The 57671-nt window shown below is 41.4% G+C and carries 49 protein-coding genes (2 of these 49 cut by a window edge); 25 read left to right on the forward strand and 24 right to left on the reverse strand.

Features of this window, described 5'->3' with window-relative positions:
• From P2W73_RS09825 to P2W73_RS09860, 8 genes are all read left to right on the forward strand, one after another.
• On the forward strand, positions 1-7 hold the 3' portion of the coding sequence (locus tag P2W73_RS09825; protein ID WP_276501853.1) for a pectinesterase family protein. 1010 nt of this gene lie to the left of the window's left edge; only the last 7 of its 1017 coding nucleotides appear in the window; its start codon lies beyond the left edge, outside the window; the stop codon is at positions 5-7.
• 3 nt (positions 8-10) lie between these two features.
• Entirely contained in the window at positions 11-1546 is a 1536-nt protein-coding gene (locus P2W73_RS09830; protein WP_276501854.1) for a tagaturonate reductase, read from the forward strand.
• The gene (locus tag P2W73_RS09835; protein WP_276501855.1) at positions 1546-3192 is read left to right on the forward strand and encodes a UxaA family hydrolase; all 1647 of its coding nucleotides are present in this window, start codon (positions 1546-1548) and stop codon (positions 3190-3192) included. Before P2W73_RS09830 ends, P2W73_RS09835 begins: the two co-directional genes overlap by 1 nt.
• 22 nt (positions 3193-3214) lie before the next feature.
• Positions 3215-4657: a glucuronate isomerase gene (uxaC, locus tag P2W73_RS09840; protein ID WP_276501856.1), complete on the forward strand. Its 1443-nt coding sequence runs from the start codon at positions 3215-3217 to the stop codon at positions 4655-4657.
• 14 nt (positions 4658-4671) lie between these two features.
• Positions 4672-5436 carry a 2-dehydro-3-deoxy-D-gluconate 5-dehydrogenase KduD gene (gene kduD / locus P2W73_RS09845; RefSeq protein WP_276501857.1) on the forward strand — a complete coding sequence of 255 codons (765 nt, stop codon included), beginning with the start codon at positions 4672-4674 and terminating at the stop codon, positions 5434-5436.
• A 155-nt stretch (positions 5437-5591) separates the two neighbouring features.
• A complete protein-coding gene (gene kduI / locus P2W73_RS09850; protein ID WP_276501858.1) occupies positions 5592-6476 on the forward strand; it encodes a 5-dehydro-4-deoxy-D-glucuronate isomerase in 885 nt (294 codons plus the stop codon).
• A gap of 77 nt (positions 6477-6553) precedes the next feature.
• Entirely contained in the window at positions 6554-7549 is a 996-nt protein-coding gene (locus tag P2W73_RS09855; RefSeq protein ID WP_276501983.1) for a sugar kinase, read from the forward strand.
• Positions 7550-7640: 91 nt separating this feature from the next.
• A complete protein-coding gene (locus tag P2W73_RS09860) occupies positions 7641-9074 on the forward strand; it encodes an MFS transporter (RefSeq protein WP_276501859.1) in 1434 nt (477 codons plus the stop codon).
• Positions 9075-9151: 77 nt separating this feature from the next.
• On the opposite strand, the gene P2W73_RS09865 is transcribed toward P2W73_RS09860, so the two are convergent.
• Positions 9152-10078, reverse strand: a complete 927-nt coding sequence (locus P2W73_RS09865; protein WP_276501860.1) for a hypothetical protein — start codon at positions 10076-10078, stop codon at positions 9152-9154.
• A 65-nt stretch (positions 10079-10143) separates the two neighbouring features.
• On the opposite strand from P2W73_RS09865, the gene P2W73_RS09870 reads away from it, so the two are divergent.
• From P2W73_RS09870 to P2W73_RS09880, 3 genes are all read left to right on the forward strand, one after another.
• Entirely contained in the window at positions 10144-10458 is a 315-nt protein-coding gene (locus P2W73_RS09870; protein WP_276501861.1) for a hypothetical protein, read from the forward strand.
• 82 nt (positions 10459-10540) lie between these two features.
• Positions 10541-11017: an FKBP-type peptidyl-prolyl cis-trans isomerase gene (locus tag P2W73_RS09875; RefSeq protein ID WP_276501862.1), complete on the forward strand. Its 477-nt coding sequence runs from the start codon at positions 10541-10543 to the stop codon at positions 11015-11017.
• Between the two features lie 82 nt (positions 11018-11099).
• Positions 11100-12527 (forward strand): L-serine ammonia-lyase, encoded by a 1428-nt coding sequence (locus P2W73_RS09880; RefSeq protein WP_276501863.1) that lies wholly within the window; start codon positions 11100-11102, stop codon positions 12525-12527.
• Positions 12528-12561: 34 nt separating this feature from the next.
• Here the strand turns inward: P2W73_RS09880 and P2W73_RS09885 are convergent, their stop codons facing one another.
• Positions 12562-12990 carry a CBS domain-containing protein gene (locus P2W73_RS09885; protein WP_276501864.1) on the reverse strand — a complete coding sequence of 143 codons (429 nt, stop codon included), beginning with the start codon at positions 12988-12990 and terminating at the stop codon, positions 12562-12564.
• Positions 12991-13084: 94 nt separating this feature from the next.
• On the reverse strand, positions 13085-14260 hold the full coding sequence (gene mqnE / locus P2W73_RS09890; RefSeq protein ID WP_276501865.1) for an aminofutalosine synthase MqnE: 1176 nt from the start codon (positions 14258-14260) through the stop codon (positions 13085-13087).
• A gap of 126 nt (positions 14261-14386) precedes the next feature.
• Between mqnE and P2W73_RS09895 the strand changes: the two genes are divergently transcribed.
• Entirely contained in the window at positions 14387-15628 is a 1242-nt protein-coding gene (locus P2W73_RS09895) for a nucleoside permease (RefSeq protein ID WP_276501866.1), read from the forward strand.
• Positions 15629-15742: 114 nt separating this feature from the next.
• Positions 15743-16702: a glycoside hydrolase family 5 protein gene (locus P2W73_RS09900; protein WP_276501867.1), complete on the forward strand. Its 960-nt coding sequence runs from the start codon at positions 15743-15745 to the stop codon at positions 16700-16702.
• A 30-nt stretch (positions 16703-16732) separates the two neighbouring features.
• Here P2W73_RS09900 and P2W73_RS09905 read toward each other — a convergent pair whose 3' ends face one another.
• The 4 genes from P2W73_RS09905 to queA all read right to left on the reverse strand — a co-directional run bounded on the left by P2W73_RS09905 (position 16733) and on the right by queA (position 22663).
• A complete protein-coding gene (locus P2W73_RS09905; RefSeq protein WP_276501868.1) occupies positions 16733-17290 on the reverse strand; it encodes a UbiX family flavin prenyltransferase in 558 nt (185 codons plus the stop codon).
• 365 nt (positions 17291-17655) lie between these two features.
• A complete protein-coding gene (locus P2W73_RS09910) occupies positions 17656-19827 on the reverse strand; it encodes a S9 family peptidase (protein ID WP_276501869.1) in 2172 nt (723 codons plus the stop codon).
• Positions 19828-19926: 99 nt separating this feature from the next.
• Positions 19927-21228: an aminotransferase class I/II-fold pyridoxal phosphate-dependent enzyme gene (locus P2W73_RS09915; RefSeq protein ID WP_276501870.1), complete on the reverse strand. Its 1302-nt coding sequence runs from the start codon at positions 21226-21228 to the stop codon at positions 19927-19929.
• Between the two features lie 385 nt (positions 21229-21613).
• A complete protein-coding gene (gene queA, locus P2W73_RS09920; protein WP_276501871.1) occupies positions 21614-22663 on the reverse strand; it encodes a tRNA preQ1(34) S-adenosylmethionine ribosyltransferase-isomerase QueA in 1050 nt (349 codons plus the stop codon).
• A 469-nt stretch (positions 22664-23132) separates the two neighbouring features.
• Between queA and P2W73_RS09925 the strand changes: the two genes are divergently transcribed.
• Complete coding sequence (locus P2W73_RS09925; protein WP_276501872.1) at positions 23133-26948, forward strand: TraB/GumN family protein; 3816 nt, start codon at positions 23133-23135, stop codon at positions 26946-26948.
• A 131-nt stretch (positions 26949-27079) separates the two neighbouring features.
• Here P2W73_RS09925 and P2W73_RS09930 read toward each other — a convergent pair whose 3' ends face one another.
• From P2W73_RS09930 to P2W73_RS09940, 3 genes are read right to left on the reverse strand one after another with little or no spacing between them, the layout of a single operon-like run.
• Positions 27080-28810: an ABC transporter ATP-binding protein gene (locus P2W73_RS09930; protein ID WP_276501873.1), complete on the reverse strand. Its 1731-nt coding sequence runs from the start codon at positions 28808-28810 to the stop codon at positions 27080-27082.
• Positions 28810-29190: a hypothetical protein gene (locus P2W73_RS09935; RefSeq protein WP_276501874.1), complete on the reverse strand. Its 381-nt coding sequence runs from the start codon at positions 29188-29190 to the stop codon at positions 28810-28812. Before P2W73_RS09935 ends, P2W73_RS09930 begins: the two co-directional genes overlap by 1 nt.
• 11 nt (positions 29191-29201) lie before the next feature.
• Complete coding sequence (locus P2W73_RS09940) at positions 29202-29972, reverse strand: AMP nucleosidase (RefSeq protein WP_276501875.1); 771 nt, start codon at positions 29970-29972, stop codon at positions 29202-29204.
• A gap of 48 nt (positions 29973-30020) precedes the next feature.
• Between P2W73_RS09940 and P2W73_RS09945 the strand changes: the two genes are divergently transcribed.
• Complete coding sequence (locus P2W73_RS09945) at positions 30021-30476, forward strand: type I restriction enzyme HsdR N-terminal domain-containing protein (protein ID WP_276501876.1); 456 nt, start codon at positions 30021-30023, stop codon at positions 30474-30476.
• Between the two features lie 6 nt (positions 30477-30482).
• On the opposite strand, the gene P2W73_RS09950 is transcribed toward P2W73_RS09945, so the two are convergent.
• The 3 genes from P2W73_RS09950 to P2W73_RS09960 all read right to left on the reverse strand — a co-directional run bounded on the left by P2W73_RS09950 (position 30483) and on the right by P2W73_RS09960 (position 37035).
• Entirely contained in the window at positions 30483-35057 is a 4575-nt protein-coding gene (locus P2W73_RS09950; RefSeq protein ID WP_276501877.1) for an FG-GAP-like repeat-containing protein, read from the reverse strand.
• A gap of 290 nt (positions 35058-35347) precedes the next feature.
• Positions 35348-36220 (reverse strand): cysteine synthase CysM, encoded by an 873-nt coding sequence (gene cysM / locus P2W73_RS09955; RefSeq protein ID WP_276501878.1) that lies wholly within the window; start codon positions 36218-36220, stop codon positions 35348-35350.
• 2 nt (positions 36221-36222) lie between these two features.
• A complete protein-coding gene (locus tag P2W73_RS09960) occupies positions 36223-37035 on the reverse strand; it encodes a serine O-acetyltransferase (protein ID WP_276501879.1) in 813 nt (270 codons plus the stop codon).
• Between the two features lie 236 nt (positions 37036-37271).
• On the opposite strand from P2W73_RS09960, the gene P2W73_RS09965 reads away from it, so the two are divergent.
• Positions 37272-38732, forward strand: a complete 1461-nt coding sequence (locus tag P2W73_RS09965) for a M48 family metallopeptidase (protein ID WP_276501880.1) — start codon at positions 37272-37274, stop codon at positions 38730-38732.
• Between the two features lie 28 nt (positions 38733-38760).
• Complete coding sequence (locus tag P2W73_RS09970) at positions 38761-40350, forward strand: DUF6770 family protein (protein ID WP_276501881.1); 1590 nt, start codon at positions 38761-38763, stop codon at positions 40348-40350.
• 68 nt (positions 40351-40418) lie between these two features.
• On the opposite strand, the gene P2W73_RS09975 is transcribed toward P2W73_RS09970, so the two are convergent.
• From P2W73_RS09975 to P2W73_RS10010, 8 genes are all read right to left on the reverse strand, one after another.
• Positions 40419-41138, reverse strand: coding sequence for a pyridoxine 5'-phosphate synthase (locus P2W73_RS09975; RefSeq protein WP_276501882.1), 720 nt, complete (start codon positions 41136-41138; stop codon positions 40419-40421).
• A 63-nt stretch (positions 41139-41201) separates the two neighbouring features.
• Positions 41202-41657, reverse strand: coding sequence for an SMI1/KNR4 family protein (locus P2W73_RS09980; RefSeq protein ID WP_276501883.1), 456 nt, complete (start codon positions 41655-41657; stop codon positions 41202-41204).
• Positions 41658-41675: 18 nt separating this feature from the next.
• Positions 41676-42095: an SET domain-containing protein gene (locus tag P2W73_RS09985; RefSeq protein WP_276501884.1), complete on the reverse strand. Its 420-nt coding sequence runs from the start codon at positions 42093-42095 to the stop codon at positions 41676-41678.
• 73 nt (positions 42096-42168) lie between these two features.
• Complete coding sequence (locus P2W73_RS09990; protein WP_276501885.1) at positions 42169-42984, reverse strand: DUF2452 domain-containing protein; 816 nt, start codon at positions 42982-42984, stop codon at positions 42169-42171.
• 144 nt (positions 42985-43128) lie between these two features.
• Entirely contained in the window at positions 43129-43929 is an 801-nt protein-coding gene (locus tag P2W73_RS09995; protein ID WP_276501886.1) for a 5'-nucleotidase, lipoprotein e(P4) family, read from the reverse strand.
• A gap of 58 nt (positions 43930-43987) precedes the next feature.
• On the reverse strand, positions 43988-44263 hold the full coding sequence (locus tag P2W73_RS10000; RefSeq protein WP_276501887.1) for a hypothetical protein: 276 nt from the start codon (positions 44261-44263) through the stop codon (positions 43988-43990).
• Between the two features lie 117 nt (positions 44264-44380).
• Positions 44381-45244, reverse strand: coding sequence for a UbiA prenyltransferase family protein (locus P2W73_RS10005; RefSeq protein WP_276501888.1), 864 nt, complete (start codon positions 45242-45244; stop codon positions 44381-44383).
• Positions 45245-45250: 6 nt separating this feature from the next.
• Positions 45251-45691, reverse strand: a complete 441-nt coding sequence (locus P2W73_RS10010; RefSeq protein WP_276501889.1) for a hypothetical protein — start codon at positions 45689-45691, stop codon at positions 45251-45253.
• A gap of 87 nt (positions 45692-45778) precedes the next feature.
• Here P2W73_RS10010 and P2W73_RS10015 point away from each other — a divergent pair, with 87 nt between their 5' ends.
• Positions 45779-46786: a LuxE/PaaK family acyltransferase gene (locus P2W73_RS10015; RefSeq protein WP_276501890.1), complete on the forward strand. Its 1008-nt coding sequence runs from the start codon at positions 45779-45781 to the stop codon at positions 46784-46786.
• 66 nt (positions 46787-46852) lie between these two features.
• Here P2W73_RS10015 and P2W73_RS10020 read toward each other — a convergent pair whose 3' ends face one another.
• The 3 genes from P2W73_RS10020 to P2W73_RS10030 all read right to left on the reverse strand — a co-directional run bounded on the left by P2W73_RS10020 (position 46853) and on the right by P2W73_RS10030 (position 49194).
• On the reverse strand, positions 46853-47611 hold the full coding sequence (locus tag P2W73_RS10020; protein WP_276501891.1) for a LytR/AlgR family response regulator transcription factor: 759 nt from the start codon (positions 47609-47611) through the stop codon (positions 46853-46855).
• A gap of 16 nt (positions 47612-47627) precedes the next feature.
• Complete coding sequence (locus P2W73_RS10025; protein WP_276501892.1) at positions 47628-48635, reverse strand: sensor histidine kinase; 1008 nt, start codon at positions 48633-48635, stop codon at positions 47628-47630.
• 430 nt (positions 48636-49065) lie between these two features.
• Entirely contained in the window at positions 49066-49194 is a 129-nt protein-coding gene (locus tag P2W73_RS10030) for a hypothetical protein (protein ID WP_276501893.1), read from the reverse strand.
• Positions 49195-49460: 266 nt separating this feature from the next.
• Between P2W73_RS10030 and P2W73_RS10035 the strand changes: the two genes are divergently transcribed.
• The 7 genes from P2W73_RS10035 to P2W73_RS10065 form a co-directional block, all read left to right on the forward strand.
• Positions 49461-52628: a SusC/RagA family TonB-linked outer membrane protein gene (locus tag P2W73_RS10035; RefSeq protein ID WP_276501894.1), complete on the forward strand. Its 3168-nt coding sequence runs from the start codon at positions 49461-49463 to the stop codon at positions 52626-52628.
• Positions 52629-52748: 120 nt separating this feature from the next.
• Positions 52749-54248: a SusD/RagB family nutrient-binding outer membrane lipoprotein gene (locus tag P2W73_RS10040; protein WP_276501895.1), complete on the forward strand. Its 1500-nt coding sequence runs from the start codon at positions 52749-52751 to the stop codon at positions 54246-54248.
• A gap of 93 nt (positions 54249-54341) precedes the next feature.
• Positions 54342-54974: an immunoglobulin-like domain-containing protein gene (locus P2W73_RS10045; protein ID WP_276501896.1), complete on the forward strand. Its 633-nt coding sequence runs from the start codon at positions 54342-54344 to the stop codon at positions 54972-54974.
• A gap of 177 nt (positions 54975-55151) precedes the next feature.
• The gene (locus tag P2W73_RS10050) at positions 55152-55880 is read left to right on the forward strand and encodes a hypothetical protein (protein ID WP_276501897.1); all 729 of its coding nucleotides are present in this window, start codon (positions 55152-55154) and stop codon (positions 55878-55880) included.
• Positions 55881-56317: 437 nt separating this feature from the next.
• Positions 56318-57061 carry an ankyrin repeat domain-containing protein gene (locus P2W73_RS10055; protein ID WP_276501898.1) on the forward strand — a complete coding sequence of 248 codons (744 nt, stop codon included), beginning with the start codon at positions 56318-56320 and terminating at the stop codon, positions 57059-57061.
• A gap of 115 nt (positions 57062-57176) precedes the next feature.
• Complete coding sequence (locus tag P2W73_RS10060) at positions 57177-57497, forward strand: ArsR/SmtB family transcription factor (protein ID WP_276501899.1); 321 nt, start codon at positions 57177-57179, stop codon at positions 57495-57497.
• Positions 57494-57671: the 5' end (the start) of an SRPBCC family protein gene (locus P2W73_RS10065; protein ID WP_276501900.1), read on the forward strand. Its footprint extends 317 nt past the window's final position; only the first 178 of its 495 coding nucleotides appear in the window; it begins with the start codon at positions 57494-57496; its stop codon lies off the right edge, out of view. The genes P2W73_RS10060 and P2W73_RS10065 overlap by 4 nt, the downstream gene beginning before the upstream one ends.

Consider the following 57671-nt stretch of genomic DNA (forward strand, 5'->3'; position numbering starts at 1 on the left):
GAATTGATATATGCAACTGTCTAAAAAGAATTTGAAAGCGATTGACCCGAAAAATGCTGTGGTCATTCCGGATGAAAGTTTATTTGCATTGCCGGAAAAGGTATTGCAGTTTGGCACGGGGGTGTTGCTTCGCGGCTTGCCTGATTATTTTATTGATAAGGCTAACCGCCAAAATATTTTCAATGGAAGAGTTGTGGTCATAAAGTCAACAGCCAGTGGGGGCGCCGATGCCTTTGACCAGCAGGATGGGTTATATACGCTTTGTGTAAGAGGAATAGAAGATGGTAATACCATTGAAGAAAACATTATTCATTCCGCCATCAGCAGGGTGCTGTCGGCTGCTACGCAATGGGAAGAAATTTTAAAGTGTGCCGCTAATCCAGATATGCAGGTGATCATTTCCAATACAACCGAAGTGGGTATTGTGCTGGATGCTGACGACGACCTGCAGGCATCACCACCACGATCATTTCCTGCCAAACTATTAGCATTTTTATATAAACGCTACAGGGTTTTCAACGGAGATCCTTCTAAGGGAATGGTGATTATCCCTACTGAACTGATCATCGATAACGGGGCGAAACTGGAAGCGATTATTGAAGAACTGGCTCACCAAAATAATTTGGAATATGCGTTTATGGATTGGTTGGAAAATGCCAATTATTTCTGCAATTCGTTGGTAGATCGTATTGTGCCGGGTAAGTTGCCGGCCGCTATGCAATCAAAGATGGATACAGAAACAGGCTATACAGATGATCTCATGATCATGAGTGAAGTATATCGTCTGTGGGCTATTGAATCAGATAAAAAAGAGGTGAAGGATATATTGTCATTCAGCAAAGCAGACAAAGGTGTAATCATTACCGGTGACATTGAGTTTTTCCGTGAATTAAAACTTCGCTTATTGAACGGGTCGCATACATTTAGTTGCGGTTTAGCACACCTGGCCGGGTTTCAAACAGTGAAGCAGGCAATGGACGATGAAAATTTTTCTGCCTATATCAGTCATCTCATGATGCAGGAAATAGCGCCTTCTATCACCAGTGCTAACCTCAGTATTGAAGCTGCAAAAGACTTTGCGGCAAAAGTGTTGGATCGTTTTCGCAATCCCCATATTGATCACCAATGGTTGAGTATTACCATGCAGTATTCATCAAAGATGAAATTGCGGAATATCCCGGTGATTAAAAAATACCTGGATCGGTTTGGCGCAGTACCAGAGTATATGGCGACTGGCATGGCTGGTCACCTGTTTTTTATGAAGGCAGAACTGGCTGATGATGGAAAGTATTATGGAGAACTGAACGGCAAACGGTATCATATCAACGATGATAATGCAGCATGGTTTGCTAAAAAATGGCAAACTGCAACCAGTGCTCACCAATTAGTAGTAGATATTTTATCAGATGAGGCATTTTGGGAAACTAACCTGGGCAGCCATGCTGATTTTACTGCAGCGGTTTCCGGTAAATTGCAGGAGTTAATTGACAACGGCGCGGTTGCTGTATTACAACAAATTTCACAACCGGCAAAAGCGATAAATTGATGAAACAGAACGTATTGAAAATTCATCCGAAGGATAATGTGCTGGTGGCTCTCAAAAACTTATCAAAAGGCGAGTCGGTACAGTACGAAAGCGAAAACTTTGTTTTGGCAGATGAGATAGCGGCGAAACATAAGTTTTTTGTGAACGATATGAAAGCCGGCGATGAAGTGATCATGTACGGCGTACTGGTAGGTAAGGCGCAGCAGGCTATTCCTGCTGGTGGGCTCATGACAACACAAAATGTTAAGCATGCTGCCGAACCATTTACCTACAGACCCTATCACTATAAATGGCAGGCCCCGGATGTTAGCAAATTCAGGAACCGCACTTTTAATGGTTATCATCGCAGCGACGGGAGAGTGGGCACGGCTAATTATTGGCTATTTATTCCAACTGTTTTTTGTGAGAACAGGAACCTCGACGTCATCCGTGAAGCATTGCACAACGAACTGGGTTATGCAGTTACCGATAAATACAAACAGAAAACACATCAGCTTATAGAGGTTTATAAAAAAGGAGAAGATATTTCAAACGTTGATCTTTCTCCCCGCTCCTTTGGAGAGGGGCCGGGGGTGAGGTTGTTTAAAAATGTGGATGGAATTAAATTTTTAAATCACCAGGGCGGGTGTGGAGGTACCCGGCAGGATGCCGCTGTTTTAAGTAAGCTATTAGCAGCCTACGCTGATCATCCCAATGTAGCAGGTGTTACTGTGTTAAGCCTCGGTTGTCAAAATCTCCAGGTAAAGGATTTTCAAAGCGATTTAAAGGAGCGTAATCCAAATTTTGACAAACCGCTATACATTTTTGAACAACAGCAATCGCAAAGCGAAGAGCAACTCATAACGGAGGCGATACGCAAAACGTTTTTAGGTTTGATTGAAGCAAACAAGCTCGAAAGAAAACCAGCTTCCCTGGATAAAATGGTGGTAGGCGTTAAATGTGGTGGTAGCGATGGTTTCAGCGGCATATCTGCTAATCCCGCCGTTGGGTATTTTTCTGATATGATGGTAGCCCTGGGCGGTAAAATATTGCTGGCAGAGTTTCCGGAACTATGCGGTGCCGAACAAAACTTAATCGATCGTACAAAGGATGAAGCAGCGGCAAAAAAGTTTATTCAGTTGATGACCGCTTATAGTGATGCTGCTACGAAAGTCGGATCGGGATTTCACATGAACCCGTCGCCCGGCAATATAAAAGATGGATTGATAACTGATGCTATCAAAAGTGCAGGTGCTGCCCGCAAGGGAGGTACTTCGCCGGTTGAAGATGTATTGGATTACACAGAGCCGGCTGTAAAGCCCGGCTTAAATCTTGTTTGCACACCCGGCAACGATGTAGAAGCTACAACTGGTAAAGCTGCCAGTGGTGCTACGCTTATTTTGTTTACTACGGGACTCGGAACACCTACAGGCAATCCCGTTTGCCCAACAATCAAAGTTGCTACCAATTCTTCTCTTGCCAAAAGAATGAGTGATATCATTGACATTGACTGCGGTCCGATTGTGGAAGGGGATAAGACCATTAAACAAATGGGAGAGGAAATAATGGAATATTGCATTAAAGCTGCCAGTGGTGAAGTGATACCCAAAGCCGTATCGCTGAACCAGGACGATTTTATTCCCTGGAAACGCGGTGTTTCTTTATAATTACAGATTTTAAAAAGATGGTATGAAAAAATTTTTAGACGAAAATTTTTTATTGCAAAATAAAACGGCCCAACAGCTGTATCATGCTTTTGCGAAGCAAATGCCGGTGATCGATTATCATAATCATTTGCCACCGGAGCAGATCGCTAATGATATCAATTTTGAAAACCTGACACAGGCCTGGTTGTATGGCGATCATTATAAGTGGAGAGCGATGCGCATCAATGGTGTCAATGAGGACTATTGCACCGGCAAAGCAAGTGACTGGGAAAAATTTCAACAATGGTCAGCAACAGTTCCTAACACTTTAAGAAACCCTTTGTATCACTGGACACACCTGGAACTACAGCGCTATTTTGATGTTCATGATATTTTGAACCCCGGCAGCGCCAGTAAAATATATGAAACATGCACTGCTAAATTGCAGTCGGCGGAGTATAGTGTAAAAGGATTGTTGCAAAAAATGAACGTGGAGATTCTGTGTACTACCGATGACCCTATTGACTCCCTTGAATATCATCAAAAGATCAGGGACGATGAGTTTTCCATAAAAGTGTTGCCCGCCTTCCGGCCAGATAAGGCAATGAATGTGGACGATGCTGTGTCCTTTAATCAATATCTCGGTAAGCTGGAGTCTGCTTCGAATGTTTCGATCAACAGCTTTGATGATTACCTGGATGCTTTAAAAAAGCGTCATGATTTTTTTGCTGCTATGGGCACCTCAGTATCCGATCATGGTCTTGAAAATATCTATGCCGAAGATTATACCGAGGCGGCTATTAAATCAATTTTTGACAAGATCCGCTCCGGCAAAAATCTTTCAACAGAGGAAAACCTCCGGTTTAAAAGTGCCATGCTGGTAATTTTTGCTGAATGGGATTGGGAAAAAGGTTGGGTGCAGCAATATCATCTGGGTGCATTAAGAAATAATAACAGTCGCAGGTTATCACAACTTGGACCCGATACCGGTTGGGATAGCATCGGCGATTTCTCGCAGGCGAGATCCCTGGCCAAATTTTTAAACCGCTTAGATGCTGACAACAAGCTGGCTAAAACCATTATCTATAATCTTAACCCCGCAGATAACGAAGTGATGGCTACCATGATCGGTAATTTTAATGATGGATCGGTTGCAGGTAAAGTGCAATGGGGCTCAGCGTGGTGGTTTTTGGATCAGAAAGATGGAATGATCAAACAAATCAACGCATTGTCTAATATGGGATTGCTTAGCCGGTTTATCGGCATGCTTACCGATAGCCGTAGTTTTCTTTCATTCCCAAGACACGAGTATTTTAGAAGAATTCTTTGCAATTTGTTTGGCGAAGAAATTGAAAATGGAGAATTGCCCAACGATATTCAATGGACAGGAAAGATAATACAGGATATTTGTTACAATAATGTCCGCGACTATTTTAAATTTGAGTCTTTAACTCTGCCAAAGGCAGAAAAACAAACAACATTTTAAAATAGTCATACTTAATGCAAACATTGGAATTATTTAGTCTCGCAGGCAAAACTGCGGTTGTAACAGGATGTGATACCGGCATCGGACAAGGAATGGCGATAGCGCTGGCAGAAGCAGGAGCTGATATTATCGGCACTTCACGGGTTGGTGATTATACAGCTACACAAAAGGCTGTGGAAGGAGCCGGCAGAAAATTTACGTATTATAAACTTGACATCGCAGAAAGAGATCACTTATATGCGTTCGTTAACAAGGTGAAGGATGAACACAGCAGAATTGACATATTGGTCAGTAATGCGGGCACTATTATGCGGAAGCCGGCTGCAGAGCATCCTGATGAGTATTGGGACAAAGTGATTGCCATCAACCTGGATGCCCAGTTTATTTTAGGCCGTGAATTTGGAAAACATATGATAGAAAAGGGAGGAGGTAAAATTATTTATACCTGCTCTTTATTGAGTTTCCAGGGTGGCATTAATGTGCCGGGTTATACAGCATCCAAATCAGCAGTAGCAGGTTTGGTAAGAGCATTTGGAAACGAATGGGGTAGCAAAGGTGTTTGTGTGAATGGAATTGCACCGGGCTATGTCGAAACAAATAATACCCAGGCTTTGCGTGAAGATCCTGATAGAAATCAATCAATTTTAGCCCGTATACCTGTTGGACGTTGGGGAGTTCCGGATGATTTTAAAGGGCCTGTAGTTTTCCTTGCATCAGATGCTTCCAGTTATGTCAACGGCACCGTGTTGTTTGTAGATGGTGGATGGATGGCCCGCTAGCCTTGTCCATTCAATGATTTTATTGTCAAATGCAGGCAGGTTTTCTGGCATTGTAAAATAATGTTTAGCGTTTTTATTTAGCATAGGTTAGCGATTATAATACAGGTAATCATTATTTTCGATGATTAATGTATAAAGTAAATTATTGAACAAAAATGAAGCTTCATTATCTAGATAACATTCAATTTTCACCGGTTGAAAATGGGGGCATGGGTATTCGTTTTGCTATTAGTCAAAACGAGACGAAAGATTTTGACACGGACCAGCTCCGGGAAAATTTTTTGGTATCGCCGCTCATGCAGGATGATACAATTCAATTGACCTATACGCATTATGACAGGGTGATTATCGGTGGTGCAAAACCGGTAAACAAATCAATACAGCTTCCTAATCACCCGGAGTTAAGAGCTGATTATTTTTTAGAAAGAAGAGAATTAGGGATCATCAATGTTGGGGGAAAGGGTAAGGTTGTGCTCGATGGACAATCTTTCGACTTGAATAAACTGGACTGTGTATATGCTGGAAAGGGCACTAAAGAAGTGAGTTTTTCCAGCGATCAATCTGCTGAACCGGCTATATTTTATCTGTTATCGGCGCCGGCTCATGCCACTTATCCCAATACAAAATTTACAAAGGAGCAGGCTGCACCCGTTAACTTAGGCGCGGCTGAAACATCTAATAAAAGAACGGTTTATAAATACATTCACCTCGATGGCATCCGAAGCTGTCAACTGGTGATGGGACTGACAGTTTTGGAAGCTGGTAGTGTTTGGAATTCTGTTCCTCCGCATACGCATACCCGTAGAATGGAAGTTTATTTTTATTTTGATTTGGGAGAACAACATCGCATATTCCATTTTATGGGTGAACCACAGCAAACAAGGCATATCGCTATGGCCAACCATGAAGCGGTTATTTCGCCACCCTGGAGCACCCATTTTGGTTGTGGTACCAGCAACTATGGTTTTATCTGGGGAATGGCCGGTGAAAATTTGGTATATACCGATATGGATCCTGCACCCGTGCATGAATTAAAATAATTTTTTAGGGAAGAAACATAATGGCAGAAGCAATTTTTAATAATGAATCTTCGAAAGCCTCCCCTTTGGGGGGAGGTTTGGAGGGGGCCGTTTTTTGTTTTGGTGAAATATTATTGCGGATGAGTCCTGTGCTAAACAGGAAATGGATCAGTGAAGCATCAATGCCGGTGTATGTTGGCGGGGCTGAGTTGAATGTAGCTACGGCTTTGGCCAAATGGGAGCTGCCCGTTATATATGGTACCGCCATGCCGGATAATTATTTCAGTAAAGAGATAACAACTGAGCTGGAGGCCAGGAATATTGATATATCTGCTATTCATTTTTCGGGCGACAGGATTGGATTATATTATCTGCCGCAGGGCGCTGATCTGAAAAATGCAGGAGTGATTTATGACAGGGCTCATTCATCTTTCGCATCATTACAGCCCGGTATGATCAATTGGGACGAAGTGTTGAAGGATTGTAATTGGTTTCATTTTAGTGCCATTAGCCCTGCATTGAATGAAAACGCCGCACTGGTTTGTAGGGAAGCATTGAAAGCCGCATCGTCCAGGGGAATAAAAATTTCTGTTGATTTGAATTACCGCGCCAAGCTTTGGCAATACGGTAAGCAGCCGGAAGATGTGATGCCGGAATTGGTACAATACTGTGACGTGATCATGGGAAACCTCTGGGCCGTTGAAAGCCTGTTAGGGATTTCATCACCCATAAAAAGTAGTGAGGGAAAAAGAAGCGAAGAACTTATAGAAGCAACCGGCAACAGCATGCTTCAATTACATAAGCATTATCAAAAGGCATCAAGCTTTGCTTACACATTCCGCTTACAAAATGATTATTTTGCTGTGTTGCAACAGGGAACTGAGAAGGCCGTATCAAAAACGTTTGTGATCGATAAAGCAGTTGACAGAGTTGGTAGTGGAGATTGTTTTATGGCAGGTTTGATTTACGGGCTTTATCATCAGCATCAGCCGAACGCAATCATCAACTTTGCAGCGGCGGCGGCTGTCGGTAAGTTGTACGAGACTGGTGACGCCACCCGGCAAACAGTACAGCAGGTAAAAGCGAGAATATAAAATGAAACGAACAGTGCTTAGCTTAGTTATATAAAAATTATTCTTTCATCGCTTTTAAAGTATTCGCACTAGCGGATTGGAGAAAAACACCATGGAGAATGCCATAGGAAAATACACAAAAACTGAACTGTCCGGGGATGGGGGAGAGATAAAGAGTGCGCAGAATTCCGTCGGAAAATACAGGTGGACGATTTGTGCTCTTTTATTTTTTGCAACAACTGTCAATTATCTTGACCGGCAGGTGTTGAGTTTGCTGCAGCCGTATTTGTCCAGCCCTGAAATGTTTAATTGGACCAATACAGATTATGCAAATATTACTGCCGTTTTCCAGTTTGGCTATGCTCTTTCCATGTTGTTTGCAGGTAGAATCATTGATAAGTTGGGAACCAAAAATGGTTATGCGTGGGCTATTGTTATTTGGTCCTTGGCTGCCATCATTCATGCCGCCGCTATTCCCATTGGTGAGGCCATGTCGGTGGTTTTGGGATGGTTTGGAATTGTAGGATTTTCGATATCTGTGATGGGCTTCATGTTTTCAAGAGCCATACTCGCATTTGGTGAGGCAGGAAATTTTCCCGCCGCTATCAAAGCAACTGCAGAATACTTTCCCAAAAGAGAAAGGTCGTTAGCTACCGGCATCTTTAACTCCGGTGCGAATGTTGGCGCAATACTGGCGCCGCTTACAGTGCCTTGGATACGTTTGAACTGGGGTTGGGACTGGGCTTTTATCATCATGGGGATTATCGGATTTGTGTGGCTGCTGTTTTGGTGGATATATTATGAAAAACCCCAGCGGCAAAAAAGAATGTCGGCAGCCGAGCTGACGTATATCAGTTCCGGCGAAGAGGAGAAGGCGCCTGAGATAGCAGAAGAAGAGAAAAAAGTATCCTGGGTAAAATTGTTGCAATACAAACAAACCTGGGCTTTTGCTTTTGGAAAGTTTATGACTGACGGAGTTTGGTGGTTCTTTCTATTTTGGTTACCTGCTTATTTGAAAGCACAGTATAATATTGTTGACAAAGCAATAATGCTGCCTTTGGCGATTCTTTATACAATAGCTATGGTGGGGAGTATTATGGGGGGATGGTTCCCGATGTATTTTATCCGGAAAGGCTATAGGGTATATGATGGAAGAATGAAGGCGATGCTGATGATCGCATTTATTCCCCTGGTAGTTTTATTAGCCCAGCCGTTAGGGTATATCAGCTATTGGATACCGGTTTTATTGATAGGTATCGGTGCTTCAGCACACCAGGCATGGAGTGCAAACATTTTTACAACGGTATCAGATATGTTTCCCAAAAAGGCTGTTGGATCGGTAGTAGGAATTGGTGGTATGGCAGGTGGTATCGGCGGTGTGGTAATGTCAAAACTGGGTGGTGCATTGTTTGATCATTACAAAGCATTAGGACATATTGAGACAGGCTATACTATTATGTTCACTATTTGCGCTGTTGCTTATCTGGTAGCCTGGTTGGTTATGAAGTCGCTTGTGCCAAAATACAAACCTATTACTGACCTGTAAAGTCTAAATTCATCAATAGAAAAAAAGAGAAGCCATGAGCTTCTCTTTTTTATTTTCTTGTACGCCTTTTTTTGAAATCAGTTGGAGTACTCGATATATACTTTTCGTCCGGTCATGGCGGTTAATGAATCCAGTGTTCTGGTCGTATCAGATATAGCAGGCAATAACATGAATAATGTATACTGAACGGAATCTTTTGTTTCCATCTGTACTTTCCAGCGAATATCAATAAGTTGATTATAACGTTTTAATGCTCTTTTTTTCCTGGCCACTTCTAAAACGTATTTATAATTTTCCGGGGTTAAAACCTGAGTTGTTGCCGGAGCCATGTCGGCGGCGGGTATGATAACGCTAGTGTCTGGTGTGTTAGCTACTGGCTGAACAGTTTGTTCATTGGCAGTCGTGGTAATTTCTGTTTGCTTGTTCTTCTTTGAAATGATATATCCGCCCCATACAGTCAACCCGATTCCCAAAATCAGGGCTGCGGCAACAACGGGGCGCTGCCATCCAACTTTTGTTTTGGAACCACTTAAAAACGTGTCATATTTTGAACTTGATTCTTCGAGGGAAACTGGCTGTGTGTCTTCGGTCGTGTTTAATTCTTTTATTTTATCCGTTGCTACGGCTATGGACGTAAACTCGTATTCCCCCGTTTTCAATTTTGTAAGAATACCGATACCTTCAAACAGGTAGGGTTTGCCCATATTCAGGAACTGCAGCGCCAACTGCAGGTGTGATTCAAGGTCAGACGAAGCCAATGATTTCATCTTGCCAGTCTTTTCAGCAATGAATTCTATAAGGCCGCCAGACTCCTTTGCAGCCGGTTTGCTGACAAAACTTACTCCTTCAAGAATTGTTTGGCGTTGTTTACTGTTTTGGACAGAAGAAATCGCAGAATTGTCTAATACGAAAGTGCCGATACCGGGAAGATCTAATTGTTTAAAGTTATAAAGGTACTGGGCCAGTAAGGATGGTATTTTCACGACAGTTGGAATTGTAGACACAATATAAATAATTTGATTGGCCGATGCAAGTGTCTGATGCTGATATGTTTTAATTTTGCGCAATTATGCTTACCGAAGACGAGGAAAAGTTTGTTGTGTACTGGGAAAACAACAGGTTTCGCCGCAAAAAACTACTTAAACAACTAGCCATTGGCCTTCCCATATCTGTAGCCATCGTAATTGCCATTTTCATCAATTTTTTTTCCGGCTGGTATAAGAGAGCCGATATGATGATACGCTCCCAAACCTCACTCATATTGGTATTGGTCATTGCAGCCTTGCTGATCGTTGTTTTTGTTGCTGTTTTCTCGGCGAAACATCAATGGGATTTAAATGAGCAGCGCTATAAAGAGTTTTTGGCGAAAAAAGAAAGGCCCTGATTTTTTCAGGTTTGCAGCGTTTCCGCGGTATGTTGGTCTTTATATACAAACTCCTACATTTGCCGCTAATTGAAATTGATGTATGAAAAAAGCATTATTCTTTATTTTAATCTTTACCCTTTTTCTCCAATCTTGCAAAAAGAACGAATCAAACTGTGATTATGATCCTTGTGCCAACAAAGCCCCTGCTTCAGAGATAGCCAACTTGCAGGCATATATAAGTGCTAATTCAATTACAGCAACCCAACATTGCAGCGGCGTTTTTTACAATATTGAAGCAACAGGTACCGGTAAGTCGCCAGACCCATGTTCCAATATTTCTTTTAAGTATAAAGGGTATTTAACTAATGGAACTGTATTTGATCAACAAACCACTGCTGTTGATTATAGTCTTGGGAGATTAGTACCCGCCTGGAGAAATGTATTACCATTGATAAAAGCGGGAGGAAGAATGGTGATATATGTTCCACCAAGCCTGGGATATGGCAGTCAGGATTATGGTTCTATTCCTGGCAATTCGATTTTGATTTTTGAAGTTGACCTGGTTGCTGTTCAATAATAGTGTTACTACTTGCTTACCAGCCTTGAACTGCTATCAGTTCGAGGCTTTTTAATTGTAATTTTGATAAAATCATATTTACTTGTCATACGAACCAATATCAGTCTTCGATATTTTTAAAATAGGAGTTGGACCTTCCAGTTCACATACTCTCGGTCCCTGGAGATCCGCTCAACGTTTCCTGGAAACACTTAGGTCACGAAATATTCTTTTTGCCGTAACAGAAATAAAAGTGTTGCTCTATGGCTCATTGGCAAAAACCGGCCATGGTCATGGGACAGATATTGCCGTTCAGTTGGGACTTAGTGGTGATGATCCGGTGACATTTGACGTCAATAACATTCAATCGAAGATGGACGATATTGCTGCCATGAAAGAAATAGTGCTGGCAGGTAAACACGAAGTGAAGTTTGACCCCAGAGAAGACATTGAATTCCTGTTTACCGAATCATTGCCTTATCACCCAAACGCATTAACTTTTTTGGTGAAGTTGAAAAACGGAGATTCAATAGCTGAAACGTTTTATTCCATCGGTGGTGGTTTTGTAATAAAAGAAGGGGAGGACTTTGTTTCCACTGCCGATTTGCAATTACCGTTTCCAATAAACACGGCGAGTGATCTTCTTCATTGGTGCAGAAAAACGGGGCTTGCTATCCATGAAATAGTGATGGAAAATGAAAATGCGTGGAGGCCTGAACATGAAACGAACGAAGGCGTTTTGAAAATCTGGCAGGTGATGAAAGAGTGCATGTACAGGGGGTGTCATACAGATGGCGTATTGCCGGGCGGATTGTCGGTGAGAAGACGAGCTGCTTCGCTCAATAAAAAATTATTGCCAGGAGCGGTCTATGAAGATTTTGATTCGTGGATGACTGCGATACGACAAGGAGGCAATGGCTTTAAATATACGCTGGATTGGGTCAGTTGTTTTGCATTAGCAGTAAACGAAGAAAATGCATCATTTGGAAGAGTGGTAACAGCGCCTACAAATGGAGCCGCAGGAGTGATTCCGGCAGTGTTGCAATACTATGTGGCTTTCTGTGATGGCAACAGAGACGAGTCGATCATTCGTTTCCTGCTGACGGCTGCGGAGATTGGTAGTATTTTCAAAAAAGGTGCGACCATTTCAGCTGCCATGGGCGGCTGCCAGGCAGAGATCGGCGTTTCATCTGCGATGGCTGCTGCTGCATTAACGGAAGCAATGGGCGGAAGCCAGCGGCAGGCTATGATGGCAGCGGAAATTGCTATGGAGCATCACCTGGGGATGACCTGCGATCCTATTGCGGGACTGGTGCAGGTACCCTGCATAGAAAGAAATACGATGGGAGCTATCAAAGCTATCACGGCTTCACAATTAGCTTTGCAAAGCACCCCGGACTATGCGAAGGTTTCATTGGACGCTGTAATAAAAACAATGTGGGACACAGCGCTGGACATGAATAGTAAATACAAAGAAACAGCCGATGGCGGCCTTGCCGTTAATATTCCTATCAGCTTAAGTGAATGCTAGCTATAAAAAAAGTATACTGAGCGAAGTAGAAGAATCAACTCCTGATATAATTCTCTAATTGATTGATTGTTTCTTTTTGTGCAAGAATAGTTTCCTTTACTACATCACTCATCGAGATAATACCACTGAGCCGGTCCTTTTCAAATACAGGCAGGTATCGAATGTTTTGCTGTGTCATCAGCGACATGCAATGCTCCACGCTGTCTGATGGTTTGATGGAAGGAAAATCCCTGGACATAATTTCTGAAACTATCGTATCGTCGGAATGTTTTCCTTTTAGTATCACTTTGCGGGAATAATCTCTTTCTGTTACAATACCTAAAAAATGATCGTTTTCCATCACCACTACAGAACCTATATTTTTTTCGGCCATCAATTTCAAAGCATCCAATACCGTCGTTTCCGGTAAAACGTTAATGGCTGTATTTCCTTTCCGGGCAAGAATGTCAGATACCTTATTCATATGCGTGTTTTTGTATGGGGAATTTACGGAAAGATCGAAGCAACCCCAAAAAAAATTAACTACCGGAAGGGGATGTAGATGTTGATGACTGGCATCAATTCAAAAGCGGGTTCTGTTCCGGTTCTTTTGCTTCGATAGCGCTATAATCCCTGATAACATGATACAATGTGTCTCTTTCCACCGGTTTTCTTTTTGCCTGTTTAATAAGAGTAACAAGCTGAGCTGTGCTCATGGAAGGGTTTTGCTCCTCAGAACCGGCCATGGAGTAGATTTTAGTGGTGTCATCAATGGTACCATCGATATCATTTACGCCAAATGACAAGGTCAGTTGCGCATTTTGCCGGCCGAGCATAGGCCAGTAAGCTTTCAGGTGAGGGAAATTATCAAGATATATTCTTGCTATGGCATACATCTTCATGTCTTCTACGATGGTACTCTCCGGAACGGAGCTCATATCATTATTCTTATTCCTGAATTTGAGCGGTATGAAGGTATTAAAGCCACCTGTTCTATCCTGCAAATCTCTTAATCGGCGCATATGATCAATACGATGAGAATAATTTTCAATGTGGCCATAGAGCATGGTGGCGTTGGAGTGCATGCCTAACTTATGCGCCGCTTCATGAATTGCCAGCCAGCCGTGCGCATCCACTTTATCAGCACAAATTTGTTCTCTTATTTCAGGGCTGAAAATTTCGGCTCCGCCACCCGGCAATGAATCCAGGCCGGCCTCATGCAATTGTTTCATGCCTTCTTCCACACTAAGCTTTGCCTTGCGAAACATATAATCCAACTCGACAGGAGTGAAACCTTTGATGTGAAGCTCCGGACGGTGTGCTTTTATTTTTGTAAGCAGATCGGCAAAAAAAGACATTGTCAGCTTTGGATGAACGCCGCCGACGATATGCACTTCGGTGACAGGTTTGCCATCGTAACTTTTTACAATATCCAGCATTTGATCAGTTGTGAGCTCCCAGCCTTCTTCACGATGCGCATAGAGACGGCTATAAGAACAAAAATTGCAACTGAAAACACAAATATTGGTCGGTTCAATATGGAAGTTGCGGTTGAAGTAGGTGGTGTCGCCGTGTAATCGTTCCCGGATGGAATTTGCCAATGATCCCAAAAACGGGAGGCTGCCCTTCTCAAAGAGTAACACCCCTTCTTCGTCGGTGATTCTTTCTTTATTTCTTACTTTCTCTGCAATCGCCGCCAGTTCAGAATCGATAGCGGCCGTTTCCATAATTTCTTTCGCCAAAACTCCGGGCATCGTATTAATTTATTTATTGGTAAAACAAAATTACGGTCCTAAGGTTTGTTGTCCGATAAAATTTGGCAACATTAAAAAATCCTTATCTTACCTCCTAATACTTATTATTTTACAAAACATCACTGCATGAATGTCAAGTCCCGCCTGATTATAATGAATTTCCTGGAGTTCTTTGTTTGGGGATCGTGGTTGATATCGTTGGGAGCTTATTTGTTTAATACATTGAAATTTGAAGGCTGGCAGGTAGGAGATATTTATGGTACCATGGGGGTTGCTTCCTTGTTCATGCCGGCTTTGCTGGGTATAGTTGCTGACCGTTGGGTCAATGCAGAAAGAGTGCTTGGGCTTTGTCATATCATTGGCGCCTGTCTTTTATTATATGCCTCTACGGTTACAGAGTACAATACACTTTACCTGGTCATGCTTTTCAATTCTATGTGTTTTATGCCGACAATAGCGTTGAACAATACTGTATCTTATATTATTCTGGAGGAAAGAGGGTATAATATTGTGAAAGACTTTCCGCCGATCAGGGTATGGGGAACGGTTGGTTTTATTGTCGCTATGTGGATGGTGGACCTTGCGGGCTGGACCAAGAGTCCGCTTCAATTATACATCAGTGCCGGAGCGGGAATTTTATTAGGCATATATGCGTTTACTATGCCGAAGTGCCCACCCGCCAAAACAGGTCAGAAGAAAAGCCTTGCATCCTCATTGGGACTGGATGCCTTTGTGCTTTTCAAAAGAAAGAAAATGATCATCTTCTTTTTGTTTGCGATGTTCCTGGGAGCGGCATTACAAATTACCAATGCTTACGGCGGTGCTTTTTTGGATGATTTTAAATTAACCTACCCGGATTCGTTTGGCGTAAAGCATCCTAATGTATTGCTTTCAATATCTCAAATTTCCGAGACCTTGTTTATCCTGACGATTCCATTTTTTCTTCAAAAGTTTGGAATCAAAAAGGTAATGCTGTTGAGCATCTTTGCCTGGATATTCCGGTTTGGATTGTTTGGTATTGGTGATCCTGGGTCAGGATTATTCCTGCTCATTTTATCGATGATCGTATACGGCATGGCCTTCGACTTTTTTAATATTTCGGGATCTCTTTTTGTTGAAAAAGAAGCGGACATCAAGATCAGGGCCAGTGCACAGGGATTATTTATGTTGATGACAAACGGAGTGGGAGCCTGGTTGGGCACAAAGATCAGCGGTCGGGTGGTAGATTATTTTACATCGGATGGCGTTAAAGATTGGCAAAGCATCTGGTTTAGCTTTGCTGGTTATGCATTAGTGTTAGGTATTGTTTTTCCGCTTGTGTTTCGGTACAAGCATGATCCGAAAGAGATGCAGAGCATTCATCATTGATCCTTTTCACTACTATTTGTTATTGCTACTTTTTTACCTATTTATCAGCTTTTATTGCTCGTTTTGTGTCTCTTTAAAAAATAAATTGCAATTTATAAGTTGAAGCTTGTAAGCATGAAAAAAAGTTATCTATCGATCCTTTCTGTTTTTATCTTGTCTATTGGCGTTGCGCAACCTGTTAAAGAAAATGGGAAGTTAAAAGTATCCGGTATTAATCTTGTCAATGAGCAGGGACAAGCAGTAGTATTGAGAGGCATGAGTTTTGGCTGGCACAATTGGTGGCCACGCTTCTATAATGCAGGCGCCGTAAATTGGTTAAAAAAAGACTGGGGTTGCAATGTGGTAAGAGCTGCTATGGGCGTCGATCCGGACAAGGGTTATATTAAAGAACCTGCCTGGTCAAAAGGAAAAGTAAAGGCTGTAGCAGATGCAGCCATTAAAGAAGGTATTTATGTCATTATCGACTGGCATAGCCATAATATCAGGCTGGAAGAAGCGAAAAAGTTCTTTACCGAAATGGCAACTGAGTACGGCAAATATCCTAATATCATTTACGAAATTTTCAATGAGCCCGAACGACAATCCTGGATTGATGTGAAAGCTTACTCAATAGAATTGATAAAAACGATCCGGGCAATAGACCCTGATAACATAATTTTAGTCGGCACGCCTCATTGGGACCAGGATATTCATCTCGCCGCGGATGACCCGATCAAGGGCTACGACAACCTGATGTACACCTTACATTTTTATGCAGCAACACATAAACAACAGCTAAGGGAGCGGGGTGATTATGCGCTTCAAAAAGGCTTGCCACTTTTTATTTCTGAATCTGCTGGAATGGAAGCTACAGGTGACGGCCCTCTTAATGAAACGGAATGGAATGAATGGATCAACTGGGCCGAAAAAAATAAGATCAGTTGGGTGACCTGGTCAGTGAGCGACAAAAATGAAACCTGTTCCGTCTTATTGCCTGCGGCATCTTCTGAAGGCAATTGGCAGCAAAGCGATCTGAAACCATCTGGAGCGAAAGCCCGGGAAATGATCAGAAAGTATAACGGACTCAAGCCATGAGGTGCTGATGGCTTAATAAATATTTACCAGCTATTTGCCCCAGCGAAAAGTGGATACATCAAAGCCAGCGAGATCAAGAACTCTGTCTACAACTGTGTTAGCAACTGCATCTATGGTTTGCGGCTTACTATAAAAAGAAGGAGTTGCTGGACAGATAATTCCACCTGCCAGGGTAATAGTTTCCATGTTGCGGATATGAATAAGACTGTAAGGCGTTTCCCTTGCTACACAAATAAGCTTTCTTCTTTCTTTTAAAATTACATCGGCGGCTCTTGTAATAAGATCGTTAGACATGCCCGTTGCGATGCGCCCCAAAGTGCCCATTGAGCAGGGAATGATGATCATGGTATCATATTGCCCCGATCCCGAAGCAAACGGAGCAGTAAAATCCTGCGTGGTATAAAGCTTGCCCGGCAATTGATTATAACTATCATCCGCGAGTTCAGTTTGCCAAACTTGCTGCGCATTTGATGTCATTACAATCGATAGTTCATTCCATTGTGATTTTAAATTGTTGAGCTTTATCAGTAAGTTTTTTGCATAAATAGAACCGCTGGCTCCTGTGATTGCGACAACAATTTTTCTCATTTCCGGTGAATTATAGCAGCAAAAGTCAGTAAATGATATGAAGTTAGAAGTAAATTACGCAAACGTTTGTTTATTAGGCCGGAAACGTTTTAGCTATCAACTTAACGGTAAGCTATTGATATACATCAATAAAGTGTAGAATAAACACTTAGTTACAAAAAAAATGGATAAATTTTTTTCCATATTAAATCTTTATTAACGATATTGCTCATGAATTTTCATAGGATAAGGTTTAATGGTTAATGGTTTTTGATTAGGGCCCCCGACTTAACGTCGGGGTTCTTTTTTTCCCACATTAAATAAGTTTGCACTATAAAAAAATGTCCCACCAAAAGCGGGACATTTTTTCTAAAGGAATAACCAGACTAAAATGCCTTTGGTTGCTTAGCCGGTTGAATTGGTTTTTGGGTGTTTTCGTTACCCATATTTTCAATGATCCAGTTCGTCATTTTGCTCCAGAGATGAAAGCTGGTATTATCCATCGAACCGGAAATGCCATGATTTTTATTAGGATAATAAGCACTCTCAAAATCAATGTTGCTTTTAACCAGCGCTGTGATCATTTGAGTGGCATTTTGAAAATGAACATTATCGTCGGCGGTGCCATGAATGAGCAGGTATTTGCCCTTTATTTTATCAGTATGGTTGATTGGTGAGTTATCGTCATACCCCTTGGGGTTTTCCTGCGGTGTCCGCATGTATCGTTCTGTATAAATATTATCATAGAATCTCCAATTGGTAACAGGCGCTACTGCCACAGCTGCCGAAAAAACATCTGCACCTTTGGTGATCGCCAGTGAACTCATAAAGCCCCCGTAGCTCCAACCCCAATGACCGATATTATTCTTATCTACAAACGGCATCGAGCCCAGGTATTTGGCCGCATCAATCTGGTCCTCTATTTCAAATTTTCCCAATTGCAAGTAGGTTTTCTTTTTAAATTCTTCTCCTCGAAAGCCGGTTCCGGTATTGTCCACGCTTACCACAATAAATCCTTTTTGAGCCAATAATTGATGCCAGAAGCTAACTGCTCCAAAGCGGTTGGCAACCTGTTGTGAACCGGGGCCTCCATAGTTGCAAAACAAGACAGGATATTTTTTGGACGCATCAAAATTTGCGGGTTTGAGCATCCAGCCATTCAATGTATCGCCTTTGCTATTAGGCACCCGGATGAACTCAGCTTTACTGATCTCGTACTCGTTTATTTTTTCTCTTTGCTTAGCGCTTTCACTCACTGTTTTTATAAGCGATGAACTAATGGCTTTTTTGTTGGCGTTAATTGAATTCAAGGTAACGACCTGGGGTGTATTGATATCAGTTTTGAAATCGTAGAACTGTGTGAAATTATCATTGAATTCAACTTTATGCCATGCCTGGCCCTTGGTTAGCTGAAACGTGTTTTTGCCGGTAAAATCAGTTACAAACAAATTTCTATCCATAGGCCGGGGCCAGGCCACTGTATAAAATATTCTTTTGTTGACCTCATCTACTCCATTTACTTCCGTTACTTCATAGTTTCCTTTGGTGACCTGGATCTTATTTTTTCCATCAAGGCCGTATAGATACAAGTGACGATAGCCGTTCATTTCACTGGTAAAAAGAAAATGCTTTCCATCTTTTAAAAACCACCAGTCATCATTGATCTCTACAAAATATTTGTTTTTCTCTTCATAAAGCAGGTTGCTGGCACCGGTCTTAGCATTCGTAGCTAACAGCTTCAGGTCATCCTGGTGGCGATTCATCCAAAATACTACCAGGTTATTATCATCTTTTGTCCATTTGATGCGGGGTATATAAATATCTCCCTGTTCATATTGGGCTTTTACATCTTTGCCGTTTGCCAGATCGTAGATATGTATTTCCACTTTGGAATTGGCCTCACCGGCTTTTGGATATTTATAACGATAATCTTTGTTATAAGCATTGTCGTAAATCGTCATGTTATATTCCTTTACATCTGTCTCATCAAAGCGATAGTAGGCGATGTAATTCCCTTTAGGGCTCCACTGGAAAGCACGGGTAAATTCAAACTCCTCTTCATACACCCAGTCACAATTACCATTGATGATGTAATTCCATTTGCCATCGGTTGTCACTGCTTTAATGCTATTGGTGGGAAGGTCCTTTATATAAAGATTATTGTCTTTGACATAGGCAACCTTTGTACCATCAGGTGATAATGTGGGATGTAAAACTTTACCGCTATCGAGGGATGTGATTTTTTTTGTCAGCGAGTCGAATATATACACGTTTGCTTTTGACGACCGGCGATAGATCGGCTCCACATTCGATCTCAGTATCACGATACGGGGATGGGAAGAACTGTAAACGATATCAGAGGGCTTGTCGATGACATAGCCCTTTTCATCTTTCAACTCCGCGGGCAATACCGGGTCGGTTGATCTTTTTCCAAAATCCGCTGCTATATATTCACCACGGAAAGTTCCTTTTTTATAGATGTCCTCCAGGGTGATTTGCTTTTTTTGTCCAATAGCAACTAAGGGCAGGAGAAAGAATACAAGAAATAAGTTACGCATCCGTTGATTTTTGAATTTAAGAATGTACAATCGTTTTGTAAAGACGGTTATGAAAATAAAAAGCCCCGCAGTTGCGAGGCTTTGGTTAATATTTATGATTTATTTATTTTTTGGTCTTTCGGTCATATAGTCGAAACGTTTTCCGGTTACTTCAGCCATATCAGGGATGGCTTCAACCCGGTATTCACCGGCATCCAGTTTTTTCTTGGTGGCAGAAAAAGCCTCCAGTGTTTCTTTAATGTCCGCATCTGTATGAACGGCGGTAGGGATCAACCTATAAATAATATGCCCTTTCGGAATAACCGGGTAAACCACGATGGAACAGAATATGTGATAGTTTTCACGAAGATCCATCACCATGGCTGTAGCTTCTTCCACGCCACCTTTCATATACACAGGTGTAACTACAGAGTCCGTTTTACCAATATCAAAACCTCTTTCTTTTAAACCGTTTTGCAGTTTAAGTGCATTTTCCCACAATTTATCTTTCAGTTGCGGCTGGGTACGAAGTAATTCCAGTCTCTTCAGGTTGCCAATCACTAATGGCATGGGTAAACTTTTGGCAAAAATTTGAGAGCGGATATTATAGCGGATATAATCAATGATCTTTCTATCTCCGGCGATGAAGGCTCCGATGGACGCCATTGATTTGGCAAACGTAGAAAAATAAAGATCGATCTCATTCTGTATTCCCTGTTCTTCACCGGCGCCGGCGCCTGTTTTTCCTAATGTTCCAAAGCCATGTGCATCATCCACCAACAGGCGAAATTCATATTTACTTTTTAGTGCTGCTATTTCTTTTAATTTGCCCTGATCACCCGCCATTCCAAAAACACCTTCCGTAATAACCAATATTCCTCCGGCTTTTTGTTTTTCAGTCAGCGCTGTAGCACGTTGAAGCTGTTTTTCAAAATCCTCCATATCGTTGTGCTTAAATACATAACGATGGCCGGGATGTAAACGCAAACCATCGATAATACATGCATGGCTTTCAGCGTCATAAACGATCACATCATGACGACCGCACAATACATCAATGAGGCTGACCATACCCTGGTAACCAAAGTTGACGAGTACCGCGTCTTCCTTCTGCTCAAAAGCTGCCAATTCAGCTTCCAGTTGCTCATGATAATTGCTGTTTCCACTCATCATGCGGGCGCCCATTGGCAAAGCCAATCCATATTGTACAGCTCCTTCAGCATCTGCCTTTCTTACCTCCGGATGATTGGCGAGACCCAGGTAGTTATTCAGGCTCCAAACAATCATATCCTTACCCCGAAACTTCATCCGGCTACTTATTTCACCTTCTAATTTGGGAAAAGCAAAATAACCATGGGCTCTTTCACGATGCTGGCCGATTGGGCCATAATTTTTCAATAAGCGATCAAAAATATCCGCCATATTATGTAATTGTTATTGGTTTATGAATCGATAGCTGCATCCGGCAGGTGATCAAAGGGTGGTCGGATGAAACTGCGCAAAGGTAAGGGATTGAAAGCCTCGTGCAAAGCTCGTCCAAACGGGTGTTAATATGTTGTGAAGCAGTAAAGTTAATACGAGGACTGCGGAGACCTGATTGTATTCCTTTATCGGGTAATACAATCCGATGGTTTGTATTTTTTTAAATGACAAAACTCTATTAACAGGTCGGTATTTTATTTAATCCCTTTATATCCGATTTTCAAGGGATAAATAGATAAATAGATCCTAAAACAAAACAGCCTCACTTTAGCAAGGCTGTTCGAAAATTTCCCGGTAATCTTTATTAATCACATTAATCGTGGTTCTAAACAATCAGTAGTGCATCGCCGTAGCTGAAAAAGCGGTATTTGTCTTTAATTGCTTTTTTGTAAGCTTCCATGGTTAGCTCGTAGCCGGCAAACGCACAGGTCATGATCAGCAGGCTGGTCTTTGGTAAATGAAAGTTTGTAACCAACGAGTCCGCTATATTAAAATCGTACGGCGGGTGAATAAACATATTGGTCCAGCCTTCTGATGGTTTTAATAATTTTTGAGCGGTGAAAGATGATTCCAAAGCTCTCATAGTAGTAGTGCCGATGGAGCAAATACGATGACCATATTCTTTAGCACGGTTAACAATCTTGCAAGCCGTCTCGTCGATATTGTAGTATTCAGCGTCCATTTTATGCTTGCTCAGATCTTCCACCTCAATTGGGCGAAAAGTACCCAAGCCTGTATGAAGCGTTACTTCAGCAAAACGAATCCCTTTTATCTCTAAACGCTTAATCAGTTCACGGCTAAAGTGCAGACCCGCAGTAGGAGCCGCTACTGCTCCCTCATGTTTAGCATAGACGGTTTGATACCGTTCTTTGTCTTCTTCATCCGGTTTGCGTTTAATATATTTCGGCAGTGGGGTTTCACCTAATTTTTCAAGTTGTCCACGGAAGCCTTCCTCAGAGCCTTCCCACAAAAAGCGGATAGTTCGGCCACGGCTGGTGGTGTTGTCGATAACCTCGGCTACCAGGTCTTCCTGGTCGCCAAAATACAGTTTGTTACCTACACGAATCTTACGGGCGGGATCCACGATCACATCCCAAAGACGATTAGGCCTGTTCAGTTCACGAAGCAGGAACACCTCGATCTTGGCGCCGGTTTTTTCCTTACGGCCATACATGCGGGCAGGGAAAACTTTGGTATTGTTAACGGTGAAAACATCTTTGTCATCAAAATAATCCAGGATGTCACGAAAATGTTTGTTTTCGATTTGACCAGTGTGACGGTGAACTACCATCATACGGGCATCCTCACGTTTTTTGGCAGGATTTTGAGCAATAAGATTTAAGGGAAGGTCGAAACGGAATTGTGAAAGCTTCATTGTATTTATTGTGGTTTATAAAAGGCCCAGGACATTAACCGGCCAGGTATTTTCCTGGAAGTAAGGCGGGAGGGTTGATCGGTTCCACTTTGCCAAAGGCAATTGAGATGAATTTAGGATCAAAGCGGAGCGGCAAACCCCGGTCTTACGGCACCGGGCTCTGTCATGCGACAGCTTTAAAAGCGGGCAAAGGTAAATATTTATAACTAAAAAATTTGAGCTGTGGACAATATTTTTTTTAAATCCGGGTTGTTCTAAATATCCGGGTCTGGTTATGGTTTTAGCCGGTTACGGCATCATAGAACTATAAAACAGGTATTATCGGTAAAGGTCGTCTGCCTCAATAATTTGCGATAAGATGGCCCGATTTCAATGTCAATAATTATTAAAATAGTATTTTACCGAATACGCAACGGATTGGTTGATGTGGTCAATTTAATCCGGTGATTCAGTTACTAAAATAGAATAGATGAAGCGATATGTTTATTTGATCCTTGTGTTGTTGCCCTTGAGTGCCTTTGCCCAGACAAAACTGAAAGCTAAAAACTACCCAAGTCTTTTATGGGAGATAACGGGGAATGGGATGAAAAAGCCATCCTATCTTTTTGGAACCATGCATGTCAGCAGCAAGCTGGCTTTTCACCTTGCAGATTCTTTTTATTTAGGCATTCGAAATGCAGATGTGGTTGCCCTGGAAACGAATCCTGAGTCGTGGCAGGAAGATATGAGCAAATATGAACTGGCCAACAGCGGCTATGACAGCTATGATAACCAATACCGGCTGGCGGTTCCCAACGATTATTTTAGCATAAATACACTGAAGTTTTTCAAGTACGATAAGAAAATTGAAAGAGCCCTCTATAGTAATCCCTCTGCTATTAATAATTTATTGTATCGCTCCAATGATGACGGTGGCAATGATTTCGAAGAAGACACTTACCTTGATATGTATATCTATCAATGCGGAAAAAAATGGGGCAAAAAGGTAGCCGGTGTAGAACGATATGCTGAAAGTATGAAGCTGATGATGGAAGCTTATAAGGATGCCGCCAAAGACAAGAACACAAAAGTACGGAGCTATGACAGTGAAGACGGATTTGCATCCAGTAAACTACAGGAAGCCTACAGGAGTGGAAACCTGGATTGGCTGGACTCTATCAATAAATACAACAGCTTTTCAGCGGCTTTTGACGAAAAGTTTTTATACAAAAGAAATGAGATACAGGCTTCGTCAATCGACTCCATTCTTAAATCAGGACAATCGCTGTTTGTCGGTGTGGGTGCGGCTCACCTGCCCGGTAACCGCGGTGTAATAGAAATGCTTCGCCGGGCCGGTTATCGGTTGCGACCGGTAAAAATGGGGGCCAGGGATAGCCAGCACAAAAATCTTGTTGAAAAAGTTAGAGTGGCTGTTCCCTTCAGCACGCAACAAGCTGATGACGGTTTGTATAAGGTGGATATACCGGGCAAGTTTTACAAATTTGGTGACGATGCCAGCCTTGACCAGCGACAGTATGCGGATATGGCCAACGGCAGTTACTACATGGTTACCCGTGTCAGCACGAATGCGTGGATGTGGGGGCATAGTTCAGTGAGGGTAGCTAAAATTGTAGATAGTTTATTGTATGAAAACATTCCCGGAAAGATTATCGCCAAGACAAAGATTGTCCGCAATGGATATCCCGGTATAGACCTTACCAATAAAACACGCCGTGGTGATATTCAACGCTACAATATTTTCATCACACCATTTGAAGTGGTGATTTTCAAAATGAGTGGTACAGGTGATTATGTAAAAAACGGTGAAGAAGCGAGAAAGTTTTTTGGAAGTATACAATTGAAAGAATACAAGCCTGCAGATATTCCCGCAGGCAGTTGGAAGAAATATTCACCTCCGTATGGCGGGTTTAGTATCGATATGCCACACGAACCAAATATCGATAACGATGGAAGCTGGATATACGATGCGGAAGATAAAATAAACAATGCGCAATACCGCGTGATCCGTTCGGATATTCACAATTATCATTTTGCAGAAGAAGATACGTTCGATCTAAACCTGATGGCGGAGAGTTTTGAATCCTCAGAGTTTATTAGTAAAAACGAAAGCAGGATACAAAAGACATACAAAGGATATCCCGCATTGGATTGCAAATACCAGGATAAGAGCGGCGGCCTGTTTCTTACCCGTTTTATTATTCAGGGGCCTCATTATTATACATTGGTTGCACATGGCAAGCATTCCACTCCCGCCATGGAAAAGTTCCTGAACTCCTTCGATATCCAACCTTTCAAATACAACCCGGCTAAAGACAGGAAAGATACTTCGCTATACTATACTGTTAAAAGTCCTGTATTTCCTGAAGCCGGTAAAGCAAAATTGGATATTCCCAAATACACCCATTCATCGGATGATGATGACGAATTATTGGAAAACGATCTGTTGGAAAACGGTGCTTTCCGTAGCCGGATTATAGCCAATGATTCCACCGGCGAAAAAATATTTGTTTCGTTCTTCAAAATGCAACGATACACCTACGTAAAGGATAGCACAGTACTTGATAAGGAAAACCAGACTTCGTTGTTCAGTGATTCTTCCGGTATTGTCAAGCTAAAAAGGAAGTTTGAATTGCCCAATAAGACAAAGGTTTGGGAAACTGTAATCACCGATACGGGTAGCAGCAGAACAATCTGGAGCAAGGTGTTTTATAAAAATGGAATCGGTTACGCCTTACAGACGCAGTCGGATACGCTGAACAAACCCAGCAGTTTTGTGCAATCTTTTTTTGACAGTTTTGTTCCTGCAGATACATTAACAGGAATAAATCCTTTCACAAAAAAGACCAATCTCTTCTTTACTGATTTTATGAGCACGGACAGTGTTGCGCACAAACGGGCCGTTAAAAACATTTATTCAATCAAACTTGACTCAGCCGACCTGGGATCGTTGAAAAAAGTGATTGCTTTTCTCGACTGGAAAGAAAAAAAATACCTCGACGTCAAAAAGGACCTTGTGTCTAAACTGGATGACATAAAAAACCGCCAGGCTTCGGATTATTTACAGGAACTGTATTATGCCGCAGGCGATACGGTGGAACTGCAGCATAAGGTGCTGGAGGTTTTATTACAACAAAAAACGCCGTATTCTTTTAAACTTTTCAAAGACATCATGCTGAATGAACCGCCGGTGCTCGATATTGGCCGCAGTAATGATTATTCGTCCGTTTATTCCGGTGAAATCAAAGCCCTTGCAAGAATTGGTTATGATGATGGAAATTTTATTGATGAATTGCATGACTCGTTACAATTAACCAAAACTATCCTGTCTGAGTTGCTGCCACTTTTAAACCTGGATGATTATAAATACAGCATGATGCAGCTACTTGCTGAAATGGTGGATAGTAGTATGATAAAACCAAAAGATTACGACCTCTACTATAGCAAATTTTTAATTGAAGCCAGGCAGGAGCTAAAAAGACAAGCTATTGCGGAGAAGCAAAAGGCTATCAATAAGGCTGAGGAAAAAAAGGAAGATAAAAAGGATGCGGGCTACGATGATAGCAACGATAGCAATACCGGCAATGAAAAACTGCAGCTTTACGCCACTTTGTTATTGCCTTATTGGGACGTAAACCCGGCTGTACAACCACTTTTTAAACAATTGCTTTCTTCCGGGGATAAAAAGCTTACCTATGATATTATGCTGTTGTTGCTCCGGAATAAAAGGCCATACCCTGACAGCCTGTTAAACTACTTTGCAGCGCTGGATAATTATCGTTATAACTTATATACCGATCTGCGGGAAATCAGTATGGAGAAAAAATTTCCTGCATTGTATAATAATCATATTGATCTTGCAAAAAGTAAGTTGCTTGATAAAAAATCTTACGATAAACCTGATTCGGTTGTTTATCTCGACAGGCTGGATGCACAGGTAAAGAATAAAAAAGGCTTCATCTACTTTTTTAAATACAAAACAAAAAAGGATGATGCAAGCTGGAAAATTGCCTCGGTAGGATTGGTGCCCCGGGACGCCAGGCAATTTGAATTTGAAGAAGAAGAAAAAAAATCAACAGCGTACTTTTCCATTTATGATAATAGCTCCGGAAATTCTTCCTATGACTTTACTGCCTTTACGGATACAAAACTACGGCCAGATGAGCCGGTAATGAATCAACTGAAAAAACAACGAAAGAAGCTTTTGTATTCGGCCCGCAAAAGTGCGAAAGAGTTTTATAATAAAGACGATTCCGATAGCTACGAGACGGAAAGTGAAATTGATTAGAAAGAAGTTATAGCTTTTCTGAATAATTTATTTGCTGATTGTAAGCACTGATCAATTCTATTAAGGACGCTTTGTAAAGGGTGGGCTGTGCGTAGATGGTCCTGACATTTCATCGGGATCGGAAGGAGGCTTTACATAGCCATTCCTTTTGGAATGGAAGCAATTAACTTTTTCGTGTAGTCAGATTGAGGATTAAAATAAATTTCATCAGCATTTCCGGCTTCTTCTATTTTTCCTTTGTTCATCACCATGATGCGGTCGCTGATATACCGAACCACGGAGAGATCATGTGAGATAAAAATAGTAGTAAAACCCAATTCTTTTTTCAGATCGTTCAGCAGGTTTAAGACCTGCGCCTGTACACTCACGTCGAGAGCCGAAACAGATTCGTCGCAAACAATAAACGAAGGGTTCAACGCCAAAGCTCTTGCAATAACGATCCGCTGCCGCTGACCACCGGAAAATTCATGGGGATAGCGGTTGAAGTGTTCTGCCCTTAGGTCAACTTTTTCCAGGAGCTCAATTACTTTTTCCTTTCTGGCTTTATCTGACCGTAAAATGTGATGAACTTTTAATGGCTCTGCAATCGACGAACCAATTGTCAACCGTGGATTGAGTGAAGAGTAGGGGTCTTGGAAAATAATCTGAACTTCTTTTCTTAATGATCGCAGTTCATCTTTCTTTTTTGAGGTAAGATCAAGGCCATCATAGTATATTTTTCCCGCTGTTGGCTCAATAAGTCGCAGCAATGTCCGGCCCAATGTTGTCTTACCACAACCACTTTCGCCAACCAGTCCCATAGTTTCGCCTTTATAAATAGAAAAACTTACATCATCAACGGCTTTGGTGTAAACAGCAGGCTTGCCGAAGAAGGTTTTCTTCGCGGGAAACCACACGGAGAGATTTTCCGCACGAAGCAGGACTGATTCCTGAAGTCTGAGTTCTGATGTCTGATTTCTGACCTCCGGCCTCTGATCTCTGACTTCCGGCTTCTGACTTCCAACTTCTGACTTCATACCTAAAAAATCACTAACAACGGGCAATCGTTCTCCTCTTTCATGCAACAGTGGCCGGCAGGCAAGTAGACCCCTGGTATAGCGATGTTGCGGATTATTGAATACTTCCCTGACTGTATTTTGTTCAACAATCTCTCCCTTATACATGACGATAGTCCTGTCAGCAATCTCAGCGACCACACCAAGATCGTGTGTAATAAATATGACTCCCATATCGGATTGCTGCTGCAATTCTTTGATGAGCTGCAATATGGTTTTCTGAACCGTCACATCCAATGCTGTTGTTGGTTCATCACAAATAAGCAATGACGGTTCACAACACATCGCCATAGCAATCATTACTCTTTGTTTCTGGCCTCCACTCAACTGATGGGGATAGCGACTAAAAATCAATTCCGGGTTAGGCAGCTTTACTTTTATAAACCATTCAATCGTTTTTTGACGGGCTGCTGTTTTTGATATTTTCTTATGCGCCAACAATGCTTCCATTACCTGGACCCCACAAGTAAGTACCGGGTTCAGTGACGTCATGGGTTCCTGGAAGATCATGCCTATTTTATTTCCCCGGATATTCTGCAGCGAGTAACGATCTTTTTTTAAAAGATTAGTTTGTTCAACCCCGTTTTCAGAGAAGAATATTTGTCCGGAAACATACCTCGCCGGTGGCGAAGGAACTAATTGCAGAATTGAAAGTGACGTAACTGATTTTCCCGAACCCGATTCACCTACCAAGGCAACGATCTCACCTTTATTTACTGTAAAGGAAATGTTTTTTAGTGCCGTTGTTTTCGCCTGGCCGGATATAAAATCAACAGAGAGGTTTTGTATACTCAGTAAAGGCAGCATTATTTTTCCAGCACTTTTATCATCAGTTTTTTGGAGGGGGTAGGGTAGTAAGCCATACAAACAGCGCAATCACTTTTTTGCGTGGTATCGATAGTGAAATAAAACTCATCCCCCTGTTGAATAGATGCAGGGAAGCTGCAGGGACTTCCAAGTCCAAAAACATTTTTATAGGATTTGCCGGTTGATTCATCAGTCCAGTTGGCAACAATCAAAGAAGTATCCAGGTTTCCTTCCACGAGGCTGAGTGTATAATTCATACACAGGGCTTTTACTTCCAGTTTTGCTTTATATGTACCAGGGTCAGCGGTTTTTTTGTTGTTGCATTTTTCTGCAGATGCTGTCAATAAAAAAACTGAAGATAAAAGGAGGATAAGCTTCATAATAATAAAGTTTAAAATTTCAAATGTCTTACGGTTAGCCCGTTATTGATCAGTTGCTTTAATGAATCGATACCGATTTTAATATGATTATCGACATAATGGGCCGTTACTGTTTTATCACTTTCTTCCGTCTTCACACCTTCCGGGATCATGGGCTGATCGCTGACCAGTAACAATGCACCAGTAGGTATTTTGTTATAAAAACCAACGGTGAAAATAGTAGCTGTTTCCATATCTATGGCATAGGCCCTGATATCCTGCAGGTAGTTTTTAAACTTTTCATCATGTTCCCAAACCCTTCGGTTGGTGGTGTACACTGTACCTGTCCAATAGTCTACACCATAGTCACGAATGGTGGTAGATACTGCTTTTTGCAAGGCGAATGCTGGCAGAGCGGGTACCTCAGCCGGGAAATAATCGTTGGAAGTTCCCTCGCCTCTTATTGCCGCAATCGGCAATATAAGATCGCCAATTTTATTTCTCTTTTTCAAGCCACCGCATTTGCCAAGAAACAAAGCCGCTTTTGGTTCTATTGCACTGAGCAGGTCCATTACCGTTGCGGCGGTGGGGCTGCCCATACCAAAATTTATGATGGTGATATTGTCGGCTGTGGCGCATTGCATAGGCTTGTCTTCTCCTATTACTTCCACACCATTCCATTCGGCAAACTTGTAAACATAATTGCTGAAATTTGTCAATAGAATATATTCTCCAAAGTTGCTCAATTTCTCACCCGTATAGCGGGGGAGCCAGTTTTCTACAATTTCTTCTTTCGATTTCATGTTTTCTCATTTTACAGTTCAGCGAATTTAATCATTTACTTTTGAAGCATGCTGAACATACATTATCCGCAACCTTCATTTAGTATCAGGAAAGATGCCGGTAAGGATTTCATTTTTGATCCGCTTCGCAAAAAATGGTTATTGTTAACGCCGGAAGAATGGGTGCGGCAAAATTTTGTTCAGTACCTGGTGCAGGTTAAAAAATATCCTTCTTCGCTCATTGCAATGGAGAAGACAATACGATTGGGTGAGTTGAAAAAGCGGTTTGATATCCTGGTATATGATCATAATCATACTCCCTGGATGATGATTGAATGCAAGGCGCCGGCAATAAAATTGGATGATGCCGTTTTGCAGCAATTGCTAAGATATCATATCAGTGTGCCGACAGGCTTTCTTATTATCAGCAATGGCGAGTACAGCTTTGGCTGGGAAAAAAAGGATCAGGCTTTACACATTCTCCAAGAGCTTCCGGAATGGAGAGAAAATAAGTCAATAGGATAGTAGGCATTAAATTTTGATAAATTTTAGATAGACAGGCACTCCCGATTTTCTTCTCAGAATTGCAATGTAGAGCCCGCTGGCTAAATTGCCGACAGATACAGTTACCCTTGTTTTGTTAATAATATTTTCTACTAATACTTTTTGCGATCCATTCAAGCTTGTTATTTCCAATGTTTCCCATCGGTCGCTGATCTTTAAACTGTCAATGGTAAGCAGATTGGTAACCGGGTTTGGATAATAAACTATTCCCTGGCTTGAGGCAGGAACAGGATCAATAGCAGTAACGGTATTTATTATAAATACAAGGGCTTCACTGGTAACAACTGAAATGTTGTTACAGGAATTATTACTTGTAAGAATACAACGGATCTTGTCACCTGTCTTTGCAGGGGTATAATTTATGGTTCGTAAATCGCCACCCAAAATGGATTGCCAATTATGCGTGTCTGTGCTATCCTGCCACTGATAAGCGGGAGTAGTACCGGCATTTGTCGTTGTCGCTGTTATCAGTGTTGCCTGGTTGACGTTAACGGTTGTTGTTCCGGATATGGTAATGGCGGGAGCAATAGCCGCATTCACCGTCATGGTGATAGTTTGGCTGGTAGCAGTATTGGTAGTTACGCATTCCGCATTGGTTGTTACAATTACCGTTATCTTGCTTCCATTCGTTAACGTGGATGTCGTATATGTGTTGCTGTTTGTTCCAACGTTTATTCCATTCACCTGCCATTGAAAAGTGTTCACCGTTCCTGCGGGGCTGATGCCTGCTGTAAATGTTACAGACGTACCTTCACAGATGGTAGTAGCAACGTTTGCAATAATGGCCGTTGGCTGAAAGGGCCCTTTCCTGGAAATACTGAGCTGATTACTTTTAACAAACGAGGGTGCATTACAATGTGCAGTATTGCTGGTCATAAATACCTGTACATTATCTCCATGGTTAAAAACAGAGGATGTATAGGTGTTACTGGTAGTTGTTGCTATTTTAACTCCATTCCTGATCCAATCATAAACAGGAGCGGTCCCTTCATTGGTAGGTGTTGCGGTAAATGTAACCGGAGATCCGACACAAGTTGCTCCTGTTGTGCCGGTGATTGTAACTGTTGGCAAACTTCCGATGGTTGCTATTGTAATAACATTACTCGTGTCTTTTAGACCCGACTTACACATTCCACTTGCATAGACTACGGCTACTACACGATCATTATTTTTAAGGTTGCTTGTTGTGAATTGATTGGTATTAGTGAAAAAGCCTGCGTGAGTATTATTTATGTACCAGAAATAACTGGGAGTATCGCCGGAGTCAGTGGCGGTTGCCGTAAATGTAACAGGACTTCCCTGGCATATACCAGTAGCAGGCATGCTGATGGTTACCGTTGGCTGGGGAAATCCTCCTAATACCTCTAATTGGAAGATGCTGCTTTTATAAGAATCAACAATACACCGGTATTTATAACTGTTCCAGGATAATGGGACCTTAATAAAATTTAATGTGTTTGTTTTGCTTCCTGTTACTGTGCTATTATCAACTAAGTCAATATATCCTGTCCCCGTATCCTGTTGCCATTTGTACGCAGTTCCTGCGATGTCGGCAGTAATGGTAGTATTAGATCCGTCACATAACGTCTTTTTGAGAGGCAGGCCAATTGTATTTTGATAAATGTAAATTATTGAACCAAAACTGGCAACAATGTCAGGTCTGCCATCGCTATTAAAATCATGTGCTTTGAAAGTGTATGGGACCCCCAGGATTGCTTTCAATGGGCTATCATTGATAATAGTGCCTGGAATTGATAGATTTCTGTAAAACGTAAATGAGTTGTCGGTTGGATTTGCCTCTGCAAAATCTGGTTTTTCGTCGCCGTTGAAATTTGCAATACAACTGCTTCGTCCGAGGCCCGCTATCGCGGTATGACTACTTTCTATAAAAGATATATTACCTGGTGTGCTTGTATTTCGGAAGATCATGTAATTACGATCGTTGTAAATGATAACATCTAACTTATTATCGTTATCAAGGTCTGACAGATGAATATCTCTTCCCTGCAAAATGAACCCGGTCGTTGTAAACGTTATTTTGGTGGCAAAAGAAATATTACCCGGAGTACTTGTGTTTTTCAATACAGAAAAATTTGAAGCTCCTTCGACTGCGTTAAACAAAACAATTTCTTTTTTCCCATCTCCATCCAGGTCGCCCGTTGCAATACTCACGGTATTATCGTTCGTAACAATATCAAGGTTTGAGGCAAAAGATATAGTGCCCGGAACACTCGTATTTCTCGAGATAGAGATGCTTTTATTTCCCGTAACAACATCAGGCCGCCCATCATTATCGAGATCATCTACTGCTGCCGTCCATGAACCGCCACCAGGGAAGTTTATTTGCGGCTCAAATGATATCAAGCCTACCGAACTCTTATTTCGTATAGCTGTAAACCCAATATCTCCCCTGGCTGAAATAATATCTAATTTTCCATCTCCGTCCAGGTCATTTAAAGTAAATGATGCAAATGAGCCACCAGGTAAGTTGGCCACCCTGACTTTGTCTTCAAAAACCAGGTCGGTTCCGGTAGTTATATTTCTTTGTATCGCAAGTGAGTCACCATTGGCCACATAGGTGTAAAGAAGATCAGTTTTCCCGTCTCCGTCAACATCAGCACTTTCAACTGCCTTTGAGCTCTGGATACCTTTAAATTCGATAGTGTAATTTTTAACGAATGAGTTATAAGTGAAATTACTGCTACCGGAGAATGTGACATTAAAAGGCTTGAACGACTGACCTTTTAAATGTGTATTTGTATTTAATACTGAAACTGGTAAATAACTCGCTCCCGCAGGAACTATACAATTCACCTCCGTTGCACTAGCTGATGTTACCGTGGCTTTAGTCGCTCCGAAATAAACAATATTGCTTGAAATACCAGGGGCAAAATTGTTTCCTGTTATTTTAACTATTGTTCCAATAGGGCCAAAGGCGGGAGATAACGATGTAACCACGGGTGGGAGCGAAGCAGGGGGCGGGCTATAAACAAATCCAGGAGCAGAATGACTATAGTTATAGTAATTTGTGGTAACAGAGACATTCCCTGTTGCTCCGTTTGCAACAACTGCTGAAATTCTTGTTGATGATTCGATCTTGAAAGAGGAAGCCGGCACTCCTCCAAAGTTTACCTTCGATACACCCGTAAAGTTTATGCCATTAATGGTTATAAGCGTTCCTGTACTGCCTATAGCAGGGCTGAAAGATTGTATCGCAGGCAACGGCGGCACATTGAAATATTGATATTTTACTAACGTATCGGAGTGGGTGCCATTTGATACAATTAATTTGATGGTATCTACCTGTTTTGAAATAGAATGTACATAAGAAACATGATAAGCAGTGCCTATCAACTGATCACCATTAAACCATTTATATTGATAATTTGGTTTTGAGTAGTTGATAAGGTTTACATTGCCTGCAACATAAAAGTTAGTAGTATCAACTTTAAAGTAAGCTTTCGGTAAAGGTGTCCCTCCTGCATTGGTACTTAATTCTAAAAAGCCATGGCCACCCCCGGCCCATAACTGGTTGTTCAGGCATTGAAAATCATTGTGTGAATAAAGTAAATAGGTATAACTGTTGTCTCTTGGAAGAGGCTGCCACACTTTTCCTGAATCGGTTGTTTTGTAAACAGTATATAAACCATACAAAGCATATCCCGTGCTATCATTAGTAAATTTCATGTTACGAACACTAACAGGAGTTGCTATGCTATTATTTTTTTGTGTCCATGACTGACCGCCATTTGACGTGTAATATAAATTTTTAACGTCATTATCCAGGCCTGTGATATTCAGCCAGCCGTTGCTGGCGGTAAGAAAAAAGGCGGAACTAATTCTTTCGTTCACAGGTAAGGACACCGTTTGCCAGGAAGAACCACCATTGGTTGACTTAAGTAGTTTTTTTACAGCGTAGTTCGTACTATATGCATACACCGTGTTGTTGTCCACGGCCTGTACGTCATCAAAAAAACTATTTGGATCCGACCGGCATACTGTCCAAGATATGCCTTTGTTCGTTGTTTTTATGATCCGGTCGGCATCTAGTGCAAAACCAATATTAGGATTGCTGGTAAAAGACATATCCATGACGCCTTGAGTTAATTGCTGACTATTCAATGGTGCATGATAAACCACCGTAAACGAATTTGCCTGGTCGACTGAATAGAGAATCGCCGGCTCTGCCCCATAATGACCATAAGCGATAACGGTATCTTTATTAAAAGCTTTCACTCCTTTGATACCAAAGCCAAATGTTAGGTTGACATTATGGCCATTATAATTCACATTAGAGAGCGTTATGTATTTCCGGCTAAATGTCCTCCCACTGTCGTTAGTGAAGCCTATCCAATAACTGAAAGCGACATATCCCTCTGAAGGTGAGTAAAAATCGATTTTTTCAATTTCGTTATCCTCGTCTTGGGCATCTACATATACCTGGCGCATCTGTGCATTTACACTGCTAAAAACTAGTTGAAAAAAAATAAATAATGGGAGAAGAAAATATTTTTTCTCTACGGGTAGATTTACGGAAGCCATATTCAGTAGGTTCGGGTTGACTATTTGTTGTGCTTGTAGGTAAACACAGGATATTCAGAATATCACTGGGCTTATTGGCCAGTGACGATATAAGGCGGTGTAACAAGGATTAGGAAAATCAAAAATAATGAAAAGGACAGATTAAGCAACTAGTTCTTGAAATCAATAGATAAGAAAGCTATTTTTTTCCGACCAAAAACGAAGGATGAAATTTTTTTAATTTGTTAGTAAGGAAGGATATCTTCAATAGTCGTCAAGGCTAAATTATTGTCCTTATATCCCGACACTAATTACCCAAACAAATTACTGCTCAAATACCTGTCACCCCGATCGCAGGTAATAAACACAATCACTCCCGACTCTATTTCTTTTGCCAGTCTTATAGCCGCTGCGGCTGCACCACCACTGCTCATGCCAGCAAAAACGGCTTCTACTTTTGCTAATTGCCGTGCCATTTCTGTCGCTTCCTGCTGTGATACATCCATGACACGATCTACACGTTCCGGCTCGAATATCTTTGGTAAATATTCTTTTGGCCATCTTCTTATTCCGGGTATAGATGACTCTTCTGTTGGTTGACAACCCACTATTTGAATAGCTGGATTTTTTTCTTTAAAAAACCTTGAACAACCCATAATAGTTCCGGTGGTTCCCATCGAACTAACAAAATGAGTGATGGATTGATTGGTGTCTTTCCAAATCTCGGGGCCGGTGGTTTTATAGTGTGCCTTATAATTATCAGGATTAGAAAACTGGTTTAAAATAAAGAACTCACCTGTGGCTGCTTTTTCTTCGGCATAGTCACGACAGATCTCAATACTTTCCAAAAGAGTTACTTTGGCGCCATAAGCTTCCATGGTTAGCGTTCTCTCACGGGTAGAAGTTGATGGCATGACCAATTCTATGTCCAAATCGTATAAACGGGCAATCATTGCTAAAGCAATACCGGTATTCCCACTTGTAGCTTCTATCAATTTTGCCCCCGGCTTTATATCACCTCGTTCCAGTGCGGAACGGATCATGTTCAACGCCGGACGATCTTTAACACTGCCACCGGGATTATCGCCTTCCAGCTTGGCAAACATTTTTACATTAGGATTAGGATTTAATTTTTTTATCTCTACCATGGGTGTATTGCCAACCAGGTCAATAATGCTCGCCATAATTAAATTTTAGTTTTTTGATCTACTACCTCTATCTCTGACTTATGGTATACGGTGGAGTATGGAGAAACGCTTTTTGTAAGCCAAACATTACCGCCGATAATACTATGATGCCCGATAATTGTATCACCACCCAGGATGGTGGCGCCGGAATATATCACTGCATGATCTTCTACTGTCGGATGACGCTTGATAAAGGACATGGCTTTATCTACGCTTAAGGCGCCCAGCGTAACACCCTGGTAAATTTTCACATGATTACCGATGATTGTTGTTTCGCCGATAACGATGCCGGTACCGTGGTCAATGCAAAAATGTTCGCCGATCTCAGCACCAGGGTGGATGTCGATACCCGTTTTTGAATGTGCATATTCTGTAAGAATGCGGGGCAAAAGAGGTATATCTAACTCTGCCAGTTTATGTGCTATCCGGTAAAATGAAATGGCATAAAACCCAGGATAGGCCCTGATGATTTCAAATCTTGTTCTTGCTGCCGGATCACCTTCCAGGATGGCATCGATATCCGTGTTGAGGATACGATACATTTCGGGTATGGAATTGAAAAAGGAACGGCCCTTATCTGCATTGTCACAACTGCTGCAAGCTTTGGTGGCATTGAAAATCCTCACTAATTCTTTTTCCAAAAACATAAACTCCCGTTCGACTTCCTGTGCCGATGCAGGGGAGTACTCCGCTTTTTCCGGATATAAGAGATGTATTAACCGAAGAGCCCATGAAGCAATTGTTTCATTGGACGGAACAGCTTCTACTCCTTCTTGTTTTTCGAAGATATGCTGGTAAAATTTTTGATTCATAGATAATCACAGGTTTTGGGCGGTTAGTCTACAAAACTACCATATTTATAAACACATGTAAAGTCGTATGGTTGGCTATTTTATAAGAAAATGATAAAAAAGTATAAAGTATAAAAGCAAGGGCTGTACTTCGTGGAATGGCAGGCTTTTATGGTTTGAACATATTCGTAAAAATATCCGTAAAAGCTTTTAGATAAACTATTCCCAGACTATATTTACGCTTTTCAAGCCCTGTTGTGAGAAAACTTATTGTATACCTACCACTACTACTAACACTCATTGTTTCAAATTTGCCGGTTGCCGGCCAGGGAAACCTGCCATATCGCTATAATGAATTAAGTGGAAGCTACTATGCGGAGCAACAAAGCACATTAAAAAAGGCAAAACCTGATGCCGCCGCACTTACGGATAAAAAAGCACAAAAAAAATATATCGAGCTTAGTGAGGAAGTCCGCAAGTCGATCATTAGTGGTTTTGCCGACAATAATTTTGTTTATCAAAAAGATATTGTTGACTACCTGGGCCAAATAGCGCTGACGCTTAAAAAACATAATCCAACGCTATTTAAAGAAACCCCTTTGGTGTTACTCGACAGGTCGGATGTAGTCAATGCCTATGCGTTAGGAAATAATATTGTTGTTATAAACCTCGGTCTTTTTCTGTTTGTTCAATCCCGTGAAGAGTTGGCCCTGATTATTGCACATGAACTGGCTCATAACATACTACGGCATTCCGAAAACTCATTGAGAGAAACTGCTGCCCGGCTCAGCTCAGATGAATACCAGGAGTCGCTGAATGCTGTATTGGACTCTAAATATGAACGCCTGTCACGCCTTAAAAAAATATTTATCGGCTATTCGGTCAACAGAAGCCGTCACAGCAGGTATAAAGAAACAAGCGCCGATTCTCTTGCTATAGCTCTTTTGAAAAATTCAAAAATTGGTTTTGATGCCCGCTTCTTTCGGCGGCTGGATAGTGTGAAGGGCGTTAGTCAGCAACCATTGCAGCAACCGGTAAAATATTTTTTTGAACAGTATAAGCTTGGTTTTGATGACAACTGGTTAAAACAGTCGAAAGGGCTTTCATCCAGGAACTATCAATTCAAAGACACCTCATTGGCAGAAGAGGATTCGCTTAAAACACACCCGGACTGCGTCCTGCGTTATGAAAAAACCAAAACTCAATCTGATGCCAACCTTTCTTTAACGGAAATTCCCGGTAACTTGAAAGAGTTTGGCCGAAAAATAACGCTTTGGAATAAGATAGCAGCGCTGGAATTGACCCCCGCTTTATACTCCATATTCCAGGAAAAAGAAAAAGGAAATACTGACCCATGGTATGATTTAATGGCCGGGGCCGTTTTCTCTTCACTCAATTATGCTGATAAAGACCTGCGCCGTTTCAACGTTGTAGGCAGCAGGCAAAAGGAATACGTGGCAACCACGTATTATGAATTACAGACCTTATTGACAAAGATGAACCGGGCATCGCTGGAAAAAAATTGTATCACTTTTCAGCAACATAATTTTAGCCGTTCACTTCAACAATACGAAAAGGAATTATACCTGGCCCTGCAATTACTCGATAAAGAGACAATGCCAAATAAGAAAAGAATTGAACAAATCAGCAAACAGGCATTTGGCTCATCTGTTGATAATCCCTATCAGGAACTTTTTAACACCCTTAGTAAAAATTAAGACCATCACTAACAATTAATAAAACGCAATGAGAAAGTTTATCTTCCTGGCATCAGCAATGCTAGGTTCAGCAGTAATGTCAATGGCCCAATCCCGGGTATTTAAAGAAGTAAGCGATGAAATAAAATCTGAGTTTCGCCCGGTTTTACAGGACCAGAGCCTGGTAGGGTATACGCTTCTCACACAATTGGAAAAAATTTCGGAAGACAGCTTTAACTATAAGCTGACGATTATGGATGAGAATCTCAACGATATCGGTATCGTCAATTTTAAAGACGAAAGTGTCACTATGAAGGGGGTAGCTTTTGAAAACGATTTGCTCTCGATGGTGTTTGTAAAAAATAAGTTGTTGAGCCGTGGATTTAAAAATCAAAGACAGGCCAATTCCGCTATCAAAGATGCAGATGCCACAAAGGTTGTTGTCAAGTTCATGGATCTTTCAGGCGAGGTGGTGAACGAGTATCAATATAGGGTGGATCCTGAGATCAGGGCGAACTGGGCCCTGGGCGGACAAAAAAATGAGCGGGTGGTTGCGCCAGTAAATTTTAAACAGGATCCGATTATCCGGAATATACCGGGAAAAGGTTTTGTATTATTCTTCCGGGACAAAGAGGTCAACAATAATAAAATAACAGTATTTGATAGTGAAGGAAAAGAAAAGTGGCAAAAGGATTTGGCAAAGGAGGACAAATGTTACCTGCTCACTTCACCTGAAAGCATCAGTTTGTTAGGCAAAAAGTATAAAAATGATGGCCATTTCACGCTGAAAGTAATGGGCCTGGAAAAAAATAGCCCGGCGCAGGAAATCAGTTTGCAGGATGCAAATGGACTTAACCTGAGTGTATTGGATATAGGCAATGATCCTGTGAGTAACAGGCCTTATATAGCTGGTATGATTCTGCGTAAAGACAATTCAGAACGCTACGATACCTATAACAGCTTTATGCGTAAAGGGCCTTTCAAGGGAGTTTATTCAATAACGATTACAGGTAGCGGCAAAAGTGATATTAAGAAATCCTTTTCTTACTGGAAAAACAGTGAACTGGCCGGGCACATGACCTCTTCCGGAAGGCTTTCCAGGAATAAATCGTTGCCGGTGTTTAATATGGCGACAAGAGATAACAATGGTAATTTTTATTTTTCAGGCGTATCGATGGTGCGGAAGCCTAAATGGGGCAATATTGCAGGTTCGGTGATTACCAGTCCTACGATCGTATTGCCTTTTTTCTTCCTGACGGCCGGAACCAGGAAGGTCAGAATGGAGGACGCAGTGGTGCTTAAACAGGCGCAGGATGGCAAAGTGTCTGTCAACGATGAAATAGAACTGAAGAAGTCAAGATTTATCATAGGGAAAGCCATATTTGGGTATAGACTTTCCGATTATTTTTCAAACGGCTACAGTTTAAAAGGAAGCGACTCGAAGAACAATTTCCTGATCCTTGACAATCCAAAAGAGATCACCATTTATAACGTCAACGAAAAAAAGATAGACAGAACAATACCACATAAAGCAGATGGGGTAGTGACAAATATCGGCCCTGCGAAGGAAGGCCATATTATGGTATATGAGTATAACAGAAAAGAAAAGTCAACAAGATTGTCGATAGAGGCTTTATAAGAAATTATATTTTGGTTTATAGAAAAGGTGTATCAAATTTTCGATACACCTTTTTCTTACAGGCTTTTTTACTGCAACTGTCTCTTATATAACTGCACTGTATTTTCCAATCCCAGATAAATAGCGTCGCAGATCAATGCATGACCGATACTCACTTCATCCAGCCAGGGAATATTTTCTTTAAAGAACTGCAGGTTTTGCAAATCCAGGTCATGGCCGGCATTTAAGCCCAGGCCAAGTTCTTTCGCCTTTATGGCCGCTGACAGGTAAGGGGCGATGGCCAGTTGCCTGCTTCCCTTTGCGAAATTCCTGGCATATCCTTCTGTATATAATTCAATCCGGTCGGTACCCGTGGCCGCAGCGCCTTCTACCATTTCTATAATGGGGTCGACAAAAATGGAAACACGAATGCCGGCATTCCTGAATACGCCAATGATGTTTTGCAAATACTCCTTATGCTTTATTGTATTCCAGCCATGATCTGAAGTGAGCTGACCTAATGTGTCAGGGACCAATGTTACCTGGTCGGGTTTTGTTTCCAACACCAGGTCGACAAATTTTTGCTCTGTGCAATTGCCTTCAATATTAAATTCAGTAGTGATAATCTTTTTTATATCCCGTACGTCATTATACCGGATATGTCTTTCATCGGGACGGGGATGTACGGTGACTCCATCGGCGCCGAAAGTTTGCACATCAACGGCTGCTTTTACCACATCCGGATTATTGCCACCTCTTGAATTACGCAGGGTGGCGATCTTATTGATGTTTACAGAGAGTTTTGTCATGGCTCAAAGATAAATCCCCACTTCCATTTTTTGGCAATGAGCTCACTGCCATTCTGCCAAGGATCAATCAATATGATCAACCAATTGATTTAAAAAATCTGTAAAGGAAGGAGCAACGAATTGCATATTGTCGAAATATTGATCAGCTTGACCTTCTTCTGCTTCATTTTCATGACTCCAAAAGGCAATTACGCCATGATTTTCCTCATACAAAGACATTACGTATAAATTTCCTCCCGAGTCATTTGCGATAGGTATGTACCAGCTAGGAAGGCGGCCTTGAAAGGTGTCTAAGTGTTGGAACAGACTGGCAAAGTAAGGCTCTGACACCATGCCGTAAATCCATTGAACATCGCTTTTAATTGTTGGCTCTATCGCTGGTTTAGGTTCTCCGCCATTATATTTTAATAGAAAATTCTTATAGTCATCAGGAAGTACAACATCGTTAGCAGACTCAAATTGACTAATTAGTTCAAGTTCAACCGAGCCATACTTATTGCCATTAACTATCTCACTCATATTATAAAAAGTTTCAGACTAAATAAACCCTCTGCAATTGGTTGCTCCACATTTACAGGGCAATTTGCCATCATGATGTGTTTCTCCATAGTCACAGGTGAGCTCTTCGCCTTTCTTTACAGGGCGAAGGGTATAGAATTCAACCTTGCGATAAGCCCGGCGCATGTAAGTATTAGGATCGCAGGAATGATTGATATATCTTAACTCGTTACTGTTGATACTGGCGTCAAGGGCAATATCTTCATGATCGAATTCCACCATAAACAACACATTGTCTGGTTGGGACTTCACTCTTTTTTGGGCTTCTTTATAAGAAATGATCTCGCCGCCCATATTGCCGAGTTTCTTTTTTGCCGGAATAGCCTTCAAGGCAAAAGCGCCTTTACCGGCAATCCTGCTTTTGCCTATCTGCAATGGGTAATTCAAAACTGTATTCATTAAAAAACATTTCAAAAATCAAGAAAACTTCAATCTAAAAACTTTAAACCTTTTAAACTTCTTAAACCTCTCTTCACAACTCCATCCATGTGTGATCAGCCAGCAGTTTCACACCGGCGACAAATTTTTTGAATGGTCCGCCAGCTCCCCATTCTTTCGGCGATACCAGGGACAATGTATGGCTGCCATCATTTTTTTCATATAAATAGTATACCTGGCCAATATTGGGTTTAAAAGATAATTTGGCGCTATAGATCATTAACGATAATTCTTTTCTTTTTTGGATCTCCTGAGCCTGCAAAGCCAACAGTTCGATTTGTTTCCTGATCTGTTGCAATTGCATATTCGTTTGCTCTTCCATGGCGGTAAGCGCCTTGTGTTTAATCAGGCCCTCCTCGTTTGCCTTGATTACAGCCCCTGCTACCGACGCAGAGTAGGGAAGTACGCTAAGCTGTTTGTGATATTGTTCGGTATTGGTATACGGTGTTCCATCTTCTCTTGTTCCCTGCTGTATAATTTTAAGGTAACCATTGGGCATTATCTCGTGCACAATATGTAAAACAACTTCTCCTTTTTTATAAAAATGAATTTCAAAACTGATGCTATCAATAAAGTTTACCTGTACCTGGTCGGCCAGGTCATGCGGTGTAAAGGGATTTAATTCTCCATCTGCGATGACATGATATTGGGCCGACAGTGCCTGGTTTTCGAGAGTGACCCAATTATGATAAATAGTTAGTTCCTTTTTTCCCCGTCCGACCGGGTCATCCGGGCGGGCCTCCGGCGATTCGATTTTATAGATACCGCTTTTGGGTCTTTCCCCCATTTCATAAATACCTTTTTCAGGAAACAACTGCCAGGCAGCTAAAAAATTGTAGGCTTGAACCATTGATAGTAAAATGACAGTTGATAGTTGAATAGTGTCAGACGTTTATCCGGCGCAGCAAAGATTTTATTTTCCGGGGAATTAAAAAAAGAATATTCGAAGGTTCAAAAAAGAAAGTATAGCAAAGGAAATCTAAAACTTAATTCGCTAGTAACCCTTAAGTTTTATTCTGATCAAAGAATCTTTTTGTACGGCGGTCCAATTGTAAGAGTTGTTATAAATGGCTTCTTCCCAGCCACCATAGTTCGCATTCGGCAGCACAATAAATTTTTTACCAAATTCGGCTGCGAGCTGTTGTACGTATTGTTCCCGTTCTGTCTCTGATTTTTTATCGAACAAACTACTAAAGTCAGCAAGGTTGTCGCCCAAAAGCAAAACTATTTCATGCGTGGTAGAAACCTGCTGCCTTCTTAGCTCTTTGCTGGAAGTATTTTGCCGTAAGATAAGATGGGCATTATCTGCAAAAGGGAAGTTGAACTTTTTCAGGTTTTGTAAGGTTCCGTCTCTTTCTTTTTCTTCACGATTAGTGATATAAAATATTTCAAAGTTTTTCGAAGCGGCATAGTTAAAAAAGGAAAGTGCGCCGGTCAGGGTGTCCGCATTTCCTTCTGCGGTCCATTGCATCCATGTATCCGTTGTATAGTCCAGCCCCTGTAAAGCCCGGTGAACGGCGTAAGGGCTATTGTCCAAAAAAGTTTCATCAATATCTGTAACGATTGCTTTTGGCTTCGCTGTCGTAAGCGGGAATAATTCATCGACCCGAAGGCGGGCAATATTATAGGCCTGTAAGCACAAAGCCCTGTACTCTGCAGCTCTTTGTTGGAAAAGGGAAGACCACAATTTCCCATCAGCTACGAGGGTAGAAGATGCAGTAATAACCGCAGCTTTTTTGGATGTCGAACAGGCGGCTAAAGCTATTATTAAAAAAAAGGAAATATAACCTTTCATAAACCAGGCATTTATTTATTGCAATATAATAAATGCGGTTTAGCAGGAAAGGATCAGCTCAATGATGCTGTTGCAATTCGTCCTCGATTTGCTCCCTGAGCTTTGTCTCATTTTCTGTGACCCAGGCAGGCAAAGGCTGGGGAGTAATACTCCAGTTTGAATTGCCGTCTTTACGCATATAGAAAAGAATCCGGTTGCCCCGGTCATCAACAGTATCTACTGAAAAAATTTCCTCTTCAAGTTGGCGCAATTTCCTGAAATTAAACTCTCTGAGCCTGCCGCCAGCCTTTATCAAACGGGTGAAATGAACCACTTTGGTGAAATGTATCTGCATAGTTGATTAATGTAATCACAACCACCAACAATTTCTGTGCTAAGAATGATAACAGATAAATAATTTGTTCACAAAAAAGAAAAAAGAAGAGTCATTGGGTTGTTGTTAACAGTATTACTAATATTTCAAATGTTTGACCAGTATAAGACCAGTCAACAGGGCGGACAGTGCCATGAGGCCATCCAGGATAAAATAATATAGTAAATCGGAGAAATTTCGCCTTGCATGCTGAAACAACAGGCCGGTTATAGCGCCGGGCACCAGTATAAGAACTATCACCAATAAAGAAAAACCATAATGAATCATCCATACCGTGGACGAAGCAAAAACTATGAGCGACCCATAAAAAAGGAGCGTTATTCCTTTGTCGCTTAACCAGGTTATCAGGCTGCGGATCCCAACCTTTCGGTCGTAATCCCTGTCACGGTAGTCAAACAGAATGCAGATTGCATATATGAGGAAAAACCGGCTTATAGAGAAAAGGGTAAAACTGGTTTTCCAGGGATGATCACTAATGATCAGCGGCAGCATCGTAGTCACATACATCCAGACCAGGGCTAAAAAGATCGTTTTGCCAAAGGCTACTTTTCGCAGTATTCTAAAATAGGGATGAGGAATTTTAGGTGCGGAGTACAGGAAGGTGATACATGCAGAGAGAAGCAACCATTGCCAATGATCCAGCAGGAAAATGCCGGTAATCACGGCGCCGGCAATGCCAATAATAAAAAGAGCAGCATGAGCATTTCTGTGAGCTAAGAGCCATTTTTCTCTTGCAACAGGTGCTGTACTGAGCACCGGTGTTAAGTACCAATGAAAGCTATAACTGGTGATAGAGGCAAAGAATACAAATGACACAAAATAGATATCAGGAGCGGCATTTAATAAAAGCTCGCAGGTTTGAAAGACCATTAGCACTGCACAACAGGCAATGAACAGGTTGCTATAAACAAATGAGAGAAATAATTTCTTTAATAACTGCATCAGGTATTAAAAACGAATCACTACCTGGTCACTGGTAATGGTATCACTGTTATTGCCGGCCCGGTCTGTAACGGCGAACCGAAAGATAAGCGTGTCTTCTTCTATGGTACTTTCTTTTAAAAAGTCATAGGGAAGACTAAAACTAATTTCCCCACTGCCTTTATCGGGAAATTCCGGCAAGGAAGTGTTGAATATATCAGCCTTATCCTGGTCAGGTCCAAGTGGTAAAAGGTTCAGCCGTTTTAAAATTCCGATGACAGGCGCCCCACCCAAATCACCCTCTTTGTCAAAGTAGTTTATACGTATCGTCAAGGTTTGACCGGGAAACAGCTCATGGGTATTATAATCTTTTATTTCAAGTCTTGGCTTGGTTTCAAACTTATCTTTGCCGCATGCTATTAATAGTATGATCAGCGAGGAAATAAAAATGGCGGGTAACGCTTTCATCCGTAAGTTTTTTATAATTATTCGGTCACAAGGGCCTGAATCCCGATCGTAAACAAATATAATATCTTTTGCAGTAATCTGTGGACTATGCGATGTCAATGGAAAGATAAAATTTTGAGTGTCACAGCGGCCGGTTTTGACAGACTAGCCCTGGAGATTTTTCAATTTCAATATGCCAACAATGAAATCTATCGTCAATATGTGGATATGGTCCGCGAAGATCCCGGTGATATACAGTCTATCGAAGAAATCCCTTTTTTGCCGATCCGGTTTTTCAAATCACATGCAATAAAAACGACCCGGTTTGAACCTATGGTTATTTTTGAAAGCAGTGGCACTACCGGCAGCATTAACAGCCGGCATTTGGTAAACGATACCAGTTTATATACGGAAAGCTTTACCCATGGGTTCGAGTTTTTCTATGGGCCTGTAAAAGATTGGTGTATCCTCGGGTTGTTGCCTTCCTATCTTGAACGGAACAATTCGTCACTTGTCTTTATGGTGAATGAATTAATTCAGTTGGCAGGTCATCCGCATGGTGGGTTTTACCTGGACGAATATGATAAACTGGTAGCTGTATTGAAAGAACTAAAAAATCAACAGCAAAAAACATTGTTGATAGGAGTGACCTTCGGTTTGTTAGACTTTGCCGAAAAATATGCATCATCTAAAATTCCGGGTCTATTCGAATACACAGTCATCATGGAAACTGGCGGCATGAAGGGGCGCCGGAAAGAAATGATCAGGCAGGAAGTTCACACTGTTTTAAAAAGCTCGTTTGATGTGCCGGTCATTCATTCTGAATATGGAATGACAGAACTTTTATCACAGGCTTATTCCGATGGCAACGGTATTTTTAAATGCCCGCCGTGGATGAAGATTGTGGTCAGGGACGATGAAGATCCCTTTGATATTAAAAACGCAAATAACGGGAAGACGGGTGGCGCTATTAATATTATCGACCTGGCGAATATATATTCGTGCAGTTTTATCGCTACTGATGATGCAGGCCGACTCTTTTCGGACGGCAGTTTTGAAGTAATCGGCCGGATGGACAACAGTGATCTGAGAGGTTGTAGTTTAATGGTGGTTTGAAAATGGGATACGGGATACGAGTTATTAGCAAATAATGTATCGATCCCGTATTCCACATCCTCCTCTTTACGCATTATGCATCCATTCCCTGAACTGTGGCGCCATTTCCTGGCTGACGATTACACAATGATTTAGATCGGGTAAAGTGAGGTCCACGATCAATTTTACTTTTTCATAGGCCTTGAATCCCCGGATAAAATTGATATTGATAATATACTGGCGGTTGGCGCGGAAGAAAACATTTTCATCCAGCTCGTTTTCCATTTCGCCAAGATTTTTGTCCGCGATGTATTTTTTCCCCCATCGATCGACCACATATACAATTTTATTTTCTGTATAGAACAAAACAACATCATCAAGGCGTAACGAAATGTTTTCCATTCCTTTTTTAACCAGTATTCTTTTCTTTTTGTGGTCGCCAACATATTGCAACAGGCTGTTGAGGGAATGATGATCGGTGAAGTGTTTTTCCAGCATCCTGTATTTTGTTAGCGCTTTTCTCAGGTCTTCTTTATCCACCGGCTTCAGCAGATAGTCTATTCCGTTATAGTCAAAAGCATTCATCATAAATTCATCATACCCGGTGATGAAGATTACGGGTGTGCGGATATTGCCCTGGCTAAAGATTTCAAATGAAAGTCCGTCGCTGAGTTGCACATCGCTAAATATGAGGTCAACGACAGGTTTTTGCGAAAGGTATTCAATACTCTCACGGACACTTCCGAGACGGGCAGTTATTTTAATATCGTCGGCAAGCAATGATAAATTTGTGATAAGGTTTTCCAATGCCGGTCTTTCGTCCTCGATAATTACAGCGTTTAACATGGTAAATGGTTTTGGGTTATGTGATCAATGGTAGTTTTACAATAAAATTTTCACGGGTTGTTGTTATGGTAATGTCTTTTTGAAATAACAGTCTGTAACGTGAGCTCAGGTTTTTCAAACCAATGCCGGTAGAATTAACCGCATACAGTTTTGGCTTGATATTATTGCTCACCTGGAGGTAATAGTCGTTTACGGATACTTTTATCAGCAACGGCTTTTCTTCGGTAAATTCATTATGCTTGATCGCATTTTCCACCAGGATCTGGATAGAACAGGGTGGAAGCATCACCCCGGTTTTCTTTTCATCTATGTCGGTTTGTAGTTGAAGTTTATTGTCATGCCTTATTTGGAGCAGGTAAAAATAACTTTCGATGAAGTCAAGCTCTTCCTTAAGTGATATCAGTTCTTTATTCTTGTTGATCAAAAAATATTTATACACCTGGGCCAGCTTGTTGTTAAACAAATAAGCTTGCTGGGGCTCGTTCATGATCAGGTGATTTAATGTGTTGAGCGAATTAAAAATAAAGTGCGGGTCCATTTCATTAGTCAATGCCTGCAACTCAGCCTGTGAAAGTTCTTTATCCAGTTGATCCACGATCTTGGTGTCCAATTCTCTTTCCTTGCTTAAAAAAAGTATTTCATAAACGAGGGTAAAAATGATAACAGCAGCTACACAAAGTGCAATGAATTTGTAAATACTGGTCGGGTTGAACGGTTCACGGGACACTTTCAGCCAGATCAATGTGGAGAGTCCGCCGGTACAGGCGCCATATACAGCCGAGACAAAACAAACGGCAGCAATCTTTGAGAACGGGTTGGCAATGGGCCTGTACAGGGGGCGTAGTTTGATGTGTATCCAGTTACAACCCATCCATATCAGGAATGAAGTAAGTATGAAAAATAAATTAGCGACAAATAATTCAAAAGGCGAGTAACGGTTATAAGTGACGATGCCGGAGATAAGGGGAAGGCATATCCCCAGCAGTGGAATAAAAACAATCTTGAGAATCAAATCCTTGATCATAAAAGCAGCGGTTACGGTTTAGTGGTAAACCAGTTGTTTTCTCTGTTTTTCTCATGTGTCCTGTTAAAACGATTAATCAGCCATAAAACTATTATGACTGACTGTTAACTAAGTATAAAAATGGTTTCATGGACGATTTTCATTACAAGTGGTAAATAAACTCTACTAAAAATATAGACCTCATTTGTTTTCGATAAATCAGCTTGTAATCTTCCCGGTTCACTAAACAATTTTCAGCGTACAAAATATTATAACGTCTTCAGCTGGAAATTTTCATTGCCCGGTATAAAACGATTCCATACATGTTAATTATTGTTTAAGCTTTTTTTATTCATGCTTTAGTAACAAACAATTGCTTGTTGGCAATAACTGTCATGATTTTGTTGCCTTATTGAAAAATTATTCCAACACAACAATTACCTAAGAGAAGTTATTCCTGTGCCTGGTATTTCTTTTGCCTGTATTGTCGTTGTTTGCGCAGCGAACTATTACAGGAAAAGTAATCGATGAAAAAGGCAATCCGGTTGCCAATACTTGTGTCATAAAAGATGGTTTCCAACGCTCCGATTAAGTGATGGATTATCCTGCTTTAGATTTTGTATTTCATTGATAACATTAATCAGCGGGTTTTAAGGCTACTTTTTCACTGTTCAGATTCGTTTTTAGCGTAAGGATGTACCGCTTCAAATTCGATTATTCATGCTTTAGAAACATTCTGCCCCGACACTGAAACAACAATCCTGAAATTGTTGCCTTGTTGTTAAGTTTTTCTCAAACTAACATGCGTAATACCATTTGAGTAACAATCACGTCAAAATTATTTTTATGAAGAAATTGTTGTTTCTAACTGCAATTATTTTGCTGGGGTATTCCGCTGCGATGGCGCAGAGGAATATTACCGGTAAGGTCACAGACAAAAAAGATGGAGCCCCTTTAGCCGGGGTTTCAGTAATGGTCAAAGATGGAAATGCTGCCACTCAAACTGACATGAGTGGAAATTTTACTTTGCAAAACGTACCTGCGAATGCAAAGATTGTTTTTTCATACGTTGGATATAAGCCTATTGAAAGCAGGTTATCTGCAAGTGGCAGTTTTGATGTTGCACTGGAAGAGGACGCCAGGCAACTAAATGAAGTAATTGTAACCGCTGCCGCCGTTAAAAGAGAAGCGAAAAGCCTTGGCTATGCAACAACGACTATTAACAATGCAGATCTCACAAAAGGAAAAGACAGAAGCGTATTGAATTCGCTACAGGGTAAAGTTGCCGGCGTGCAAATTACCAGTTCCTCCGGCGGTGTGGGCAGTTCCACCCGTATTGTATTTCGTGGTGGTACTTCATTAACCGGCAATAACCAGGCGCTTATTGTAGTGGATGGTATTCCTATCGACAATTCCAATATCGAAGCAGGTGACCCTAATGTTGTTGGTAATGTGAATGGACAAGGGTTAAATAACCAGGTCGATGCCGGTAACCGGGGCAATGATATTAACCCTGAAGATGTGGAATCTGTGACACTGCTGAAAGGACCTGCAGCGGCGGCTTTGTACGGAACAAGAGCCGCCAACGGCGCTTTGATCATCACCACCAAAACAGGTAAAAGCTTAAAGGGGAAACGTTCAGAGATTATTGTCAGCAGCTCCTATAACCTGGAATCTATTTTGCGATTGCCTGAATATCAAAACGAGTTTGGACAAGGAGGTCAAAAGCTTCCTGATTCAAGAGAAAATTTTAGTTGGGGGCCAAAGTTCGATGGTAAGGTTCGGCCCTGGGGGCAACAGGTCGGAGATTCGCAGCGTGTAAAACCTTATGTAGCGCTGCCTGATAATGTAAAAGAGTTTTTTGATTTGGGTAGTGTGTTCACCAATAACGTTTCATTCTCTCAAAATAATGACAAAAACAGTTATTACTTATCTCTTAACAACGTTGACCAACAAGGTGTGATGCCTGGAACGGAATACAAAAGGACATCTGTGAAACTTTCCGGTACTGCCGATATTACCGATAAGATTTATACATCGGCCACAATGAACTATATCCGGTCGAGAGGTGATCTGTCTATACAGGGACAGGGAAATTCTCCTTATGACCAGGTGTTACAAACGCCCAGGGATATATCCTTGCTGGAATTGAAAGATTACAAAAACAAGTATAATGACCTCAATGGTTATTATGGCGCCTACACCGTTAATCCCTGGTATTTGTTGGGTGAAGATTCATACACTTCAGTCGTCGACAGAATTCTGGGTAACCTGCAGGTTGGTTACAAACCTTTATCGTGGCTGGATGTGAGTTTCCGCATCGGTACAGATGTATCAAACGATAAGAGAATACAAATTGAATCCAAACGTACGCCTGATCCCGATGGTCAGAATGCAGGCCGGAAATTCGATGGACACTATGCTGAGGCGCAGTTGAACATTCGTGAACTTACTACAGACCTGATTGCTACTGCAAAAAGAAACTTAACGGATGATCTTTCATTAAGTGTGCTGGTAGGTCACAATGTTCGCCAAAGAACAACCGGGATACAGTTTAGCGAGATCAACTCCTTGACAATTCCTTTCTATTACAATTTGGCTAATTCGGCTCAACCTCCTAAAACATCGAACTCCAACACTAAGCGACGTCTTCATGGAGTATATACTGATATCAATTTTGGCTATAAAAACTTTTTATTCCTCGGTTTAACCGGCCGGAATGACTGGTCATCAACCTTGCCAAAAAGCAAAAATAATTTCTTCTATCCCAGTGTAAACTCATCGTTTATAATAAGCGAGGCATTCAATATGCCAAAAGCAATTTCCTATGCTAAACTAAGAGCCAGTGCGGCGCAGGTGGGCAATGATGCGGCGCCTTACTTACTGCAATCAGTTTTCCTTACCGGTAGCATTACAGATGGTCAGCAAAACTCGCAGGTTGATCTTCCGCTGAATGGGATCGCTGGTTTTACACAAAGCGGCAATATTGGAAATCCGAATCTGAAACCCGAGATCACGACTTCTTATGAATTGGGTTTAGAGTTTGGATTGTTTAATAACCGCTTGAATTTTGAAGGAACAGTTTATTCCAACCGCAGTAAAGATCAAATTATAACTGTTCCAACGGCAGCTTCTACAGGGTTCACCACTATTACTTTGAATGCAGGTCTGATCACCAATAAGGGGATTGAATTGCTATTAAGAGGTACACCGGTGCGTGGTCGTGACTTCTCCTGGGAAGTGACCGGTACATTCACGAAGAATAAAAACAAAGTGGCAGAACTTTTCCCGGGTACTACTCAATTGGCTATTGGCGGTTTTGCCGGTGGGGCACTGGTAGCAGAAGTGGGGCAGCCTTATGGTTCTTTCTTTGGTGCTGGTTTCCTCAGAAGCCCGGAAGGAGCTATCGTTGTTGACCAGGCCACCGGTTATCCAGTTACTGAGCCGCAGGCAAGAATTCATGGCAATGTTCAGCCGGACTTTTTAGCCGGATTGAACAACAGTTTTTCTTATAAAGGATTTAGTCTTTCGTTTTTATTTGATGCCCGCAAAGGTGGTGTGTTCTATTCAAGAACCAAATCATTACAGGAATTCCTTGGGACTGATCCCAGAACAACGTATAATGACCGTGATCCTTTTGTTATACCAGGGAGTGTAGTGCAAACAACAGATGGAAAATTTATACCGAATACTACACCTGTGCAAAATGCGGATATATATTGGTATGCCTTCAGCTCACCCACAGCGATGGAACAGTTAGTAGATGCCAGCTTTATCAAACTGCGTGAAGCGTCTTTGTCTTATCGTCTTCCAAGAGCGTGGTTTAAGAAAACAAGGATCAATGGCATAACAGTAGGTTTCTCGGGCCGTAACCTTTGGTTATGGACTCCCGATGAAAATACATATTCTGATCCTGAAGCAAGTTCATTCGGTACAGGTAACCTGCAGGGGTATGAATATGGTACTATTCCTTCCATCCGCAACTACGGAGTTAATGTCAGAGTGGTATTTTAAAAACGAAAAAAAATTAACACATGAAACGTCCATGACAAAATTTTCATTATAACACGCATGGGAGTGAAAATTTTGTCATGGTAAGTTCCATCTGGCCTAAATAAAATAAAAAATAAACAGATGAAAGCAAAGAATATAGTAACACTATTTTTTGGAGCGGGGTTATTGGCAACAAGCTCCTGTAAAAAGAATTTCCTCGAGGTGAATGTTGATCCCAATAATCCAACAACGGCCTCTGTAGATCTTGTATTGCCGACAGCATTGGTGTATTCAGCGTATGATCTGGGAAATCCCTACCAGGTACTGGGCGGGTTCTGGGCGCAATACTGGACACAAGGTCCAACAGGCAACCAGTTTTCCAATTACGATCAATATTCAATAAACAGTGGTGACTTTGATCGTCAATGGATCGATGTATACGCAGGTCCTTTGAATGATCTCAAATACATCGTTGCAGAAGGGCAGAAAACAGGCAATGATAATTACGCCGCGATTGCAAAGATCATGCAGGCTTATTTGTTCCAGTATGTAACCGATATGCAAGGCGATGTTCCTTTTGCTGAAGCATTGCAGGGTGCGACCAATCTGAACCCAAAGTTTAATACACAACAGGAAGTCTATGACGGCCTGATCACATTGGTGGATGAAGGATTGGCACTATTGGATGAAAACAGCAATGTTCACCCGGGAGCAGATGATCTTTTTTACCACGGCGATATGCACCTATGGCAGAAGTTTGCCAATACTCTTAAATTGAAGATATACCTGCGCCAGGCTTACGTAAGACCTGCAGTAGCTGAAGCCGGTGTGAAGGCGTTATATGCAGCCGGTGCAGAATTCCTGGACTTTGAAGAAACAGCACAGGTAAATTTCACCACGGCAACATTTAATCAACATCCCTTATTTGCACACATCAATTCAGTAGGTGAGTTCAACATATTGGCCAGTCAAACAGCTTTAGGTTATATGTTGGGATTGAATGATCCCCGTATCGATAAGTTTTATCGCCGGGCCACGCTGGGGGCAGGCACAGGACAGCATGTAGGTATTCCACAAGGAAAAGGAAGAATTCTTCCCAACCCGGCTACCTTGGATGACAGGCAATTTTCCAAACCAGGCCCTGCAGTAGGTGGCGCCCCGGCTTCAGGTGTGGGAGGTGAGGCCCCGGTTATTTTTATGAGCGAAGCGGAAAGTTATTTCCTTCAGGCGGAAGCGGTCGTAAGAGGATGGGGAACAGGAGACGCTGAACAGTTATATAACGATGCTATTGAATTATCATTTCTTTATTGGGGTTTTACTTCAGCACAGTTCAATACTTACAAAGCTCAATCAGGCGTAACCTTCCCTGCAGCCGGAACAACTGAGCAGAAATTAAAAGCAATCATCACCCAAAAATGGGTAAGCATGTGTGGAACGCAAAACATAGAAGCATGGACCGAGTGGAGAAGAACCGGGTATCCCGATATTTTTACTGTTTCTGAAACCACTATTATTGGAAATAAATTTCCAACCCGCTTATTGTATCCGGATTCAGAAGTAACAGCTAATCCAAATACACCTGCTCAAAAAACAGTTACCGATAAAATGTGGTGGGATGTAAATACAACCGGGCAAAATTGATTAACTGAGTTATTAAAACTTTAAATGATGAAATGAGCCATAATCCCGAAAGCATTCGGGACCATTTGACAAAAAACAATAAAAAATATACACATGAAATTCAACAATAAATTTTGGCTAACCGGGATCATGAGCCTGCTCATTATTACATCCTGTGAAAAGGAGACAGAACATGTGTCGAAGGAAGTAAAAGTGAGTTTCCCTTCTATTGCGCTAAATGGTGACCCGGTAGTGAAGCTGGCGATAGGGGCTTCCTATACGGATGCAGGTGCAAAACTCACGGATGATATTTCCGGCGCCGTTTCAGATATACAACCGACCAGCAGCGATATTAATACAGCGGAAGCCGGTTTGTATGTCGTTAATTATACAGCGGCCAATGCCAATGGATTTGAAGCGAATGCCGCCAGGATAGTGGCAGTAACCAACGTAACAGGAACGCCGGATCGGTCGGGTACTTATACACGTACGGCAACTGGTGTCGACTGTATAGTTACTAAAATAGCAGATGGACTTTACAAGGTTCAAAATCCCGGTGGAGCAGGAGTTGGTGTCAACATCGTTGTATATTTCGTAGAGGTCGAGCCAAATGTTTTTGTTTGTCCACCCCAGCCAACGCCTGATGGACCTTTTGGCGTGATCGAGATTAATTTTACAGCCACTGGTGCTACCTGGCGGGTACAAAATGCGGGTTATGGAACACAGGTAAGAACATTTGTAAAATAATTTTTTTCTTAAAGGCTTAAAACGTATCGGCGATTTATTCCGGATCACGATGACGTTCTAAGCCTTTTAAATTACAGTGATGAAACGTTCATGGCAAAAGTTATACGCACAAGGCGATAAAATTTTGTCATAGCCTGTCCCGTTAATATGGGTGTAAGTATCAAATAAAAAATACGGATGAAATTCTATTTTTTTTATATAGCCTTGTTTTTATCTCCCTTGATTTTTTCGCAGAATTCTTCCAATATACCCACGCTTACGCCTATGAGGGGGATAAATGTAAACCAGGGTGGACTCTCGGGATCGGGGTTAAAATATAATGATGGTTCCTACATCAACGAAAAAAGTGCGGATGTTAAGGGACAGCCTTTTTTATTCGATGAATGGAAAAAGGGGAGTGTGTTATTAAAAACAAAAGAGAAAGTAGATAGTGTATTGATCAAATACAATCTTTATACTGATTTGTTGCTGGTAAAGGTTGACGAACAGGAATACCAGTTTAATATCGATGTACAGGAATTTTTGATTTATCACGAGGTTTCTAATGAGAATCTTTTGTTTCGGTCAGGTTATACTCCCGTTCCCGGTATGACAGAAAAATCATTCTACCAGGTATTATATGATGGTAAGACAAAGCTGTTGCTGAAACACAAAAAAATAATAACAGAAGAACTGACTTCTACACCGGGTGTAAAAGCAAAAGTGTATGAAGAACGGCCAGCGTATTATATTCTCACTGCCGGTGGTAAAATGGAAAAAATGAAAAAGAAAGGCGATTCTATTCTGAATATTTTAGGTGATAAAAAGAAGGAATTGACTAAAATGGCGGAGGCTAATAATTTAAAGATGACTGTAGATGCCGACCTGGTAAAGTTGCTCGAATATTATGACCAGATTAGCCGCTAGCCTCTGGTGATTAAATGCATTATAAGAAAAGGTTATTTCGGAAATGGGATAACCTTTTCTTTTTTACCCGGGTGAATATGATCCGAAGTAATTTGTTTTTCAGCAATATAATTTCATGGTTGAGTAAATCAACCATAAGAGTCGAATGCCAGAATAGTAATTTTACATTGATAAAATAAAAAACCGCCTCATGAAGTGAGGCGGTCAGACATAAAGAGTTTTCTCATGTGAACGGTCCAAAAGACCAAGCAGGTGGTTGTCTAGCCGACCTGCTTTTTGTTTTGTAAATATACAGGTTTACAACAATCCAACGTTTGTCAGTCTCATTTTTTCCCAATTTATTTATCTCGATCAATTTTAGCCGGTTGGAATAGCACCATCGTGCCTTTAGTTGAATAAAAAGGTGAGGAGTTCAAAAGGTTTAAAAGGTTTTTGCTATGAACTATCTGGAGAAAATCATTGGTGAAATTGAAGAGCACTCGGTTGAAGGAATTGTTGAGTGTTTTCGAAATGGCGTTAGTCCAAACGACTATTACAGGAATGAACCACTGATTTACGAATTGACCAGCGAGTATATACGATCACCATGGTTTAAAGATTGTGTAAAGGCATTTGTGGACTATGGACTTGAATTCGATGACAAAGTTTTATTAGCAGTATTGTTGGATGACGCGTCTGCTCTTGAAGAACATTTAAGAAAGGATCGGAACATCATTCAAAAAAGGTATACGCTTCGTTGTGCTTTTACACCGATGTTTGAAGTAAGCCTGCTTCACATTTGCGCTGAATACAATCGTGTTTCCTGTGCGGAAGTGTTGGTAAAACATGGAGCCGATATCAATGCAAGGGCAGGCGTGGATGAGTATGGATTTGGCGGACAAACTCCCATTTTTCATACCGTTAACCAGATCCGCAATAATTCCAAATCAATGCTGGATTTTTTATTGGCTAATAATGCTGATTTAGGAGTAACAGTTGCAGGGCTGATCTGGGGCAAAGGTTATCAATGGGAGACACTCATTCCCGCTGTCAATCCCATCAGCTATGCTATGATGGGATTGCTCCCGCAAATGCACCGCAATGAGGCAACCATTTCCAACATCGTGTCCCGGCTGCTGAAGGCAGCCTATGGGATTGATTATGTGTCAACCAATATTCCAAACCAATATTTAAAAAGATAATCATAATATGATACCCGGGTTGACCAAACAGGAAAGTGGATAAAAAAAAATTGTGCAACCAAGTGATTGCAATTATATTTGCAACCAGGTAGTTGCCTATTAAATTTTCGTTTGTATGAAAAGAGATCCATTCCAGGGCATCGCAGATCCTACCCGCCGGGCCATCCTGGTACTGATTGCGTTCCAGGCCATGACACCTAATGCGCTGGCAGAGCATTTTGATTGCACACGGCAGGCGATATCCAAACATATTAAAGTGTTGACCGAATGTGAGCTGGTAAAGCAGGAATATTCCGGCAGGGAAATCTATTATCATTTAAATGCCAAAAAAATGAAAGAGGTAGATAAATGGCTGGAACGTTTTCGCAGCCTGTGGGATATCCGTTTCAATCAGCTGGATGATGTATTAAAGAACCTTAAAAATAAAAAATCATGATCATCAACAAAGAAACTGTATTGACCAAAGATTTGGCCAACAAGAAACTTATTGTTGTCAGGGAATTTGAGGCGCCGCCTGAACAGGTGTGGAAGGCCTGGACAGAAAGCGAATTGCTCGATCAGTGGTGGGCGCCAAAGCCGTGGAAGGCCCAGACAAAGACGATGAATTTTA

This window comes from Terrimonas pollutisoli, assembly GCF_029360765.1.
Taxonomy (GTDB): Bacteria; Bacteroidota; Bacteroidia; order Chitinophagales; family Chitinophagaceae; genus Terrimonas_B; species Terrimonas_B pollutisoli.

Excerpts from the sequence above, each read along its gene's own strand:
- P2W73_RS09830 (WP_276501854.1), top strand. The coding sequence starts at position 11 with ATGCAACTGTCTAAAAAGAATTTGAAAGCGATTGACCCGAAAAATGCT.
- P2W73_RS09835 (WP_276501855.1), top strand. The coding sequence starts at position 1,546 with ATGAAACAGAACGTATTGAAAATTCATCCGAAGGATAATGTGCTGGTG.
- uxaC (WP_276501856.1), top strand. The coding sequence starts at position 3,215 with ATGAAAAAATTTTTAGACGAAAATTTTTTATTGCAAAATAAAACGGCC.
- kduD (WP_276501857.1), top strand. The coding sequence starts at position 4,672 with ATGCAAACATTGGAATTATTTAGTCTCGCAGGCAAAACTGCGGTTGTA.
- kduI (WP_276501858.1), top strand. The coding sequence starts at position 5,592 with ATGAAGCTTCATTATCTAGATAACATTCAATTTTCACCGGTTGAAAAT.
- P2W73_RS09860 (WP_276501859.1), top strand. The coding sequence starts at position 7,641 with ATGGAGAATGCCATAGGAAAATACACAAAAACTGAACTGTCCGGGGAT.
- P2W73_RS09870 (WP_276501861.1), top strand. The coding sequence starts at position 10,144 with ATGCTTACCGAAGACGAGGAAAAGTTTGTTGTGTACTGGGAAAACAAC.
- P2W73_RS09875 (WP_276501862.1), top strand. The coding sequence starts at position 10,541 with ATGAAAAAAGCATTATTCTTTATTTTAATCTTTACCCTTTTTCTCCAA.
- P2W73_RS09885 (WP_276501864.1), bottom strand. The coding sequence starts at position 12,990 with ATGAATAAGGTATCTGACATTCTTGCCCGGAAAGGAAATACAGCCATT.
- mqnE (WP_276501865.1), bottom strand. The coding sequence starts at position 14,260 with ATGCCCGGAGTTTTGGCGAAAGAAATTATGGAAACGGCCGCTATCGAT.
- P2W73_RS09895 (WP_276501866.1), top strand. The coding sequence starts at position 14,387 with ATGAATGTCAAGTCCCGCCTGATTATAATGAATTTCCTGGAGTTCTTT.
- P2W73_RS09900 (WP_276501867.1), top strand. The coding sequence starts at position 15,743 with ATGAAAAAAAGTTATCTATCGATCCTTTCTGTTTTTATCTTGTCTATT.
- P2W73_RS09905 (WP_276501868.1), bottom strand. The coding sequence starts at position 17,290 with ATGAGAAAAATTGTTGTCGCAATCACAGGAGCCAGCGGTTCTATTTAT.
- P2W73_RS09910 (WP_276501869.1), bottom strand. The coding sequence starts at position 19,827 with ATGCGTAACTTATTTCTTGTATTCTTTCTCCTGCCCTTAGTTGCTATT.
- P2W73_RS09915 (WP_276501870.1), bottom strand. The coding sequence starts at position 21,228 with ATGGCGGATATTTTTGATCGCTTATTGAAAAATTATGGCCCAATCGGC.
- queA (WP_276501871.1), bottom strand. The coding sequence starts at position 22,663 with ATGAAGCTTTCACAATTCCGTTTCGACCTTCCCTTAAATCTTATTGCT.
- P2W73_RS09925 (WP_276501872.1), top strand. The coding sequence starts at position 23,133 with ATGAAGCGATATGTTTATTTGATCCTTGTGTTGTTGCCCTTGAGTGCC.
- P2W73_RS09930 (WP_276501873.1), bottom strand. The coding sequence starts at position 28,810 with ATGCTGCCTTTACTGAGTATACAAAACCTCTCTGTTGATTTTATATCC.
- P2W73_RS09935 (WP_276501874.1), bottom strand. The coding sequence starts at position 29,190 with ATGAAGCTTATCCTCCTTTTATCTTCAGTTTTTTTATTGACAGCATCT.
- P2W73_RS09940 (WP_276501875.1), bottom strand. The coding sequence starts at position 29,972 with ATGAAATCGAAAGAAGAAATTGTAGAAAACTGGCTCCCCCGCTATACG.
- P2W73_RS09945 (WP_276501876.1), top strand. The coding sequence starts at position 30,021 with ATGCTGAACATACATTATCCGCAACCTTCATTTAGTATCAGGAAAGAT.
- P2W73_RS09950 (WP_276501877.1), bottom strand. The coding sequence starts at position 35,057 with ATGGCTTCCGTAAATCTACCCGTAGAGAAAAAATATTTTCTTCTCCCA.
- cysM (WP_276501878.1), bottom strand. The coding sequence starts at position 36,220 with ATGGCGAGCATTATTGACCTGGTTGGCAATACACCCATGGTAGAGATA.
- P2W73_RS09960 (WP_276501879.1), bottom strand. The coding sequence starts at position 37,035 with ATGAATCAAAAATTTTACCAGCATATCTTCGAAAAACAAGAAGGAGTA.
- P2W73_RS09970 (WP_276501881.1), top strand. The coding sequence starts at position 38,761 with ATGAGAAAGTTTATCTTCCTGGCATCAGCAATGCTAGGTTCAGCAGTA.
- P2W73_RS09975 (WP_276501882.1), bottom strand. The coding sequence starts at position 41,138 with ATGACAAAACTCTCTGTAAACATCAATAAGATCGCCACCCTGCGTAAT.
- P2W73_RS09980 (WP_276501883.1), bottom strand. The coding sequence starts at position 41,657 with ATGAGTGAGATAGTTAATGGCAATAAGTATGGCTCGGTTGAACTTGAA.
- P2W73_RS09985 (WP_276501884.1), bottom strand. The coding sequence starts at position 42,095 with ATGAATACAGTTTTGAATTACCCATTGCAGATAGGCAAAAGCAGGATT.
- P2W73_RS09990 (WP_276501885.1), bottom strand. The coding sequence starts at position 42,984 with ATGGTTCAAGCCTACAATTTTTTAGCTGCCTGGCAGTTGTTTCCTGAA.
- P2W73_RS09995 (WP_276501886.1), bottom strand. The coding sequence starts at position 43,929 with ATGAAAGGTTATATTTCCTTTTTTTTAATAATAGCTTTAGCCGCCTGT.
- P2W73_RS10000 (WP_276501887.1), bottom strand. The coding sequence starts at position 44,263 with ATGCAGATACATTTCACCAAAGTGGTTCATTTCACCCGTTTGATAAAG.
- P2W73_RS10005 (WP_276501888.1), bottom strand. The coding sequence starts at position 45,244 with ATGCAGTTATTAAAGAAATTATTTCTCTCATTTGTTTATAGCAACCTG.
- P2W73_RS10010 (WP_276501889.1), bottom strand. The coding sequence starts at position 45,691 with ATGAAAGCGTTACCCGCCATTTTTATTTCCTCGCTGATCATACTATTA.
- P2W73_RS10015 (WP_276501890.1), top strand. The coding sequence starts at position 45,779 with ATGCGATGTCAATGGAAAGATAAAATTTTGAGTGTCACAGCGGCCGGT.
- P2W73_RS10020 (WP_276501891.1), bottom strand. The coding sequence starts at position 47,611 with ATGTTAAACGCTGTAATTATCGAGGACGAAAGACCGGCATTGGAAAAC.
- P2W73_RS10025 (WP_276501892.1), bottom strand. The coding sequence starts at position 48,635 with ATGATCAAGGATTTGATTCTCAAGATTGTTTTTATTCCACTGCTGGGG.
- P2W73_RS10035 (WP_276501894.1), top strand. The coding sequence starts at position 49,461 with ATGAAGAAATTGTTGTTTCTAACTGCAATTATTTTGCTGGGGTATTCC.
- P2W73_RS10040 (WP_276501895.1), top strand. The coding sequence starts at position 52,749 with ATGAAAGCAAAGAATATAGTAACACTATTTTTTGGAGCGGGGTTATTG.
- P2W73_RS10045 (WP_276501896.1), top strand. The coding sequence starts at position 54,342 with ATGAAATTCAACAATAAATTTTGGCTAACCGGGATCATGAGCCTGCTC.
- P2W73_RS10050 (WP_276501897.1), top strand. The coding sequence starts at position 55,152 with ATGAAATTCTATTTTTTTTATATAGCCTTGTTTTTATCTCCCTTGATT.
- P2W73_RS10055 (WP_276501898.1), top strand. The coding sequence starts at position 56,318 with ATGAACTATCTGGAGAAAATCATTGGTGAAATTGAAGAGCACTCGGTT.
- P2W73_RS10060 (WP_276501899.1), top strand. The coding sequence starts at position 57,177 with ATGAAAAGAGATCCATTCCAGGGCATCGCAGATCCTACCCGCCGGGCC.